The 57,671-nt window shown below is 63.5% G+C and carries 49 protein-coding genes and 2 pseudogenes (2 of these 51 running past the window's edge); 28 read left to right on the plus strand and 23 right to left on the minus strand.

The annotated features are described in order from the left end of the window. From ACODR6_RS03805 to ACODR6_RS03840, 8 genes and pseudogenes are all read left to right on the plus strand, one after another. A pseudogene (locus ACODR6_RS03805) lies at window positions 1-300 on the plus strand (winged helix DNA-binding protein); its annotated part reaches 207 nt to the left of the window's first position; the annotation flags it as partial. A gap of 214 nt (window positions 301-514) precedes the next feature. Then, a complete protein-coding gene (locus ACODR6_RS03810) occupies window positions 515-1,648 on the plus strand; it encodes a transporter substrate-binding protein (RefSeq protein WP_489020870.1) in 1,134 nt (377 codons plus the stop codon). Next, a complete protein-coding gene (locus tag ACODR6_RS03815) occupies window positions 1,645-2,226 on the plus strand; it encodes an ANTAR domain-containing response regulator (RefSeq protein ID WP_489020872.1) in 582 nt (193 codons plus the stop codon). Before ACODR6_RS03810 ends, ACODR6_RS03815 begins: the two co-directional genes overlap by 4 nt. Further along, window positions 2,226-3,074: an ABC transporter permease gene (locus tag ACODR6_RS03820; protein ID WP_112714419.1), complete on the plus strand. Its 849-nt coding sequence runs from the start codon at window positions 2,226-2,228 to the stop codon at window positions 3,072-3,074. The genes ACODR6_RS03815 and ACODR6_RS03820 overlap by 1 nt, the downstream gene beginning before the upstream one ends. Next, a complete protein-coding gene (locus tag ACODR6_RS03825; protein WP_112714421.1) occupies window positions 3,071-3,991 on the plus strand; it encodes an ABC transporter permease in 921 nt (306 codons plus the stop codon). The genes ACODR6_RS03820 and ACODR6_RS03825 overlap by 4 nt, the downstream gene beginning before the upstream one ends. A gap of 25 nt (window positions 3,992-4,016) precedes the next feature. After that, entirely contained in the window at window positions 4,017-5,636 is a 1,620-nt protein-coding gene (locus ACODR6_RS03830; RefSeq protein WP_489020875.1) for an ABC transporter substrate-binding protein, read from the plus strand. 68 nt (window positions 5,637-5,704) lie between these two features. Then, window positions 5,705-6,649 (plus strand): acetamidase/formamidase family protein, encoded by a 945-nt coding sequence (locus ACODR6_RS03835; RefSeq protein ID WP_112714425.1) that lies wholly within the window; start codon window positions 5,705-5,707, stop codon window positions 6,647-6,649. Next, on the plus strand, window positions 6,646-8,334 hold the full coding sequence (locus tag ACODR6_RS03840; protein WP_203430188.1) for an ABC transporter ATP-binding protein: 1,689 nt from the start codon (window positions 6,646-6,648) through the stop codon (window positions 8,332-8,334). Before ACODR6_RS03835 ends, ACODR6_RS03840 begins: the two co-directional genes overlap by 4 nt. Window positions 8,335-8,376: 42 nt before the next feature. Here the strand turns inward: ACODR6_RS03840 and ACODR6_RS03845 are convergent, their stop codons facing one another. The 9 genes from ACODR6_RS03845 to ACODR6_RS03885 form a co-directional block, all read right to left on the minus strand. Further along, the gene (locus tag ACODR6_RS03845) at window positions 8,377-9,174 is read right to left on the minus strand and encodes a transporter substrate-binding domain-containing protein (RefSeq protein ID WP_203430189.1); all 798 of its coding nucleotides are present in this window, start codon (window positions 9,172-9,174) and stop codon (window positions 8,377-8,379) included. A 61-nt stretch (window positions 9,175-9,235) separates the two neighbouring features. Beyond that, window positions 9,236-9,964: an amino acid ABC transporter ATP-binding protein gene (locus ACODR6_RS03850; protein WP_112714431.1), complete on the minus strand. Its 729-nt coding sequence runs from the start codon at window positions 9,962-9,964 to the stop codon at window positions 9,236-9,238. Continuing rightward, complete coding sequence (locus ACODR6_RS03855) at window positions 9,948-10,601, minus strand: amino acid ABC transporter permease (protein WP_489020879.1); 654 nt, start codon at window positions 10,599-10,601, stop codon at window positions 9,948-9,950. Before ACODR6_RS03855 ends, ACODR6_RS03850 begins: the two co-directional genes overlap by 17 nt. Before the next feature lie 7 nt (window positions 10,602-10,608). Continuing rightward, entirely contained in the window at window positions 10,609-11,292 is a 684-nt protein-coding gene (locus tag ACODR6_RS03860; RefSeq protein ID WP_112714435.1) for an amino acid ABC transporter permease, read from the minus strand. A gap of 40 nt (window positions 11,293-11,332) precedes the next feature. Beyond that, complete coding sequence (kduD, locus tag ACODR6_RS03865; RefSeq protein ID WP_130280235.1) at window positions 11,333-12,088, minus strand: 2-dehydro-3-deoxy-D-gluconate 5-dehydrogenase KduD; 756 nt, start codon at window positions 12,086-12,088, stop codon at window positions 11,333-11,335. Between the two features lie 4 nt (window positions 12,089-12,092). After that, on the minus strand, window positions 12,093-12,929 hold the full coding sequence (kduI, locus tag ACODR6_RS03870; protein ID WP_489020882.1) for a 5-dehydro-4-deoxy-D-glucuronate isomerase: 837 nt from the start codon (window positions 12,927-12,929) through the stop codon (window positions 12,093-12,095). Continuing rightward, a complete protein-coding gene (locus tag ACODR6_RS03875; protein WP_112714441.1) occupies window positions 12,926-13,696 on the minus strand; it encodes a GntR family transcriptional regulator in 771 nt (256 codons plus the stop codon). Before ACODR6_RS03875 ends, kduI begins: the two co-directional genes overlap by 4 nt. A gap of 196 nt (window positions 13,697-13,892) precedes the next feature. Next, window positions 13,893-15,806 carry a DUF5054 domain-containing protein gene (locus ACODR6_RS03880; RefSeq protein ID WP_489020884.1) on the minus strand — a complete coding sequence of 638 codons (1,914 nt, stop codon included), beginning with the start codon at window positions 15,804-15,806 and terminating at the stop codon, window positions 13,893-13,895. A 237-nt stretch (window positions 15,807-16,043) separates the two neighbouring features. After that, window positions 16,044-17,057, minus strand: coding sequence for a LacI family DNA-binding transcriptional regulator (locus ACODR6_RS03885; RefSeq protein ID WP_489020886.1), 1,014 nt, complete (start codon window positions 17,055-17,057; stop codon window positions 16,044-16,046). Between the two features lie 181 nt (window positions 17,058-17,238). Between ACODR6_RS03885 and ACODR6_RS03890 the strand changes: the two genes are divergently transcribed. From ACODR6_RS03890 to ACODR6_RS03940, 11 genes are all read left to right on the plus strand, one after another. Continuing rightward, window positions 17,239-18,267: an ABC transporter substrate-binding protein gene (locus tag ACODR6_RS03890; protein ID WP_199625551.1), complete on the plus strand. Its 1,029-nt coding sequence runs from the start codon at window positions 17,239-17,241 to the stop codon at window positions 18,265-18,267. A gap of 77 nt (window positions 18,268-18,344) precedes the next feature. Next, on the plus strand, window positions 18,345-20,585 hold the full coding sequence (locus tag ACODR6_RS03895; RefSeq protein ID WP_489020889.1) for an ABC transporter permease: 2,241 nt from the start codon (window positions 18,345-18,347) through the stop codon (window positions 20,583-20,585). Then, window positions 20,582-21,643 carry an ABC transporter ATP-binding protein gene (locus ACODR6_RS03900; RefSeq protein WP_489020891.1) on the plus strand — a complete coding sequence of 354 codons (1,062 nt, stop codon included), beginning with the start codon at window positions 20,582-20,584 and terminating at the stop codon, window positions 21,641-21,643. The genes ACODR6_RS03895 and ACODR6_RS03900 overlap by 4 nt, the downstream gene beginning before the upstream one ends. Window positions 21,644-21,671: 28 nt before the next feature. After that, the gene (locus ACODR6_RS03905; protein ID WP_203430196.1) at window positions 21,672-22,472 is read left to right on the plus strand and encodes an inositol monophosphatase family protein; all 801 of its coding nucleotides are present in this window, start codon (window positions 21,672-21,674) and stop codon (window positions 22,470-22,472) included. 177 nt (window positions 22,473-22,649) lie between these two features. Next, entirely contained in the window at window positions 22,650-23,375 is a 726-nt protein-coding gene (locus tag ACODR6_RS03910) for a FadR/GntR family transcriptional regulator (protein ID WP_148194650.1), read from the plus strand. 44 nt (window positions 23,376-23,419) lie between these two features. Beyond that, window positions 23,420-24,928 (plus strand): ABC transporter substrate-binding protein, encoded by a 1,509-nt coding sequence (locus ACODR6_RS03915; RefSeq protein WP_112714457.1) that lies wholly within the window; start codon window positions 23,420-23,422, stop codon window positions 24,926-24,928. Between the two features lie 64 nt (window positions 24,929-24,992). Next, complete coding sequence (locus tag ACODR6_RS03920) at window positions 24,993-25,940, plus strand: ABC transporter permease (RefSeq protein ID WP_489020894.1); 948 nt, start codon at window positions 24,993-24,995, stop codon at window positions 25,938-25,940. Continuing rightward, window positions 25,937-26,809 (plus strand): ABC transporter permease, encoded by an 873-nt coding sequence (locus ACODR6_RS03925; protein WP_489020896.1) that lies wholly within the window; start codon window positions 25,937-25,939, stop codon window positions 26,807-26,809. Before ACODR6_RS03920 ends, ACODR6_RS03925 begins: the two co-directional genes overlap by 4 nt. A 21-nt stretch (window positions 26,810-26,830) precedes the next feature. Then, the gene (locus tag ACODR6_RS03930; RefSeq protein WP_489020898.1) at window positions 26,831-28,615 is read left to right on the plus strand and encodes a gamma-glutamyltransferase family protein; all 1,785 of its coding nucleotides are present in this window, start codon (window positions 26,831-26,833) and stop codon (window positions 28,613-28,615) included. A 2-nt stretch (window positions 28,616-28,617) separates the two neighbouring features. Then, a complete protein-coding gene (locus tag ACODR6_RS03935; protein ID WP_489020900.1) occupies window positions 28,618-29,373 on the plus strand; it encodes a DUF1028 domain-containing protein in 756 nt (251 codons plus the stop codon). A 27-nt stretch (window positions 29,374-29,400) separates the two neighbouring features. After that, window positions 29,401-31,221 carry an ABC transporter ATP-binding protein gene (locus tag ACODR6_RS03940; protein ID WP_489020902.1) on the plus strand — a complete coding sequence of 607 codons (1,821 nt, stop codon included), beginning with the start codon at window positions 29,401-29,403 and terminating at the stop codon, window positions 31,219-31,221. 158 nt (window positions 31,222-31,379) lie between these two features. Here the strand turns inward: ACODR6_RS03940 and ACODR6_RS03945 are convergent, their stop codons facing one another. Beyond that, window positions 31,380-31,511: a hypothetical protein gene (locus ACODR6_RS03945; protein ID WP_281438214.1), complete on the minus strand. Its 132-nt coding sequence runs from the start codon at window positions 31,509-31,511 to the stop codon at window positions 31,380-31,382. Here ACODR6_RS03945 and ACODR6_RS03950 point away from each other — a divergent pair. The 6 genes from ACODR6_RS03950 to ACODR6_RS03975 all read left to right on the plus strand — a co-directional run bounded on the left by ACODR6_RS03950 (window position 31,510) and on the right by ACODR6_RS03975 (window position 36,966). Next, on the plus strand, window positions 31,510-33,003 hold the full coding sequence (locus ACODR6_RS03950) for a DegQ family serine endoprotease (RefSeq protein ID WP_489020905.1): 1,494 nt from the start codon (window positions 31,510-31,512) through the stop codon (window positions 33,001-33,003). The two genes, ACODR6_RS03945 and ACODR6_RS03950, sit on opposite strands and share 2 nt — an antisense overlap. A gap of 143 nt (window positions 33,004-33,146) precedes the next feature. Then, window positions 33,147-33,818 (plus strand): amino acid ABC transporter permease, encoded by a 672-nt coding sequence (locus ACODR6_RS03955; protein ID WP_489020907.1) that lies wholly within the window; start codon window positions 33,147-33,149, stop codon window positions 33,816-33,818. Further along, window positions 33,818-34,489 (plus strand): amino acid ABC transporter permease, encoded by a 672-nt coding sequence (locus ACODR6_RS03960; RefSeq protein ID WP_489020909.1) that lies wholly within the window; start codon window positions 33,818-33,820, stop codon window positions 34,487-34,489. The genes ACODR6_RS03955 and ACODR6_RS03960 overlap by 1 nt, the downstream gene beginning before the upstream one ends. 1 nt (window position 34,490) lies before the next feature. Continuing rightward, window positions 34,491-35,225 carry an amino acid ABC transporter ATP-binding protein gene (locus ACODR6_RS03965; RefSeq protein ID WP_489020911.1) on the plus strand — a complete coding sequence of 245 codons (735 nt, stop codon included), beginning with the start codon at window positions 34,491-34,493 and terminating at the stop codon, window positions 35,223-35,225. A 9-nt stretch (window positions 35,226-35,234) separates the two neighbouring features. Continuing rightward, window positions 35,235-36,152: a glycosylasparaginase gene (locus tag ACODR6_RS03970; RefSeq protein WP_489020913.1), complete on the plus strand. Its 918-nt coding sequence runs from the start codon at window positions 35,235-35,237 to the stop codon at window positions 36,150-36,152. A 22-nt stretch (window positions 36,153-36,174) separates the two neighbouring features. Then, window positions 36,175-36,966 carry a transporter substrate-binding domain-containing protein gene (locus tag ACODR6_RS03975; protein WP_489020915.1) on the plus strand — a complete coding sequence of 264 codons (792 nt, stop codon included), beginning with the start codon at window positions 36,175-36,177 and terminating at the stop codon, window positions 36,964-36,966. A 36-nt stretch (window positions 36,967-37,002) separates the two neighbouring features. Here the strand turns inward: ACODR6_RS03975 and ACODR6_RS03980 are convergent, their stop codons facing one another. The 6 genes and pseudogenes from ACODR6_RS03980 to ACODR6_RS04005 form a co-directional block, all read right to left on the minus strand. After that, window positions 37,003-38,004 (minus strand): LacI family DNA-binding transcriptional regulator, encoded by a 1,002-nt coding sequence (locus ACODR6_RS03980; RefSeq protein WP_489020917.1) that lies wholly within the window; start codon window positions 38,002-38,004, stop codon window positions 37,003-37,005. 127 nt (window positions 38,005-38,131) lie between these two features. Next, window positions 38,132-38,320, minus strand: a pseudogene (locus ACODR6_RS03985) (RES family NAD+ phosphorylase); the annotation flags it as partial. Between the two features lie 575 nt (window positions 38,321-38,895). Continuing rightward, window positions 38,896-39,678, minus strand: coding sequence for a crotonase/enoyl-CoA hydratase family protein (locus ACODR6_RS03990; RefSeq protein WP_489020919.1), 783 nt, complete (start codon window positions 39,676-39,678; stop codon window positions 38,896-38,898). Beyond that, window positions 39,675-40,535 (minus strand): hydroxymethylglutaryl-CoA lyase, encoded by an 861-nt coding sequence (locus ACODR6_RS03995; protein ID WP_489020921.1) that lies wholly within the window; start codon window positions 40,533-40,535, stop codon window positions 39,675-39,677. The genes ACODR6_RS03990 and ACODR6_RS03995 overlap by 4 nt, the downstream gene beginning before the upstream one ends. After that, the gene (locus ACODR6_RS04000; RefSeq protein ID WP_489020923.1) at window positions 40,532-42,511 is read right to left on the minus strand and encodes an acetyl/propionyl/methylcrotonyl-CoA carboxylase subunit alpha; all 1,980 of its coding nucleotides are present in this window, start codon (window positions 42,509-42,511) and stop codon (window positions 40,532-40,534) included. Before ACODR6_RS04000 ends, ACODR6_RS03995 begins: the two co-directional genes overlap by 4 nt. Window positions 42,512-42,518: 7 nt before the next feature. Further along, window positions 42,519-44,126: a carboxyl transferase domain-containing protein gene (locus ACODR6_RS04005; RefSeq protein WP_489020925.1), complete on the minus strand. Its 1,608-nt coding sequence runs from the start codon at window positions 44,124-44,126 to the stop codon at window positions 42,519-42,521. A gap of 78 nt (window positions 44,127-44,204) precedes the next feature. Between ACODR6_RS04005 and ACODR6_RS04010 the strand changes: the two genes are divergently transcribed. Both ACODR6_RS04010 and ACODR6_RS04015 read left to right on the plus strand, forming a co-directional pair. Beyond that, complete coding sequence (locus tag ACODR6_RS04010; RefSeq protein WP_489020927.1) at window positions 44,205-44,459, plus strand: type II toxin-antitoxin system HicA family toxin; 255 nt, start codon at window positions 44,205-44,207, stop codon at window positions 44,457-44,459. Then, window positions 44,456-44,815 carry a type II toxin-antitoxin system HicB family antitoxin gene (locus tag ACODR6_RS04015; protein WP_112714497.1) on the plus strand — a complete coding sequence of 120 codons (360 nt, stop codon included), beginning with the start codon at window positions 44,456-44,458 and terminating at the stop codon, window positions 44,813-44,815. The genes ACODR6_RS04010 and ACODR6_RS04015 overlap by 4 nt, the downstream gene beginning before the upstream one ends. Before the next feature lie 11 nt (window positions 44,816-44,826). On the opposite strand, the gene ACODR6_RS04020 is transcribed toward ACODR6_RS04015, so the two are convergent. Together ACODR6_RS04020 and ACODR6_RS04025 are read right to left on the minus strand one after the other, a co-directional pair. After that, window positions 44,827-45,990, minus strand: a complete 1,164-nt coding sequence (locus tag ACODR6_RS04020; RefSeq protein WP_489020930.1) for an isovaleryl-CoA dehydrogenase — start codon at window positions 45,988-45,990, stop codon at window positions 44,827-44,829. 77 nt (window positions 45,991-46,067) lie between these two features. Continuing rightward, entirely contained in the window at window positions 46,068-49,538 is a 3,471-nt protein-coding gene (locus ACODR6_RS04025) for an indolepyruvate ferredoxin oxidoreductase family protein (RefSeq protein ID WP_489020932.1), read from the minus strand. 260 nt (window positions 49,539-49,798) lie between these two features. On the opposite strand from ACODR6_RS04025, the gene ACODR6_RS04030 reads away from it, so the two are divergent. Continuing rightward, window positions 49,799-51,163 (plus strand): Xaa-Pro aminopeptidase, encoded by a 1,365-nt coding sequence (locus ACODR6_RS04030; protein WP_489020934.1) that lies wholly within the window; start codon window positions 49,799-49,801, stop codon window positions 51,161-51,163. A gap of 4 nt (window positions 51,164-51,167) precedes the next feature. On the opposite strand, the gene ACODR6_RS04035 is transcribed toward ACODR6_RS04030, so the two are convergent. The 5 genes from ACODR6_RS04035 to ACODR6_RS04055 form a co-directional block, all read right to left on the minus strand. Further along, window positions 51,168-54,140, minus strand: a complete 2,973-nt coding sequence (locus ACODR6_RS04035) for an autotransporter outer membrane beta-barrel domain-containing protein (protein ID WP_489020936.1) — start codon at window positions 54,138-54,140, stop codon at window positions 51,168-51,170. A gap of 123 nt (window positions 54,141-54,263) precedes the next feature. Next, window positions 54,264-55,169, minus strand: coding sequence for a DMT family transporter (locus ACODR6_RS04040; protein ID WP_489020938.1), 906 nt, complete (start codon window positions 55,167-55,169; stop codon window positions 54,264-54,266). Between the two features lie 95 nt (window positions 55,170-55,264). Further along, on the minus strand, window positions 55,265-56,296 hold the full coding sequence (locus tag ACODR6_RS04045) for a hydroxyacid dehydrogenase (RefSeq protein ID WP_489020940.1): 1,032 nt from the start codon (window positions 56,294-56,296) through the stop codon (window positions 55,265-55,267). A gap of 22 nt (window positions 56,297-56,318) precedes the next feature. Next, complete coding sequence (locus ACODR6_RS04050) at window positions 56,319-56,747, minus strand: aconitase X swivel domain-containing protein (protein ID WP_489020942.1); 429 nt, start codon at window positions 56,745-56,747, stop codon at window positions 56,319-56,321. Further along, on the minus strand, window positions 56,744-57,671 hold the 3' portion of the coding sequence (locus ACODR6_RS04055) for an aconitase X (protein ID WP_489020944.1). Its footprint extends 317 nt past the window's final position; the window shows 928 of its 1,245 coding nt (coding positions 318-1,245); its start codon lies off the right edge, out of view; it ends in the stop codon at window positions 56,744-56,746. The genes ACODR6_RS04050 and ACODR6_RS04055 overlap by 4 nt, the downstream gene beginning before the upstream one ends.

The raw sequence follows: 57,671 nt of genomic DNA on the forward strand, positions 1-57,671 counted from the left end.
CTCGCCGATATCTGCCTTGTTCTCGATATCGAGGACACGCATATCGTCACCTATGCGATCCGCAAGCTGCAGGCGGCGGGGCTGCTGACGACCGGCCGTACCGGAAAAGAAAAAACCGTGAAGATCACCGAGCAGGGCGCGCAGGCTTGCAAGACCTACGCGGAAGTGCGCAAACATCTACTCGTCGATTCGACCGCCAATGCCCGCCCCGCGGAGCAGACGCTGTCGGAAACGGCCGCCATCCTGCGCTTCATCTCGGGCGCATTCAACCAGGCGGCGCGGGCAGCCGCGACGCTTTAGGCAGCGGTGCGAACCGGCCCGAAAATTGTTGATTGCCACACGCCGTTTGTGGCCTTGACAAGATCGGTTGCCTGTATTTTATTCAAGCCTGCGGATTAGGCAGAGGAGCCATTCCGCAGTTACATGACTCCGATAGTCGCTGGGCAGTTTCGCCCCATGACGCCCCATCGATGATGGGCCCGCGTCGTGGGGTTTTTGGTTTTTTGGGTTCCGCATGACCGAAGCATTGAAAATCGGCATTCTCTACTCCACCACCGGTCCCTACGGCTCGATGGGCCGTGACGCGCGCGATGGCGCGGAATTCGCCCTGGCCGAATTTGCCGCCGCGCGCCGCATCAGGATCGAGCCTGTCTTCTTCGACCCGCATGCCGATCTCGCCGCCTATCTGGAAGGCGCCCGCCAGCTGCTGCGCGCTGGCTGCCGCCATATCGTCGGCACGATCACGTCCGCCGCCCGCAAGGAAGTCATCCCGCTGGTCGAAAAGCACGATGGGCTTCTCTGGTACATGTGCCCCTACGAGGGCTTCGAAGCCAACGAGAATGTCATCTATGTCGGTGGCTGCCCGAACCAGCACCTGATCCCGCTTTTCGAGCACCTCATCCCGCGCTTCGGCGCCCGGCCCTATCTCGTCGGCGCCAACTATGTATGGGGCTGGGAGATGAACCGGCTGGCGCGCGAACTGATCACCAATGCCGGCGGCGAAGTGCTGGGCGAGCGTTATCTGCCGCTCGAGGAGACCGCCGTAGAGCGTATCGTTGCTGATATCGAGCAGCGCCGCCCGAGCTTCATCCTGAACAACCTGATCGGCCCGTCGAGCTACGCTTTCCTGGCGGCGATCGGCAAACTTGCCGAGCGCGACCCGGCTTTCCGCCCGGAAAACTGCCCGGTCGTCAGCTGCGACCTGATGGAATGCGAGCTTGCCGATATCGAGCCTGGCCGGGCGATTGGCCAGCTCTGCGCCGCCTCCTATTTCGATAATCTCTCGACGCCCGAAAATCTCTCCTTCAAGATCCGCGTCGCCGCGCGCTATGGCGCCAAGCGCCGCGTTTCCAGCGTCTTCGCCAGCGCCTACACGGCCGTCAAGCTCTGCGCCGATGCGATCGTCGAAGCCGGGACCGACGAACCGGCCGCCGTGCGCCGCGAGCTCTATGAGACGCAGCGCCCGAGCCTGTTCGGCTCGATCGCCATCGACCGCGAGACCAACCACGCGCCGCTGCCCTTCCATCTCGGCCAGATCAATATGGAAAACGGCTTCGATGTCGTGACCTCGCGCCCGCCGCTCGCGGCCGACCCTTATCTCACCGGCCGCAACAAGCCGGCATCGCCGAAGCTCAGGGTGGTCTCATGAGGGAAACCCCGAATTTCACCGGCTGGCACGCCGCCGTCATCCATCGCGAAGACAGCAATACCGAGAGGCTGATCCGTCAGCTCCGGCTGCTCGGCATCCGCACCACCCTGCAATGGGCGCCGCTCGCCGTAACCGATCTGCCCGATCTCGTCATCGTCGATGCAGACCAGGGCTGGGACGACCTTCTGCCCTGGAAGGATACGGCCGTCGCCTGCCCCGTCGTCGCTCTTCTCGGCTCGGAAGCACCCGGCCGCATCGCCTGGGCCCTGGAACAGGGCGCCGGCGCCATCATCGCCAAACCGATCGCCACGTCAGCCGTCTATCCGGCGCTGGTCATGGCCGTCTCGATCCATCAGGAACGCAAGAACAATGCCGAACGGCTGCAATATCTCGAAGAGCGCGTCCGCCTTCGCCCCCTCGTCCATGCCGCGGTGGAAAAGCTGATGGCCGCGCACCGTGTCGATGAGGAACGCGCCTACGCGATCCTGCGTGATTGCGCCATGCGCCGCAGATTACCGATGGAACAGATCGCCGCCTTCATCATCGGTGGCGCAGAGCCCCTGCCGGAGGCCGGTTGATGCGCGTGTTGAAGGAAATGCTGCGCCAGCCCGCGGCCCTGTTCGGCCTCGTGGTCGTCCTGCTCGTCGTCGTCATGGCGATTGCCGCTCCGTGGATCGCGCCCTTCGATCCTGACAACCAGATGTTCGACGGGCTTTCGCTCGAAGGTGCACCGCTGCCGCCCGGCGGCCAGTTCCTGCTCGGCACCGATACGCTCGGCCGCGATCTCTTCTCGCGCCTGCTCTACGGCGCCCGTACCTCGCTGGTCATCGGCCTCGTCGCCAACGGCATCGCGGTTGCGATCGGCCTCCTCGTCGGCATCGTCGCCGGTTATGTGAAGGGTCTTGCCAGCAACGTGCTGATGCGCTTCACCGACCTGATGATGGCCTTCCCGGCGCTGCTGCTCGCCATCGTTCTCGCCGCCCTGCTGCGTCCGAGCCTCTGGATCGTCGCGATGGTCATCGCTCTGGTCAACTGGGTGCAGGTCGCGCGCATCGTCTATACCGAGACCCGCGGCCTCTCCGAGCGCGATTTCATCATGGCCGAACGCTCGCTCGGCGCCGGGCATCTGCGCGTGCTCTTCATGCATATCCTGCCGCATCTGATCCCGACGGCAATCGTCTGGGGCACGCTCGGCATCGCCACGACCGTGCTGCTCGAAGCGACGCTCTCCTTCCTCGGCATTGGCGTGCAGCCGCCGCAGCCTTCCTGGGGCAACATCATCTTCGAGAGCCAGAGCTATTTCCAGGCAGCCCCTTGGCTGGTCTTCTTCCCGGGCATCGTCATCCTGCTGACCGCTCTCTCCTTCAATCTGGTCGGTGACGCGCTGCGCGACATTCTCGACCCGACGCAGCGGGGGAGAAACTGATGTTCCTCGTTCTGCGCCGCCTCGCCCAGGCATTCCTCATCCTTCTCGGCGTTGCCGCCATCACCTTCGTGCTGCTCTATGCGCTGCCCGCCGATCCGGCGCGCATGATCGCCGGACGCAGCGCCACGGCCCAAACGGTCGCCAATATCCGCCACGAGCTCGGCCTCGATCAGCCGCTCCTCGTGCAGTTCTGGCACTATCTGACCAATCTTCTTTCCGGCAATCTCGGCCGCTCCTATGCGCAGAAGACCGATGTCTGGACGCTGATCGTCGCCCGCCTGCCGGCAACGCTGACGCTGATGCTCGCCGGCATCGCCGTCGAAGTCATCCTCGGCCTGACGCTCGGCACGATCGCCGCAATCCGCCGCGGCGGCTTCGTCGACCGTCTGGTGATGATGGCGTCTTTCGTCGGCGTTTCGGCCCCGCAATTCGTCGTCGCACTGCTGCTTCTCTACGTCTTCGCCGTGACGCTCGGATGGTTTCCGATGAGCGGCTACGGCACGCTTGCCCATGTCGTGCTGCCGGCCACCACCCTTGGCGTTCTCGGCGCCGGCTGGTACGCACGCATGGTGCGCTCGGCGATGATCGACGTGCTCAATCAGGACTATGTGCGCACGGCCCGCGCCAAGGGCCTCTCGTCGCGCCGCATCATCTTCCGCCATGCCCTGCCCAACGCCATCCTGCCGATCATCGCGATGATCGGCATCGATATCGGCCAGTTCATGGGCGGCGTGGTCGTCGTCGAGGCCGTCTATGGCTGGCCTGGTATCGGCCAGCTTGCCTGGCAGGCAATCCAGCAGGTCGATATCCCGATCATCATGGGCGTGACGCTGACATCGGCGCTCGCCATCGTCATCGGCAACCTGCTTGCAGACCTCATCGCGCCGGTCATCGACCCGCGTATCCGTACACGTTGACAGCAACCAAAGAAGGGGAACCAATATGTTCAAAAGCTGGCTTCGAATGACGACCATGGCAACGGTGGTGGCGCTGGCGCCGCTGTCGGTCATGGCACAGGATGCTCCCAAGCAGGGCGGCGACATTATCGTCACCTACAAGGACGATATCGCCACCCTGGACCCGGCAATCGGTTACGACTGGGTCAACTGGTCGATGATCAAGAGCCTCTATTCCCGCCTGATGGACTACGAGCCCGGCACGCCGAACCTCGTTCCGTCGCTAGCGGAAAGCTTCACCGTTTCGGATGACGGCCTCACCTACACGTTCAAGCTCCGCAAGGGCGTGAAGTTCTCGAACGGCCGCGAAGTCGTCGCTTCCGACGTCAAGTATTCGATCGAACGCGCCGTCAATCCGAAGACGCAGGGCCCGGGCGCCGGCTTCTTCGGCGCCATCAAGGGCTTCGAAGACGTCACCGGCGGCAAGTCCGAGACGCTCGCGGGCATCGAGACGCCTGATGCGGGCACCGTCGTCTTCACGCTGTCGCGTCCGGACGCAACCTTCCTGCACGTCCTCGCCATCAACTTCGCCTCCGTCGTTCCGAAGGAAGCCGTCGAGGCAGCTGGCGGCGATTTCGGCAAGAAGCCCGTCGGCTCCGGCACCTTCATCCTGAAGGACTGGACCATCGGCCAGAAGCTCGTCTTCGAACGCAACAAGGACTACTTCGTCAAGGACGTCCCGCATGTCGACAGCTTCACGGTCGAAGTCGGCCAGGAGCCGCTCGTCGCCCTGCTGCGCCTGCAGAAGGGTGAAGTCGATATCGCCGGCGACGGCATTCCGCCGGCCAAGTTCCTCGAGATCAAGAATTCGGCCGATGGCCCGAAGATGATCGTCGATGGCGAACAGCTGCATACCGGCTACATCACGCTCAACACCAAGGTGAAGCCCTTCGATAACGTCAAGGTTCGCCAGGCCGTCAACATGGCCATCAACAAGGACCGCGTCACCCGCATCCTGAACGGCCGCGCAACGCCTGCCAACCAGCCGCTGCCGCCGCTAATGCCGGGCTATGACAAGTCCTTCACCGGCTATACCTACGATGTTGCCAAGGCCAAGGCGCTGCTTGCCGAAGCCGGCTTCCCGGATGGCTTCGAAACCACGCTCTACTCGACCAACACCGATCCGCAGCCGCGTATCGCCCAGGCGATCCAGCAGGATCTGGCCGCCGTCGGCATCAAGGCTGAAGTCCGCGCACTCGCACAGGCAAACGTCATCTCTGCCGGTGGCACGGAAGGCGAAGCACCGATGATCTGGTCGGGCGGCATGGCCTGGATCGCCGACTTCCCGGATCCGTCCAACTTCTACGGTCCGATCCTCGGTTGCTCGGGCGCGGTCGCTGGCGGCTGGAACTGGTCGTGGTACTGCAACAAGGATCTCGACGCCCGCGCGGTCGCCGCAGACTCCATGTCCGACCCGGCAAAGGGCGCAGAGCGCACCGCTGCCTGGGGCAAGATCTTCACCGACATCATGGCCGATGCGCCGTGGGTTCCCGTGATCAACGAGCGCCGCGTCGTTGCCAAGTCGCTGCGCATGGGCGGTGCTGACAACGTCTATATCGATCCGACCCGCGTCATCAATTACGACGCCATCTACGTCAATCAATAAGCCCTGACGGGTGAACGCCCTCCCGGTTCTCCGGGAGGGCGGCCATAAGAACGAGGGAGACACACAAGATGTGCATTGCCTGCACCCACACCATTCACCGCGCCCAGCACAATTTCGGCTGGAACAAGGATTTTGCCCCGGCGGTCGTCGCCAAGCCGGGCGAGACGATCCATTTCGAATGCATGGATTCCTCGGGCGGCCAGCTCGGCCGCGATGCGACGCTCGATACGCTACGCGATCTCGATTTCGGCAAGATCAATCCGGTCTCCGGCCCTGTCTACGTCGAAGGCGCGAAGCCGGGCGACGCATTGAAGGTGACGCTGCGCAAATTCATTCCGTCGGGCATCGGCTGGACGGCCAATATTCCGGGCTTCGGCCTGCTCGCCGACCAGTTCAAGGATCCGGCCCTTCATGTCTGGTCCTATGATGCAAACTCGATGGTTCCGGCACTCTTCGGCCCCGGCGGCCGCGTGCCGTTGAAGCCCTTTGCCGGCACGATCGGCGTTGCTCCGGCCGAACCCGGCACCCATTCCGTCGTTCCACCGCGCCGCGTCGGCGGCAATATGGACATCCGCGACCTGACAGCCGGTGTCACGCTCTATCTGCCCGTCGAGGTCGAAGGCGCGCTGTTCTCGATCGGCGATACGCACGCCGCACAGGGTGACGGCGAAGTCTGCGGCACGGCGATCGAAAGCCAGATGAATGTCGAAGCGACGATCGAGCTCGTCAAGGACGCGAAACTGCAGACGCCGCGCTTCACGACCACCGAGCCGGTCACCCGCCATCTCGACGGCATGGGCTATGAAGTCACCACCGGCATCGGCCCCGACCTGATGACCGGCGCGCGCGAAAGCGTCATGCGGATGATCGATTTGCTGACCGCCGAACACGGCCTCAACCCGGTCGATGCCTACATGCTCTGCTCCGTCTGCGGCGATCTGCGCATCAGCGAAATCGTCGACATGCCGAACTGGGTCGTTTCCTTCTACTTCCCAAGGATCGTATTTTCGTGACATCGCCTACGAACACCGCGCCGGTCCTTTCCGTCCGCAATTTGAGCGTCGATGCCCGCACGCCCGAGGGTCTGAAGCCGGTCCTGAGGGATGTCGGCTTCAGCCTCGCCAGCGGCGAAACGCTTTGCATTGCGGGCGAATCCGGCTCGGGAAAATCGGTCACCTCGCTCGCCATCATGGGTCTGCTGCCGAAGGCGTCGCTGCGCGTCACCTCGGGCAATATCCTGCTTGGCGAGCGTGACCTGCTGACGCTGTCGAACCGCGCCATGCGCGACGTTCGCGGCGGCGAGGTCGCCATGGTCTTCCAGGAGCCGATGACCTCGCTGAACCCTGTCATGTCGATCGGCGCGCAGCTGACCGAGGCGATCCGCGAACACCAGGGCAGCGAGAATGCCGAGGCGACGGCGCTGCAGATGCTCGACGCCGTGCAGATCACCGATCCGGCCCGCCGTCTCAAGCAATATCCGCATGAGCTCTCCGGCGGCATGCGCCAGCGCGTGATGATCGCCATGGCGCTTTCCTGCCGCCCGAAGGTGCTGATCGCCGACGAGCCGACAACGGCACTCGACGTCACCGTTCAGGCGCAGATCCTCAAGCTGATGCGCGAGCTGAAGACCGAGTTCGGCACCTCGATCATCCTGATTACCCATGACATGGGCGTCGTCGCCGAAATGGCCGATCGCGTGCTGATCATGCAGAATGGCCGCATCGTCGAGCAGGGTCCGTCGCTTGAAATCTTCAACCGGCCGCAGGAAGACTATACCAAGCAGCTGCTCGCCGCTGTGCCGCGTCTCGGCGCGCTGGCCGGCACCGACGGCCCGCCGCGGATCACCCCGCGCAAGATCGAGCCGGAGCGCACGGGTCAGGCCCCGGTGATGAGCGTGCGCGATCTCAACGTCCACTATGGCAGCCCGGCAGGCCGCTTCTTCAAGGGCAAGCCGCAGGTTCAGGCCGTCAGCGGCGTTTTCTTCGATATCCAGCCCGGCCAGACGCTCGGCCTCGTTGGCGAAAGCGGCTCTGGCAAATCGACGACCGGCAAGGCGGCGCTTGGCCTGATCCCGTTCACCGGTGATGTGCTGATCGACGACCGGAACATCGCCGGCCTCAGCCAGCGCGAGATGCGCCCGGTGCGCCGCTCGGCGCAGATGATCTTCCAGGACCCCTATGCCTCGCTCGACAGCCGCATGGCGGTCGGCGCCGCCATCGCCGAACCGATGGTCATCCATGGCATCGGCAACAAGGGCGAGCGGCAGGATCGCGTCGCCGAACTGCTGCGCCGCGTCGGCCTGACGCCGGATGCGGCGACCCGCTATCCGCACGAATTCTCCGGTGGTCAGCGCCAGCGCATCTGCATCGCGCGTGCGCTCGCCGTCGGGCCGAAGCTGATCGTCGCGGACGAGAGCGTTGCGGCACTCGACGTATCGGTGCGCGCCAAGGTGCTCGACCTGATGCTGGAACTGCAGGAGCAGATGGGGCTTGCCTATCTCTTCATCTCACACGACATGGCCGTCATCGAGCGCATGTCGCACCACGTCGCCGTCATGCGCGGCGGCAAGATCGTCGAGCACGGAACGCGCCGCGAAATCTTCGAGAACCCGAAGGACGAGTACACGCGGGCGCTGATCGCCGCCGTGCCGATCCCCGATCCCGAAGTCTATCAGAAGCGGGCACAGGCCCACGCCTGAAAATTCGCCGGGGTCTTTCGACCCCGGCGTTTTTCTTTCCGGTTACTGGCGCGAGGTCAGATCGTCGGGCAGTTCGGCATTGTGGTACTTGCGGTAGATGTCGCGCAGCACCTTGTTGTCGAAATTGGTCTTGACCCATCCGTCGAGCCAGCCCTTAAGAGCGGTCTCACCCTTCGGGATGCCGATGCCGAGATTGGTCTCCTTCTGGGTGAACTTCACCTGCAGCGGATTGGCGGTCATCTTCTTGTTGATGCCGTTGATGACGGCCGACTGGCTGGACAGGATATCGACCTGGCCGGAGACGACAGAGGTGATCAGCGTCGCATCATCCTCGAAGCGGACGATATCAGCACCCTTGGCCTTGGCAGTGATGTCCTGGTCGTTGGTGGTGGCGCGCGTCACGCCGATGCGCTTGCCGTCGAGATCGGCATAGTCCTTGATCGCGGCGTCAGCCGGACCGGCAACGACGAGAGCGAGCGTCGCGTAGGGAACCGAGTAGTCGATCGCCTTCTTGCGCTCTTCGGTGATGCCGAGCGACGAGACCACCATGTCGGCCTTGCCTGTCTGCACCGAAGGAACGCGAGCGGCGTTGGTGATTTCCACCAGCTCCAGCTCGACGCCGAGATCCTTGGCGATCAGCTTGGCGGTTTCGACGTCCGAGCCGGTCGGCTTCAGGTTTTCATCGACGAAGGAATATTCCGGAATGCCCATCGCCACGGCGATGCGGACTTTCCCGGCCTTCTTGATGTTTTCAAGCACGTCGGCATTGGCAACCGATGCAAAGGCCAGAAGGCCTGCTCCGGCGATGAGCGCCAGTTTCGAAATCATTCTCGTCGGCATATGAGTCTCCTCTCTCGTTTACCCGACCCCGCGCTTTCGCGCAGGTACTCCTCCTTTGAGATCACAGCTCTTCGGCCATGAACTCCTTCAATTCCGGCGTCTGCGGATTGGAAAGGATGTCTGCCCCTCCGGTCTCCCAGACCTTGCCGGTATGCATGTAGATGACGCGATTGGCGGCCCGCTTGGCGAAGCCCATCTCATGAGTGACGACGATCATCGTCATGCCGCCGCGGGCGAGATCTTCCATGACGCGCAGCACTTCGCCGGTCAGTTTCGGATCGAGCGCCGAGGTCACTTCGTCGAACAGCATCACCTTCGGCTGCATGGCGAGCGAACGGGCGATCGCCACGCGCTGCTGCTGGCCGCCGGACAGCTGTTCCGGATAGTTGTCGATCTTCTCCGACAGGCCGACCTTGGCGAGGACCTGTTTGGCAATCTCGTGAGCCTGGTCCTTGCGCATGCTTTTGACGCGGCGCAGCGCCAGCATGATGTTTTCGGCGACGGTCATGTGCGGGAAGAGATTGTAGCTCTGGAACACCATGCCGATATCGCGGCGCAGCGCGCGCAGATCGAGCTTCGGATCCTCGACGCGGTGGCCGCAGACTTCGATCGTGCCGTCCTGGATCGTCTCCAGCCGGTTGATGCAGCGCAGCGCCGTGCTCTTGCCGGAACCCGACTGGCCGATCAGCGCCACCACCTCGCCGGTATTGATCTCGAAGGACACGCCCTTCAGCACCTCGAGGGCACCGAAACGCTTGACGACATTGGTGAGTTTAACGGCGGCCGGCATTGAGTTTCCTCTCAAGCGAACGGCTCCAGACCGACAGCGGATAGCAGACGCAGAAGTAGAAGAGCGCTGCGACGCCGAAGACCAGGAACGGCTGGAACAGGGAGTTGTTGATGACCTGCGCGGCGCGCGTCAGCTCCAGGAAGCCGACCACGGATGCAAGCGAGGTATTCTTGACGAGCTGGACGAGAAAGCCGACCGTCGGCGGCGTGGCGATCTTCAGCGCCTGCGGCAGGATGACGTCGCGCAATACCTGCCAGCGGGTCAGGCCCAGGCATTCGGCCGCCTCGAACTGCGTCTTGGCGATCGATTCCACCGCGCCGCGCCAGATCTCGCCGAGATAGGAGCTCGAATAGACCATCATGCCGAGACCGGCAGCGACGAGCGGCGGCACCGAGATGCCGAAGACGCCGAGGCCGAAATAGAGCAGGAACATCTGGATCAGCAGCGGCGTGCCCTGGACGATCTGGATGTAGACAAGCGCCGTGCGCCGCAGCCAGCGGAAGCGCGAGATGCGCGCCAGCATGACGAAGAAGCCGGCAATGCCGCCGAGAACGAAGGCCAGCGCCGAGAGCACCACGGTCCAGAGCAGGCCGTCCAGCAGGTAGAAGAGATGATTGGTCGAGAATGCGCCGAGCATCATCACCTCACACGCCGAGCCCGAGCCGGCGGCGGCGCGGGAATGCGATGAGGCCGAGCCCGAAGAAGGCGGCGCGCATCAGATAGGTGATCGCGATATAGAGAAGCGCGACGACAAAATAGGTTTCGAGCGAGCGGAAGGTGTTCGACTGGATGTTGTTGGCAACCCCCGTCAGCTCTTCGGCCGAAATCTGCGAGCAGATCGACGTCGACAGCATCATCAGGATGAACTGGCTGGAGAGCGACGGGTAGACGCGCTCGATCGCCGGCAGGAGGATGATGTCGCGGTAAATCTGGAATTTCGAGAGTCCGAGCGCCTCGGCCGCCTCGATCTGGCTCGGGTGGATCGAATCCATCCCGGCGCGGACGATCTCGGCCGTATAGGCGCCGACATTGATGACCATCGCGAAGACCGATGCCGCGATGATCGGCAGGCGGAAGCCGATCGACGAGAGGCCGAAGAAGATGAAGAAGATCTGCACGATGAACGGCGTGTTGCGCACCGTTTCGATATAGACGCTGACGATGCCGCGCAGGATGGCGGAGTTCGAGCGGCGGGCGATCGCGCAGGCGACGCCGATGCCCATGCCGATGATCACCGAGAAAAGCGTGATCTCGATCGTCGTCAGTGCGCCGGACAGGAAATCCTGCCAGTAGGGCAAGAGCGCCCCGAAATCGAACTGATACTGCATAACTCCTCCGTGCGCGGCGGATCAGGCCGGCGCCAATGCCTTATCGTGCGAGCCAGCCGCCATCGACGGGGATGACGGTGCCGTGGACGTAGTCGGATGCTGCCGATGCCAGGAATACGGCGGCACCGCCGAGTTCCGATGGCGTGCCCCAGCGTCCGGCCGGAATGCGCGCCAGGATCGCGGCATTGCGATCCGGGTCTTCGCGCAGCGCCGTCGTGTTGTTGGTCGAGAAATAGCCGGGCGCGATCGCGTTGACGTTGACGCCCTTGCCGGCCCATTCGCAGGCAAGCAGCCGGGTGATCCCGGCAAGGCCGCTCTTCGATGCGGTATAGGACGGGATGCGGATGCCGCCCTGGAAGGACAGGAGCGAGGCGATGTTGACAATCTTGCCGCTGCCCTTTTCCAGCATGTGGCGGCCGGCCGCCTGCGACAAGAAGAAGGCAGTCTTCAGATTGGTATCGATGACCGCGTCCCAATCTTCCTCGGTAAAGTCGATCGCATCGGCGCGGCGGATGATGCCGGCATTGTTGACGAGGATATCGAGAGAGCCGAAGACCGAGATGGTCTCCGCAACGATATCCTTGACCGGAGCGATCGTGCCGAGATCGGCCTTGATCGCGTGAAAACGGACACCGGCCTTGGTGACCAGCGCTTCGGTTTCCTCCATCGACGAGCGGCCGACGGCAGCGATCGAGGCGCCTGCCTCGGCGAGCGCGACGGCGATGCCCTGGCCGATGCCGGTATTGGCGCCGGTAACGATGGCGGTGCGGCCCGAGAGATCGAAGGGATTGGCCATCGTTCTACCTCAGGTCTGCGATGGCGATATGGTCCATGTCGGTGAAGCTCTTGTTGTCACCGGCCATCGCCCAGATGAAGCTGTAGTTCTTGGTGCCGGCACCCGAATGGATCGACCAGGGCGGCGAGATGACCGCCTGCTCGCTGGCAACCAGCATGTGGCGGGTCTGCTGCGGCTCGCCCATGAAATGGAAGACGCGCTGATCGGCCTCCAGATCGAAATAGAGATAGGCTTCCATGCGCCGGTCATGCGTATGGGCCGGCATGGTGTTCCAGACACTGCCGGCATCGATCATCGTGAAGCCCATGGTCAGCTGGCAAGACTGGCAGACCTCCGGATGGATGAACTGGTAGATCGAGCGCTTGTTGGCGGTCGCCGCTTCGCCGGGCGTCAGGTGGCGCGCCTTGTCGCGCGTCAGAAGCACGGTCGGATGAACCTCGTGCGCCGGCGTCGAGACCAGATAGAACTTGGCGGGCTTAGCGGCATCAGCGCTTTCGAAGCGGACATCCCCGGCGCCCTTGCCGACATAGAGGCAATCGTATTTCTGGAGCTCATAGCTCTTGCCGTCGACGACGACACGGCCGGCGCCGCCGACATTCAGCGCGCCGAGTTCGCGTTCGGCGAGGAAGGTCTCCTGTCCGATTTCCTTCGGCGCGCCGAGTGAGAGGCCTGCGCCGAGCGGCGTCGCGCCGCCGATGACCATACGGTCATAGTGGGAATAGGTGAGCCGGATTTCGCCGCCTGCAAACACCGTCTCGACCAGAAAATGGCGGCGCAGCGTTTCGGTGTCGTAGCCGCGAACGGCTTCCGGATGGGAAGCGTGACGGACATCGATCTTCATTGATTTTTTCCCTTCTCTTCCATGGATGCCAAGGGAGATTTTGCATCCTCGATGAAATAGTTCGGATCCCAGATCTCGGCCTTCTCGACTTCGCCGAGCAGCTTGCCGAGATGGAAGCCCATGGCGGCGGCGGCACCCGCCTTATCGCCCGACTTCATGCAGTCGATGACCGCCGAATGCTCCTCGATGACGCGGGCAAGACGCCCTTCCTGCGGCAGGGTTAGCAGGCGGTAGCGATCGGAATGGACCTTCACCTGCTGGATGATCGCCCAGATGCCGGGGAAGCCGGAGATATCGCTGATCAGCTTATGAAAATCGTTGTCGACCACATGGAAGGCAGCGACATCGTCGTCGCGCACGCAGGCGCTGAGATCGGCCAGATTGCGCTCCAGCGAACGGATGCCAGCAGGCGTGATCTTCTCGACGGCGATCGAGACGGTCGTATCCTCCAGCGCCTTGCGCACCAGGATCGCCTCGTAGAGCGCCCGGCGCGGAATGCGCGACACGAAGGTGCCGGACTGCGGAAAGACATCGACGAGGCCATCGTCGGAGAGACGCAGGATCGCCTCGCGGATCGGCGTGCGGCTGACGCCGAACTGCGCCTCCAGTTCCTTTTCGTTGAGAAGATCCATCGGCTTGCGGCGCAGTGAAATGATGTCGTCGCGCAGCGCGTTATAAACAAGCGTTGCGGCACGTGGGGCGGCCGCGCGCTGATGCGAGAGATGGGTGACGCCGGCGAGCGAGCGCTTCTTGCGGGCTTCGCTCATCGCGCCGCGCTCCGCATGCCAACAATCCTATGCCCGAGATTTTTCTCCACCCGTCGCCACCTCCCGTTGGCTTGGCAAGAAGTAGTATATTAGTATCCAACTTAGCGCAAGCGGGCGAAGGCAAAGACTTTTCCACAACGAAAAAGCCGCGGAGATCGCTCTCCGCGGCTTGGCTTTGCTATTATTTTTCAGGTACTTAAAATTCGGAAAGCCGGAAGCGGGCGATGATGTCGCCCTCGCACCACATCGGGAAATTCGTGCCCCACTTGTTGTTGTGGAGATTGAACCGGATGCCTTCCGCAAAGTCCGGGCGGGTCTTGCAGAAGGTCATGAAATCCCAGCTTGCGGGTGCGGCGAGCGGCGTATCGAGAGGCTCGATCTGCAGCGCGCCGGAGCGTGCCGCGACGACGGCCTGCAGCTGTGCCCCGCCGCTTTCCGCGATCGCATCCGAGTGATGCCAGAGCCCCATCTTGCGGAAGCTCCACTCCGCCTCGCCCGCGGGCGTGACGAAGACGAAGCTTGCCTCCGGCATGCGGTTGGCGGGCTTGGCATGCAATGTCAGCTGAATGGAAAGCGCATCGCCCTCATCCGAGAACCGCAGCGAAACATGCCTTGGCGACCCGTATGAAGCCGATGCGCGCTCGGGCAGCGAAAGCAACATCATGTTGCCCGTGGCCGCCTCGAGAATCGGCGAGAAGGATTGCGACAGCCCAGCACCCGACTGGCCGAGCCCCGGCTTGTCATGATCGAGCACCGCCCATTCCTGCCGGTGCGTCAGATAGGTGTCCATATGCCTGCCGACATCGGCGGCATCGTAGCTTTCGTAGCGATAGCCGAGCAGAGCACCGCCGCGGCCCGAAATCGTCTTGCCTGAAGGAGTCTCGATCGAGGCGATATCACCGCTTTCGTCATCGAGACGGATCGTCCAATCGCCGACTTTCAGCTCGTTGTCTTTTCCTGAGATCGCCGGCAATGCAGGCGCAGCAAGTTCGCCGAGCGCCTGTGCGGCCGCCGCGGTGTCTTCAGGTTCCAGCATCGAGACAGCCTTGCCGAGATAATCGCGCTGCTCATGCCAGGATTGTTCGGCATAGGCAAAGCGGTAATCGCTCTTGCGTGCCGCCTCGAAATCCGGCCGCGACCAGGCTTTGTCGTCACGCAGATAGGATTTGATATCGACGCCGCAGGTGTGCTCGGCGACCATCGCCAACTCACGGCCGAAGGCGAGCCGGGTTTTCGTCAGGCCGTCAGCGGCGAAGCGGTCGTAAAGCCGCTGCAAGGAGAGGAACTGCGCCGTCTTTTGCGGATCGGTGGCGCTGCCGTGGATCCAGCTGTCGCCGAGCTCGATATCGACGACCGGAAAGCGCTGCCGCGCCTCCCAGAGGAGTGCGCCGTAATCTTCGAGCGTTGCCGCGCGGATCACAGCATCCGGCTCACGATGGCGGATTTCGCGCAGCGCCTCGGCCGTCTGCGGCACGCTCTGCGGGCCGATGTTGTCGTTGGTATGGGCAAAGCTCAGCCCGTCCGCAAAGCCTTCCGGGAAATAGGTTTCGCCATAGGAGCGCTGATACATGACGACGACTTCCTCGCCGCCCGGCGCGCGCCAGCGGAAGACGTCAGGCACTTCCGGCGGCGGCGAAGCAGTGTTGACGCCGAGATGCAGGAAGCGGATCCCGGCTTCGGCAAGCAGCGGCACCATGCCGAGCGTGTGGCCGGGCACATCGGTCATTTTAGCCGCGATCGTCTTCTTGCCGAAGCGCCGGTCGAGCTCCTGCGAATAGGAGAGCCCGGCGCGGAAAAGGTCGGGCGACATCAGCTCGGTATGTGTCGTGAACGGCAGGCCGTGCCAGCGGATCAGCCCGCGCTCGATCGCCTCCTCGAGCTTCGCCACTTCGGCCGGAGAGCGCGAATTCAGATGATCCCAGATCAGCCAGGCGCCCGTCGTCCAGATGAACTTCGGCTCCTCGGGGTTCTCCGCATGGAAATGCGCGCCCGTCTCGATCGCCTGCGGGATGAACCGCTCGTGATACTGGCGGCGAACCTTCTCCGCGTGGTCCGTGAAGCCGATATCCAGGTGGGTCTTGAAGACCAGATGCACGCGCTTTTCTGACATGTCCATTCCGCTCGCTGGCCTCGGCAACCGCACCGGCCGCCTCGACATCTACGAGACAATGTAAACGTGTTCAAGCTGACTTTTGACGCAGGCTGCAATGGCGACCGGTTACGGGACGGCTTCATTCATCGAGGCAAAAGAAATATTATTGAATTACAACGAATATGGCGCTCCAGCGCGCATATATCCGCCTTTCGAAAATCTGTGTAATCGTATGCACAAATCTTCGAGACGCTGTCAGCCGCCGCGGATCGAGCCGCGCCAGACGAGCTCCGCGTGAAGCTTCAGAGTCTGCACTTGCGCCTCCTCGTCGGCCACCCCCGGCGCCGCAAGGAAGGCAACCGCCTCCCGGGCAATGGCTTCGACCGGCTGGGCAAACGTCGTCAGATCGTAGGAAGACCATGAGGCCTGCTCGATGTCGTCGAACCCGGCTACGCAGAGCTGGTCGGGAACCGACATCATGAACTGGTGGCGCGCCGCGTCCATCACGCCGCAGGCGAGCAGATCGTTGGCGCAGAAGATCGCGTCCGGGCGCTCCTTGCGGGTCAGCAGGCGCTGGGCGACGACCTTGCCCGCCTCATAGCCGGTCGAACCGAAACGCTCGACGGCGACCTCCATGCCGAGTGCCGCCGCAGCCGCGACGAAGCCGTGTTCGCGGGCCATCAAGCTCGGCGTTCCCACTTCCGAATTGGCGAAGGCGAGCCGCCGGCAGCCGGCGCGGACAAAGGCCGTCAGGATGCGGCCGGCCGCTTCCTGGTCGTCAAGATTGATCCTGAGCGGCCCCGGCTGGTCGTCGTCGCGGTTGATCAGCACCAGCCGCTGGCCGTTCTTCAGGCAGAGCTGGGTGATCGACTTGTCGGGCAGGCCGGAGAGAATGATCGAGGCATCGGCGCGGTAGCGGATCGCCTGACGCAGTGCCCGATCGACGCTGCCGTCGGAACGGTCGGTATTGATCAGCATGGCGATCTTGCCGGAATTCTGCAGGTGCTGCGTCACGGCGCGGATCAGCGACGAACGATAGGGGGTGCCCATTTCCGAGACGATGAGGCAGACGATACCGCTCTCGTTGCGCATCAGCCCGCGGGCGAGATGGTTGACGTGATAGCCGAGCGCTTCTGCCGCCTCCATCACCCGCTTGCGGGTTTCAGGCGCGACGCTTGCTCCAGGCGTAAAGGTACGCGACACCGCCGAGCGGGAAACGCCCGCCTTTTCCGCAACTTCCTGCGCGCTGACAAAGACTTTCGTGACCACCTGAATCTCCCCTTGCACGCGACTGTGCACGATATTGCAATTGCGTGCAACATCCACCTTCGGGACTTTTATGACAGTTTTGTGACAAAAGTGGTTGACAGGGTTTACTAGGTCATGCAGCATTTGCACACGCTTGCAAAGGCGATCGGCGTGGAGGCGCCGCCACATCCAGGAGGAAATAATGCGTTCAGCTAAAATTGCGGCAGCGATGCTCGCCGCGACTGTGTCTTTTGCTGCCTTTTCGGCCCATGCCGCCGGCAATCTCAATGTCATCTGCTCGGCCGACCAGGAAGTCTGCGACCTCATGAAGGGGTTGTTCGAGAAGCAGTCGGACATCAAGGTGAACATGGTGCGCCTGTCCGCCGGCGAGACCTATGCCAAGATCCGCGCCGAGGCCCGCAATCCGAAGACCGATATCTGGTGGGCCGGCACCGGCGACCCCCATCTGCAGGCAGCAGCGGAAAATCTGACGCTCGAATACAAGTCGCCGCTCTTCGACCAGTTGCAGGACTGGGCCAAGAAGCAGGCCGAAAGCGCCAAGTACCGCACGGTCGGCGTTTATGCCGGTGCACTCGGCTGGGGCTACAACACCGACATCCTGAAGCAGAAGAACCTCAAGGAACCGAAGTGCTGGGCCGATCTGCTTGACCCGTCCTATAAAGGCGAAATCCAGATCGCCAACCCGAACTCCTCGGGCACGTCCTACAACACGCTGGCGACGCTGGTGCAGATCATGGGCGAGGACCAGGCATTCGACTACCTGACGAAGCTGAACGCCAATGTCTCGCAATACACCAAGTCGGGCTCGGCGCCTGTAAAGGCGGCTGCCCGCGGCGAGTCGACGATCGGCATCGTCTTCATGCATGACGCCGTGGCGCAGACCGTCGAAGGCTTCCCGATCAAGGCGGTTGCGCCTTGCGAGGGCACCGGCTACGAGATCGGTTCGATGTCGATCGTCAAGGGCGCCAAGAACCTCGAAAATGCCAAGAAATGGTACGACTGGGCGCTCAGCGCCGAGGCGCAGTCGCATATGAAGGACGCCAAGTCCTTCCAGCTACCGTCCAATAAGTCGGCCGAAGTGCCGAAGGAAGCGCCGAAGTTCGAAGACATCAAGCTGATCGACTACGACTTCGCGAAATACGGCAACCCTGATGTCCGCAAGGCGCTTCTCGCCCGCTGGGACAAGGAAATCGGCGCCAAGGCGAACTGATCCTCCTGAAACCGATGGCCGGGAGCCCAGTGCTGCCGGCCGCCATGCCTATACCGTGCTCAAGCGGGAGCGACCCCATGAAGAACCACAATCGTAGACTGGATATCGCTCTCGTCTTCGCCATTGCCGCCCTGATACTGCTCCCGTGGTATCGGATCGAAGGCGGCTTCTTCGGCCTTGGCTGGCTGTCTGATTTCCTGGGCGATCCCTCCACGGCGCCCGGCATCCTGCAGATCACCACCTATGGCCGATGGTGGCTCGCGATCGCCGTCTTCTTCGTTCTGCTTGGCGGCATCGCGCGCTTCCTTCCCGATCCGAAGTCGCGCGCCACGCTGCTTGCGTGGGCAGGCGGCCTGGGGGTTCTTTTCCTGACGCTCGAAGGACTGGCGATCAACCTCTCCGGCTGGAGCTGGACATTCGCCGAAAACCTGTTCGGCGCGCTCCCTGACGGCCAGCCGTCGATGGGTGCGGGCGCCATCGTCACCGGCCTCGTCTTCGTGTTCTTCTTTGCCTTCGGCCTTGCCGAACGCGGCGTGATGAAGGGCGACGCCTTCGTGGTCGGCGCCATCGCCATGCTGGTGTTCCTCGTCGCCATCTTCGTCTTCTATCCGGTCGGCAGCATGTTCGTCGGCGCGTTTCAGGATTTCGACGGCTCCTTCAATCCCAACGGCTTCCTCACCAATATCCAGGATTCCTCCGTCTGGAGCCTCGGCTGCGTTGTCGGCGGCGAACGCTGCGGGGTTGCCTGGCGCACGCTCTGGCTGGCGATCATGACGGCCGCCGGTTCGACGACGCTCGGCCTCTGCTTCGCGCTCGTCGCCACCCGCACCCGCTTTCCCTACAAGAAGGGCCTCAGGCTACTGACGATCCTGCCGATCATCACGCCGCCCTTCGTCGTCGGCCTGGCGCTGACCCTGCTCTTCGGCCGCTCGGGTGTCGCGACACAGCTCATCTCCTCGCTGCTCGGCATCGAGCCCGGCCGCTGGCTCTATGGCCTCACCGGCATCTGGATCGCCCAGGTCCTCTCCTTCACGCCGATTTCCTTCCTCGTGCTGATCGGCGTCGTCGAAGGCGTCAGCCCGTCGATGGAGGAAGCATCGCAGACGCTGCGCGCCGACCGCTGGCGCACCTTCTGGCGTGTCTCGCTGCCGCTGATGAAGCCCGGCCTGGCCAACGCCTTCCTGATCGGCTTCATCGAAAGCATGGCCGATTTCGGTAACCCGATGGTGCTCGGCGGCAGCCACGGTGTGCTGTCGACGGAGATCTTCTTCGCCGTCGTCGGCTCGCAGAACGATCCGGCCCGTGCTGCGGTGCTCGCCATGATCCTGCTTGTCTTCACCATGTCGGCCTTCATCGCCCAGCGCTTCTGGCTGCAGGGCAAGAGCTACGCGACGGTGACAGGCAAGGGCGATTCCGGCCAGCATATCGCGCTGCCGCGCGGCGTCTCGATTGCCGTCCATTCGCTCGTCATCCCCTGGGCGATCTTCACCATCGTCGTCTATGCGATGATCCTGTTCGGCGGTTTCGTACGCACCTGGGGTCTCGATAATACGCTAACATTCGAACACTACATTCGCGCCTTCTCCATCGGGTTCCGTGATGACGGCGGCCTGGCGTGGACGGGGGTCGCCTGGAATTCGTTCTGGACGACAATGGAGATCGCCCTGATCTCCGCCCCGCTCACGGCCGCTGTCGGCCTGCTGACGGCCTACATCATCGTCCGCCAGAAGTTCGTCGGCCGGAACGTCTTCGAGTTCGCGCTGATGCTGAGCTTCGCGATCCCCGGCACCGTCATCGGCATCAGCTACATCATGGCCTTCAACCTGCCGCCGCTCGAAATGACCGGCACGGCACTGATCCTGGTTGCCTGCTTCGTGTTCCGCAACATGCCGGTCGGCGTGCGCGGCGGCGTAGCGGCGATGAGCCAGCTCGACAAGAGCCTCGACGAGGCCTCGCTGACGCTGCGCGCCAACAGCTTCCGGACGATCCGCAAGGTCATCCTGCCGCTGCTGCGCCCGGCAATCACGGCAGCACTCGTCTATTCCTTCGTGCGCGCCATCACCTCGATCAGCGCTGTCATCTTCCTGGTCAGCGCCGAATACAACATGTCCACGGCCTATATCGTCGGCCTCGTCGAGAACGGCGAATACGGCGTCGCCATCGCCTATTCCTCGGCGCTGATCGTCGTCATGGTCACCGTCATCGCCGGCTTCCAGTTCCTCGTCGGCGAACGCCGCCTGCGCCGCGAAAACCGCGTCGCGATGGCAGCGCCGGCCGCCACCGCATCCGCACCTCTCGGTCAGGAGAAAACCGCATGAGCAGCAACAAACCCGGTTCCGTCGTCTTCGAGAACGTGCGCAAGACCTTCGGCGCCTTCACCGCCATCCCCAACCTGTCGCTGACGATCGAGCCCGGCACGCTGGTGACCCTGCTCGGCCCCTCCGGCTGCGGCAAGACGACGACGCTGCGCATGCTTGCCGGTCTCGAGCACCCCTCGTCCGGCCGCATCCTGATCGGCGGCAAGGATGTGACGATGCTGCCGGCCAACGAGCGGGACGTGTCGATGGTGTTCCAGTCCTACGCGCTCTTTCCGCACATGACCTCGCTCGACAATGTCGCCTACGGCCTGGAATCGTCGGGCATGAAGCGCAAGGAGGCGCGCGAGCGCGCCGAGGAGGGCCTGAAGCTCGTCGGCCTCGCCGGCATGGGCCAGCGCCTGCCCGCCGAACTCTCCGGCGGTCAGCAGCAGCGTGTCGCCGTTGCCCGCGCTCTCGTGCTCGAGCCCCAGGTGCTGCTGCTCGACGAGCCGCTGTCGAACCTCGACGCCCGCCTGCGCCGCAGGGTGCGCACCGAGATCCGCGAGCTGCAGCAGCGGCTCGGCTTCACCGCCGTCTATGTCACCCACGATCAGGACGAGGCGCTCGCCGTCTCCGACCAGATCATCGTCATGAAGGACGGCGAAATCGCCCAGAAGGGCGCGCCGCGCGATCTCTATGACCAGCCGGTCTCCTCCTTCATCGCCGACTTCATGGGCGAGGCGAATGTCGTGCCCTGCGATGTCATCGGCATCGATGGCGATCACGCGACGATCAATGTCGAGGGACTGACGCACCGGATATCCGGCCGCAACATGCGCCCCGGTCCGGCACAGCTGGCAGTGCGGCCGAACGCCATCACGCTGGCGCCGAAGAATGGCGGCGCCTACAGCGGCAAGATCACCCACGCCGCCTATCTCGGCGACCACGTGGAATATGAAGTCAAAACCAGTAACGGCACGCTCTTCGTCGTCGACCCCGCAGTGGAAAGGGCCTTTGCGCCTTTGACAGAGGTGGAGATCGGCTTCAAGGATCGCGGCATTGCCATCATCGGCGGCTGAGCCCGCATTTCATCAAGGGAAGATTTTCATGACGTCGCATGTCGTACCCGGGCTTGAAGCGCGCCTCGCGCTGGCCGAAGCCGTGGCCCGTGAAGCGGGAGCCGTCGCGCTCGATTATTTCAAGCGCCGCGAAACGCTGGTCATCGAAACCAAGCGCGATCCGCAGGACGTGGTCTCGATTGCCGACCGCGAAGTGGAAAACCTGATCCGCAAGCGCTTCAACGAGGCCTACCCCGCCGATGGCGTCCTCGGCGAGGAATATGGCCTCGAATCCGGCACATCGGGCTTCACCTGGGTCGTCGATCCGATCGACGGTACCAGCCCCTTCGTCAACGGCATGCCGAACTGGTGCGTGTCGATCGGCCTGCTGCATGACGGCGTGCCCGTCGTCGGCGTCATCTCGGCGCCCTGCCACGACGAACTCTATGCGGCAGCACTCGGCATGGGCGCGACGCTGAACGGCAAGACACTCTCGCTCGATCCGTCCCGCACCATCCGCAACGCCGTGACCGGCATCGGCGCCAACAACCACGTTACGCCTGCCTTCGTCGGCAAGATGGTGGAAAGCCTGCTGGAAGCCGGCGGCAATTTCATCCGCAACGGCTCCGGCGCCCTCATGCTCGCCTATGTGGCCGCCGGCCGTCTCGTCGGCTATTACGAGCCTTACATGCACGCCTGGGACTGCATGGCCGGCTACTGCCTCGTCAAGGAAGCCGGCGGCTGGTACCACCCCTTCCCGACCGAAGGCGAACGCCTGACCAAGGGTGCGCCGGTTCTGGCAACGGCACCCGGCTCAACCGACGATCTGCGCAAAATCGCCGGTATTTAAGCGTTTTTGCATCTTTATCTGCCCAATCCGGCGTCATCGGCGCCGGATTTTTTGTGCGTAGCGAAATCCACAGCCTATCTTTTGTGCAATGCAAAAATTGCACAAAAAACCGCTTGACGATGCGAACCAATATGGTTTTGGATTGGACCAATAAGAAATTGGTTCGGACCATTCGACATGGATGAGACCACGGGGAACTCCAATTACGCTCTCGACAAGCTGCGTGCGCTGCTGCGCTCGGACAGCCTCGATGCCGACGGCAAGCTGCCGACTGAACGGGCTCTCTCGGAGATGCTCGACGTCAGCCGCCGCGCCATCCGCCGTGCCTTGGAAGTTCTGGAAGCCGAGGGACTGATCTGGCGCCGCCAGGGATCCGGCACGTTTGCCGGAAGGCGCCCCGACGGCTGGAGCGAGCATGTGGATTCGATCGTCGCCGGCACCGACCTGATGGAAATCATGGAAGTGCGCCTGCGCATCGAGCCGCAGCTCGCTCAGCTTGCCGCCATCCGCGCCAAGAAGGCCGATGTCGAGCGCATGTATGAGCTCGTCAAGAAGATCTACGAAAGCACCGATGCCGATGGCCGCGAGCTCTGGGACGGCGCGCTGCACCGCCATATCGCCCAATCGGCCGGCAACCAGTTCTTCCTGACGATCTTCGACGTCATCAACCGCGTGCGCCAGGACGAAGCCTGGCAGACGATCCGCGAGCGGGCACGCGCCGCCAGCAAGACGCGCACGGTGACCTATGGACAGCACACCGCGATCGTCGACGCGATTGCCGCCCGCGACCCCGCGAGAGCCGGCGAAGCCATGCGCCAGCACCTGCTGACGCTGCAGGAGAGCCTGGTCCGCATGACCTCGCTCGACCACCAGATACCGGAGACCAAAGAAGAGCTCACCTGAAGAGCCGCCGGCAATGAAGCAAAAAAGAACCAGAGGAGAGTGAAATGAAGACCGCCAGTTTTGTGACGACCCTTCTAGCCGGGGCGCTCGTTGCCCTCCCATCCTTTGCCGCCGAGCTGAAGATCGGCCTGCAGGACGATGCCGACGTGCTCGATCCCGCGCAGTCGCGCACCTTCGTCGGCCGCATCGTCTATACCGCGATGTGCGACAAGCTTGTCGACGTCACCCCAGACCTGAAGATTGTGCCGCAGCTCGCCACCGAATGGCACTGGTCGGATGACGGCAAGGCGCTGACGATGAAGCTGCGCGAAGGCGTCAAGTTCCACGACGAAACGCCGATGAATGCCGCTGCCGTCGTCGCCACCATCGAGCGCAACATGACGCTGCCGGAATCGCGCCGCAAGAGCGAGCTGACCTCGGTCGAGAAGGTCGAAGCGACCGGCGAATACGAAGTGAAATTCACGCTGAAGAGCCCTGACGTCACGCTGCTCGCCCAGCTTTCCGACCGCGCCGGCATGATTGTTTCGCCGAAGGCCGCCAAGGAGCTCGGCGCCAATTTCGGCAATCACCCGGTCTGCGCCGGCCCCTTCAAGTTCGTCGAGCGCGTCCAGCAGGACCGTATCGTGCTTGAGAAGTTCCAGGACTACTGGAACAAGGACAATATCTTCATCGACAAGGTCACCTACCTGCCGATCCCGGATACGACCGTGCGCCTCGCCAACCTGCGCTCCGGCGATCTCGACATGATCGAGCGTCTGGCGCCGACCGACGCCGCATCCGTGAAGGAAGATTCGACCCTCACCTATGCCGACGCGATCGGCACCGGCTACATGGCGCTCTACGCCAATATCGGCAACGGCGCGCGCGCCGACAATCCGTTCGGCAAGGACAAGCGCCTGCGCCAGGCGTTCTCGCTGGCGATCGACCGCGAAGCGCTGAACCAGATCGTCTACGAAGGCACGTCCGTTCCCGGCAACCAATCCTTCCCGCCGAACAGCCCGTGGTTCGACAAGGACGTTCCGGTTCCGGCCCGCGATCTCGACAAGGCCAAGGCGCTGGTCAAGGAAGCCGGTTTCGACCGCGTGCCGATCGAGCTGCAGGTACAGAACAACCCCGTGGCTTCGCAGATGATGCAGATCATCCAGTCGATGGTGGCCGAGGCCGGTTTCGACGTGACGATCCGCTCGACGGAATTCGCGACGCTGCTTTCGGAACAGACGGCCGGCAACTACCAGCTCAGCCGTTCCGACTGGTCGGGCCGCATTGACCCCGACGGCAACATCCATCAGTTCATCACCTGCAAGGGCGGCATCAACGATACCAAGTATTGCAATGCCGAGGTCGACAAACTGCTGAACGAGGCCCGCGCCTCCACCGACGATGCGGTGCGCAAGCAGAAATACGACGCTGCCGCCGTGATCCTCAACGACGACCTGCCGATCATCTATCTCGGCCATAACTCGTGGATCTGGGCGCTGCACAAGAACGTCACCGGCTTCGTCGCCTCGCCGGATGGCATGATCCGCCTGACCGGCGTCAAGAAGGAAGGCTGAGCCTAGCAACCGCGGCGGCGGGTTCATCCCGCCGCCTCTCCAGGCCCGTTCAGGATCGCCCACCATGTACACCTACATCGCCAAGCGGCTTCTCGTCGCCATTCCGACGCTGCTGATCATATCGGTCTTCGTCTTTTCGCTGCAGAAGCTCCTGCCCGGCGACCCCATCCTCGCCATGGCCGGCGAAGAGCGGGATCCGCAGGTCATCGAGTATCTGCGTGAGAAATACCGGCTGAACGATCCGGTGCCCTACCAGTATGTGTCCTGGCTGGGCTCGGTGCTGCAGGGCGATCTCGGGATCTCGCTCCGGACCAATCAGCCGGTTCTCGAGCTCGTCGCCGAGAAGCTTCCCGTGACGATCCAGCTTGCCATCATGTCGATGGTCTTCGCCTTCGTGATCGGCGTTCCCATGGGCATTCTGGCGGCGGTGAAGAAGAATACGCTCTTCGACTATCTCGCAAACCTGATCGCACTCTCCGGCCTCTCGATCCCGAATTTCTGGCTCGGCATCATGCTGATCCTGCTTGTCTCGGTGAAGCTCGGCTGGCTGCCAGCATCAGGGTACGAGCCCTTCTTCAACGACCCGCTCCGCTCGATCCAGACGATGCTGATGCCGTCCTTCGTGCTCGGCAATGCGCTGGCGGCGACCCTCATGCGCCACACGCGCTCGGCGATGCTCAGCGTCCTCAGCGCCGATTACATCCGCACCGCCCGCGCCAAGGGGCTTTCGGAGCGCTCCGTCGTTCTCGAACACAGCTTCCGCAATGCCGTGCTGCCGATCGTGACGCTGAGTGCGCTTCTCTTCGGCGAACTTCTCGCGGGCGCCGTCCTGACCGAGCAGATCTTCACCATTCCGGGCTTCGGCAAGCTGATCGTCGATGCCGTCTTCAACCGTGACTACGCCGTCGTCCAGGGCGTCGTGCTCTGCACCGCGATCGGCTTCATCATGATGAACCTCATCGCCGATATCCTCTTCGTCCTTCTCAATCCGCGCATGAGGGCCTCGCTATGACCGCCATCGATCAGGTTGCCGTCGCCACCGGGCAGCGCGTGCCAAGCCGCGCCTGGCGCAAGCTGAAGGCCAACAAGGGCGCGCTTGTCGGCCTCGGCATCATCGCCTTCTTCGCGATCCTGGCGGCGGCCGCGCCAATCCTGCCGATCCCGGACCCCAATGCCACCAGCTGGTCGGCGATCCGCAAGGCGCCATCGGCCGCCCACTGGCTTGGCACCGACGACATCGGCCGCGATATCCTCTCCCGCATGATCTGGGGGGCGCAGGCCTCGCTGATGGCCGGCGTCTTCTCGGTAGCGATCTCCGTTTTCATCGGCGTACCCTTCGGGCTGCTTGCCGGCTATTTCGGCGGCTGGGTCGACCAGATCATCTCGCGCATCACCGAGGCCTTCCTCGCCATGCCGTTCCTGATCACCGCAATCGCGCTCGCCGCCTTCCTGGGGCCGAGCCTGACCAATGCGATGATCGCCATCGGCCTGTCGGCCATGCCGATCTTCATCCGGTTGACACGCGGCCAGGTGCTGGCGGTCAAGACCGAGGATTATGTCGAGGGCGCGCGCTCGATCGGCCTTCGCCATTTCAGCATCATCACCCGCTACATCCTGCCGAACGTCGCGGCACCGATCCTCGTCCAGGCAACGCTGACGGTCGCGACCGCGATCATCGCCGAGGCCAGCCTCTCCTTCCTCGGTCTCGGCCAGCAGCCGCCCGCCGCCAGCTGGGGCTCGATGCTGAACGTTGCCAAGAACTTCCTCTCCCAAGCCCCATGGATGGCGATGTGGCCGGGGGCGGCGATCTTCCTCGTCGTCATCGGCTTCAATCTCCTCGGCGACGGCCTGCGCGATGCGCTCGATCCGCGCGAAGCATGATCTCCTGAAAGGACATATGAAATGACCGCATTCACGACCCGTCCCGAAATCCTCGGCACATTCGGCGTCGTCACCTCGACCCACTGGATCGCCTCCGCCGTCGGCATGAGCATTCTCGAAAAGGGCGGCAACGCCTTCGACGCGGCTGTCGCCACCGGCTTCGTGCTGCAAATCGTCGAGCCGCATCTCTGCGGCCCGGGCGGCGACATGCCGGCGATCCTCTATTCGAAGAAGAAGGACAAGGTCGAGGTCATCTGCGCTCAGGGACCGGCACCGGCAGGCGCCACGATCGAGCATTACACATCCGAAGGCCTGAAGCTGATCCCCGGCGACGGGTTGCTCGCGACCGTCATCCCCGGCAGCTTCGACGGCTGGATGCTGATGCTGCGCGACTATGGCCGCCTGACCGTCCGCGAAATTCTCGAACCGGCAATCTATTACGCCGAAAACGGCCATCCGATGCTGCCCCGCGTCTCGGCAACGATTGCCGGTCTCGCCTCCTTCTTCGAGAAGGAATGGCCGACCTCGCACCAGACATGGCTGCCCGGCGGCTCCGTTCCCGAGCCGCTCTCCAATTTCAAGAACCCGGTTCTCGCCGAGACCTGGAAGCGGATCGTCGCCGAGGCGGAAGCCAAGCGCGATCGCGAGGAGCAGATCCAGGCGGCCCGCGACGCCTTCTATCGCGGCTTCGTCGCCGAGGCGATCGAGCGCTACGCGAGTTCGACCGCGGTGATGGATGCCAGCGGCACCAAGCACAAGGGCGTCATCACCGCCGACGATATGGCGAACTGGTCGGCGACCATCGAAGCGCCGCAGACCTACGACTATCACGGCTGGACGGTCGCCAAGATCGGCCCCTGGGGCCAGGGTCCGGTCTTCCTGCAGACGCTGGCGCTTTTGAAGGGCGTCGATATCGCCTCGATGGATCCGGCCGGTGCCGATTTCGTTCATACGGTCACCGAAGCGATGAAGCTCGCCTTCGCCGATCGCGAGATCTATTACGGCGACCCGAATTTCTCGAAGATCCCGGTCGAGCATCTGCTGTCCGACGCCTATAATGACGAGCGCCGCAAGCTCATCAAGCCAGAGGCATCGCTGGAGCTGCAACCCGGCATCGTGCCCGGCTTCGAAGAGCAATATGCACTGACGATGGACATGCTCGGCGTCACCTCGAAGACCGGTGCGGTCTATGAGCCGACCATGGCGCATCTGTCTGAAAAGCGTGGCGATACCGTCCATATCGACGTCATCGACCGCGAGGGCAACATGGTGTCGATCACGCCATCAGGCGGCTGGCTGCAGTCGTCGCCGGTCGTGCCCGGCCTCGGCTTCTGCCTGAATTCGCGCGCCCAGATGTTCTGGCTCAAACCCGGCCTGCCGACCTCGCTCGCCCCCGGCAAGCGCCCACGCACGACACTGACGCCGTCGCTGGCGCTCTACGAGGGACGACCGACGCTGGCCTTCGGCACGCCCGGCGGCGACCAGCAGGAACAGTGGCAGCTCTCCTTCTTCCTGCGCTATGTCCATCACAAGATGAACCTGCAGGCGGCGATCGATCAGCCGCTGTTCCACACCTCGCATTTCCCCGGTTCCTTCTACCCGCGCACCCGCGAACCGGGCGGCCTGATGGCCGAAGCGAATTTCGGCGGGGACGTGCTGGAGACGCTGCGCCGGAAGGGCCACAAGCTGACGGTCGCCGATCCCTGGACGGTCGGCCGCCTGACCGCTGCACGCCGGGATGCGGATGGCCTGTTGCGGGCAGCGGCTACGCCGCGGCTGATGCAGGCCTATGCGGTGGGGAGATAACCGTGACCTACTCGATCGTCGCCCGTGACCCCGATAACGGCCATCTCGGCATCGCCGTCGCCAGCCGCTTCTTCGCCGTCGGCGGCATCGTCCCGCATATCCGCGGCGGCATCGGCGCGGTGGCGACGCAGGCCTTCGTCAATCCGCTGAACGGAGTCGATGGCCTGGCGATGCTTGCCGCAGGGCAAGCGCCGGAGGCAATTATTGCCGAGCTGGCCGCGCGTGACGAAGGCCGCGATCAGCGGCAGTTCCATATGATCGATGCGTCGGGCCGCAATGCCGCGTTTACCGGCGAGAAATGCATCGACTGGGCCGGGCATCTGGTCGCCGAAAATGTCTCGGTGGCCGGCAACATGCTGGCCGGTCCGCAGGTGATCGCGGCCACGCTCGAGACCTTCCAGAAGACGGCGGGAAAGCCGCTCGCCGAAAGGCTGCTGGAAGCCATGCAGGCCGGCGAGAATGCCGGTGGCGACAAGCGCGGCAAGCAATCCGCCGCGCTCGTGATCTATCGCGCCCAGGATTATGCCTGGCTCAACATCCGCGCCGACGACCATGCCGATCCGCTGGAAGAGCTGCGGCGGCTCTATGCCGTCGCCGGCGAGCGCTATCTGCATGTCGCCGAAACGATGGCAACGCGCGAGAGACCGAGCGGCATGATCGACCGTCGCGAGATCGACGCGAAGATCGCCGCACTCGAAGCCGCCCGCCTCGCCGAGGGCCGACCCTCGGCCTCCTTCGCCACACCGCTCAAGAGCTAAGACCGAACCATGAAGCAGGAACAGGATATGGGTGAAGCTGCAAAACCGGTGCTTTCGGTCAACAACCTGACCACGTCGTTTCTCGTCGATGGCGCCTGGAGGCCGGTCGTGCGCGACGTCTCCTTCGACGTCATGCCCGGCGAGACCGTGGCGATCGTCGGCGAAAGCGGCTCGGGCAAGAGCGTCACCTCGCTGTCGATCATGCGCCTGCTTGCCAAGAAGCAAAGCCGCATCGAGGGCAGCATCCTCCTGAACGGCAAAGATATCCTGTCGCTATCCGACAGGGAGATGCGCCGGGTGCGCGGCAACGATGCGGCGATGATCTTCCAGGAGCCGATGACATCGCTGAACCCGATCTTCACGATCGGACGCCAGATCTCGGAAGCGCTGACCTGCCACGGCGAGATGACCAAGAGCGAGGCGCGGGCCGAAACGATCCGCCTGCTCGAAAAGGTCCGCATTCCTAACGCTTCGTCGCGCTTCGACGAATATCCGCATCAATTCTCCGGTGGCATGCGCCAGCGCGTGATGATTGCCATGGCGCTCGCCTCGCGCCCGAAACTCCTGATCGCCGACGAGCCGACGACGGCACTCGACGTGACGATCCAGGGCCAAATCCTCGACCTGATCAAGCTGCTGCAGGAAGAGGAAGGCATGTCCGTTCTCTTCATCACCCACGACATGGGCGTCGTCGCCGAGATTTCCGACCGCACCATCGTCATGTATCGTGGCGAGGCCGTCGAAACAGGTGCGACCGACGACATCTTCCATCGCGGCAAGCACCCTTATACGCGCGCTCTGCTCTCGGCGGTGCCGCGGCTCGGCTCGATGACCGGCCAGAAATGGCCGCTGCGTTTCCCCGTTGTCGATACCGCGACGGGCGAGCGCAGCGAACCGGTCGCCGTTGCTGATACCGTCGATCGCGGCAAGACACCGATCCTAGAGGTCAAGAACCTGACGACGCGCTTTGCCATCCGCGGCGGCATTTTCGGCAGCCGTACGGGCGCGATCCATGCCGTCGAGGACGTGTCCTTCGACCTCTTCCAGGGCGAGACATTGTCGCTGGTCGGCGAATCCGGCTGCGGCAAGTCGACGACAGGACGCTCGATCACCCGGCTGATCGAGCCCAATGCCGGCAAGGTCAATCTCGACGGCTACGACGTCACCGATCTCGATTCCTCGAGCCTCCGTCGCATGCGCCGCAGCATCCAGATGATCTTCCAGGATCCCTTCGCCAGCCTCAATCCGCGCATGACCGTCGGCGCCACCGTCAGCGAGCCGATCGTGGCGCATGGTCTGGGTACACGGGCGCAGGCCCGCGAGAAGGCGGCCGACCTGCTCGAACGCGTCGGCCTGAAGGCCGACATGATGGAGCGCTATCCACACGAGTTTTCCGGCGGTCAGCGCCAGCGCATCTGCATCGCCCGGGCGCTTGCGCTCGATCCGAAAGTCATCGTCGCCGACGAGAGCGTTTCGGCACTCGACGTCTCGATCAAGGCGCAGGTCTGCAATCTCCTGATGGACCTGCAGCAGAGCCTCAACCTCGCTTTCCTGTTCATCTCGCATGACATGGCGGTCGTCGAGCGTGTCAGCCACCGCGTCGCCGTCATGTATCTCGGCGAGATCGTCGAGATCGGCCCCCGCGAGGCGGTGTTCGGCAATCCGCAGCACCCCTACACGAAGAAGCTGATTTCGGCGGTCCCGGTTCCCGATCCGGCGCGCCGCGGCATCAGGCGCGGCCTCTCGACGGACGAGTTGCAGAGCCCGATCCGGCCGCTTGGCTATGTGCCGCCGAAGCGGTGCTACAAGAGCGTCAGCGAAGGCCATCTGGTTCAGGTCGAGGCATGAACCAGCGGGTTCCGGCCCCGCCCGGATTTGTTCCGGCCTCCAAATATTAAATCCCTGTAATGCTTACGGTTTTGCAATGAAACCGTAATGAACATTTAATTTGTAAAGTGACGTCAGGCGGCGCATATCAGTTCTCAAGCGCTAATTCTTCACGAAGCCTAGTAAACACCGCCAATACTGGCGATTTTATCTTCGATCGCGAAGAATTCGTGTATTTCGCCCGACGCCCGCGTTCCCGGCATGGAACCAAGACGCCGCTTAGCAACGATTTGCAAGGGACCATTCGCCATGTCCAAGATTCTCCTCAAGCACCGCACAGCAGCGCTTCTGGGTGCAGCCCTGATTGCAGGCTCCGCAGCGCTTCCCTTCACCATCAATGCCGCGACCGCTGTCGCAGCACCGGCCGAAATCGGCGGCACGCTTGCCTCCGGCGGTTCGTTCGCGCCGATCGTCGATGCCGACAAGCCTGCCGTCGTCACCGTCACCACGACCATGAAGGCCACTGACGCCAGCGACCAGCAGTCGCCGATGGACGAGCAGTTCCGCCAGTTCTTCGAGCAGCAGGGCATCCCCTTCCCGCACCAGGCACCGAAGAATGAAGGCGGCCAGCATGCGATGGCTCTCGGCTCCGGCTTCATCATCAGCCCTGACGGCGTGATCGTCACCAACAACCACGTCATCGACAATGCCATGGACATCAAGGTGACGCTGGATGACGGTACCGAACTGCCGGCCAAGCTGGTCGGCACCGATCCGAAGTCCGATATCGCCGTCCTGAAGATCCAGGCGCCGAAGCCGCTCGCCACCGTCGCCTGGGGTGATTCCGACAAGCTGAAGCTCGGCGACCAGATCCTCGCGATCGGCAACCCCTTCGGCATCGGCACGACCGTGACTGCCGGTATCGTTTCGGCCCGTGGCCGCGACCTGCATAGCGGCCCCTATGACGACTTCATCCAGATCGACGCACCGATCAACCACGGCAACTCCGGCGGCCCGCTCGTCGACCGCGACGGCCATGTCGTCGGCATCAACACCGCCATCTACTCGCCGAATGGCGGCAGCGTCGGCGTCGGCTTCGCCATTCCTTCCGATGAAGCCAAGATGATCGTCGCCAAGCTGCAGAAGGATGGCTCGATCGAGCACGGCTATCTCGGCGTGCAGATCCAGGCCGTCACCAAGGATGTTGCCGATGCTGTCGGCCTCAGCGACGCCCAGGGCGCGCTCGTCGCCGCCGTCTCCGGCGATACGCCTGCCGCCCGCGCCGGCATCAAGACCGGCGACATCGTGACCGCCGTCGGCGGAGAAGCCGTCAAGACGCCGAAGGACCTGTCGCGCCTCGTCGCCGACATGAGCCCCGGCGCCAAGCAGACGATGACCGTCTGGCGCGATGGCAAGAGCACCGACCTGAACGTGACGATCGGCGGTAACGACGACGGCCAGAAGCAGGCCGCAGCCGACGAAAGCGACGGCAAGACCCAGAGCGGCCCGAGCATCGGCGTCGGCCTTGCCGACCTGACGCCCGATGCCCGCCAGGAGCTGAACCTGCCGCGCAGCGTCAACGGCGCCGTCGTTGCCAGCGTCAACCCCGACAAGCCAGCAGCCGCTGCCGGCATCCAGACGGGCGACGTGATCGTCTCGGTCAACGACAAGCCGGTGCACGACGCCAGCGATGCCAAGGCCGCCGTTGCGAGCGCCGCGAAGTCGGGCCGCAAGTCGGTGCTGCTGCTGATCGAACGCGGTGGCAACAAGACGTTCGTGGCCGTGCCGTTCTCCGCCGCCTGAGAGGCGCCAAGCCGCGACGAGACGCTCCGCACCCTCATGCGGGGCGTCTCACTATTCCACAGCTTCCCCACCTCGGCGCTTGACAGCGCCGTTTTGTGACCGCAATATGAAACCGGTTTCAATCGTGCTTGGGGGGAGCGATCGTGCGGTTCGACCTTTCGATCCTTTTGCCGCATCTCGGCTTTCTCGGCAAAGGCGCGCTGCTGACGGCGGAAGCCTGCGCGCTGGCGCTGCTCGGCAGCGTCATCATGGGCGCCTTCGTGGCCATCGCCCGCACCTCGTCGTCGCCGACGCTGCGCCGCGTTGCCTTCGTCTATGTCGACATCTTCCGCAACGTGCCCTTCATCGTGCAGCTGTTCTTCTTCTATTACGGCCTGCCGGAACTCGGGATATATATCGATGCCTTTACGACAGGCGTCGTGGCCCTGTCGATTGCCGGCGGCGCCTATGCCTCCGATGTCATCCGCGCCGGCATCCTGGCGATCGATCCCGGCATCATCGAGGCGGCCGAAGTCAGCGGGCTCTCGCGCCGCGTCACCTTCACCAAGATCGTCTTGCCGATCGCGCTCAGGACCTCGATCCGCCCGCTCGGCTCGGTGCTGATCAACCTGATCCTGACCTCCTCGATCCTCTCGACCATCACGCTGAACGAGCTGACCGGCTCGGCGCAGATCGTCGTGTCGCAAACATACCGGCCGTTCGAGGTCTATGTCGTGCTGCTCGTCGCCTATGCGGCACTCACCTATCTCGTCTCGCTCGGCGTCACGCTGCTTCACCGCCGCCTCAACCGTGACATGCTGGAGGCCGCAAGCTGATGCGCTATACGGATTTCACCCCCTTCGATCTCGTGCTTTTGGCCCAGGGACTCGGCGTCAGCGTCGCGCTTTTCCTCAGCACGTCGCTCATCGGTCTGGTCATCGGCATTCTCTGGGCCGTCGTGCGCTTCTACCGGGTACCGGTGCTGCTGCAGATCGTCACCTTCCTCTCCGAGCTCCTGAAGAACTCGCCGGTCCTCGTGCAGCTCTTCCTGGTCTTCTTCGGCCTTCCCGCACTCTTCCATATCCGAATCACGCCGGTGACCGCCGCGACGATCACGCTGTCGGCCAATACTGCCGCCTTCGTCTATGTCATCGCCGTGTCGGCAATCGAATCCATCGGCCGCGACCAGATCGAGGCCGCCCGCGTCTTCGGCCTGACGCGCTGGCAGGTGCTGCGCCATGTCGTGGCACCGCAGGCGATGGCCTTTGCGATCGGCCCGCTGATCGCGCTGCTCGTCAACCAGTTGCAGGTGACATCGCTGATCTCCGTCATCGGCGTTGTCGATCTCACCAAGATCGGCAATATCCTGAACCTGCGCACGCTGAAGCCGTTCATCGTCTGGACTGCCGTCGGCCTGCTCTATTACGCGACGGCCAAGCTGGTCGCGCTTCTCGGCACCCGTTTCGAAAACCGCCTCAGGGCCCATAGCGCCTGGAGAGGGCTCTGACATGCTGAAAGTAGAAAACGTCAAGAAAGCGTTCGGCTCGACCGCCGTCCTCGACGGTGTCGACCTGACGATCAATCCGGGCGAAGTCGTCTCGATCCTGGGATCTTCAGGGTCCGGCAAGTCGACGCTGATCCGCTGCATTAACGGACTGGAAAAGCTCAACGGCGGCCGCATCCTCGTCGACGACTTCGATGTCGGCAAGCCGAAGGAACTGACTGAGGCCCGCAAGCGCTCGGCCACGGTCTTCCAGCTCTTCAATCTCTATCCGCATATGACCGTGCTCGGAAACGTCACACTGGCGCCGATCGAGGTTCTGAAGAAGCCGCGCGCCGAAGCCGAGGCGACCGCCCGTGCACTCCTGCAATCCGTCGGCCTCGGCGAGCGCGCCGATGCCTATCCGGCCCAGCTTTCCGGCGGCCAGCGCCAGCGCGTCGGCATTTGCCGGGCGCTTGCCATGCAGCCGCGCTACCTGCTGCTCGACGAAGTGACGAGCGCGCTCGACCCGGAGATGACGGCCGAAGTTCTGGCGATCCTCGCCAAGCTCGCCGAAGAGGGCACGACAATGCTCTTTGTCACCCACGAGATCGAATTCGCCCGGCAGATTTCCGACCGGATCGTCTTCCTCGACAAGGGCAAGCTGCTTGTCGACCTGCCGACCGAACAGTTTTTCGCCGCCGATGGCGGCATGGCGCAGCCCCGCGTTGCCCAGTTCCTTTCCAAGATGCGTAAAGATTAGAGGTTTTTCATGCTGCTCATCGCCAACAAAGAAGCCTGGCCGGGTTTTGCCCATACGGTCGACATGCTGCGCAGCGGCGCCAACAGCCTCGACGCCATGGTCGCCGGCATCGGCAAGGTCGAGAGCGAAGTGAAGGTCCGCAGCGTCGGCTACGGCGGCTGGCCGAACATGATCGGTGACATGGAGCTCGATGCCGCCGTGATGGACGGCACGACGCGCGACGTCGGCTCGGTCGGCGCGGTGCCGAACACGCTGCCGGTCGCGAAGCTTGCCCATGAAGTCATGAAGCGCCTCCCGCATGTCATGCTGACCGGCAACGGCGCCCGCCGCTTTGCAAGTGAAATCGGTTTCCCGGAAGACGACGTGCTGTTCGAAGACAGCAAGCGCGTCTGGTGGGAACGGCTGGAGAAGGAAGTCGCGCCCGAAGACCTCGCGAAATTCCCCAACATTCCCCTGGCGCCGCTCAGCAAGGCGATCACCGATCCCGAGCGCGTCCGCGACACCACCGTCTTCCTCTCCGCCGATGCCGCCCGCGGCATTCACGCGGCAACCTCCACCTCCGGCTGGGCCTGGAAATATCCGGGCCGCCTCGGCGACTCGCCGATCCCGGGCGCCGGCTTCTATGCCGACAGCCGCTATGGCGCCGCCGCCTGCACCCATACCGGCGAGATGACGATGCGCTGCTCGACCTCGCGCACCATCGTTCTCGCCATGAAGCTCGGCTATTCGCTGTCCGACGCGATCAAGCTCGCCGTCGAGGAGCTTAACGAACTGGATACCGGTTTCCTTGCAGGTGTCGTCATTCACGCGGTTGACGCAAAAGGAAATCATGAGGTGGTGAATTTCAGATGCGAGGGCGAAATCAGCTACTGGCTCTGGGAGGATTCAATGTCCGAACCGGAATTGCGGGCAGCGAAACAGGCATAATCAACGAAGAGGGAATGGAACAATGAAACGCTTACTCACCGCGATCGCTGCGATCGCCGTCGTCGCAGGCTCAGCTCTGCCGTCCTTCGCCGGCATGCTCGATGATATCCGCTCGCGCGGCACGATCCGTATCGGCGTCTCGCTCGGCGGCGAGCCGATCGGCTTCCGCGACGACCAGAACAATCCCGTCGGCTACGACGTCGATGTCGCCAAGCGCCTGGCCGAGAAGATCGGCGTTCCCGTCGAGTTCACCGACGTATCCGGCGATGCACGCATCTCGATGCTCGTCTCCGGCCAGATCGACGTGGCGATCGCCAACACGTCGGCAACGCTCGAGCGCGCCAAGGTCGTCGACTTCTCGATCCCCTATAACCGTGCCGGCCTTCGCATCATCGTGCAGAAGGATGCGGGCATCAAGGATCTGAAGGATCTCGCCGGCAAGAAGATCGTCGTCGGCCGTGGCACGACGGGCGAAACCTTCCTGAAGACCGCCGTTCCGGACGCGGAACTCGTCTATGTCGACCAGTTCGCGCCCGACGGCGTGCTGCAGCTGCAGCAGAAGCGCGTCGACGCTGCTATCGAGGACTCCTCGCTGCTCGACTACCTCGCCACCAAGAACCCGGCGCTGGTCACCCTCGCAGGTCTCTACTCGAACGACCCGATCGGCATGGCCGTCGCCAAGGGCGACCCGGAATTCGTCCGCTGGCTCGACATGTTCGTCTCCGATTACATCCAGTCGGGCGCTTACGAAGCGAACTACAAGAAGTGGTGGGGCCCCGAAGCCAACCCGCCGGCTCTGAACCCGCAGTGGTAAAGAAAAGAAGGCCGCCCCTCGCGGCGGCCTTTCTCGTTACGACGTCGCCCGCAGCACGAAGCGGGTGGGAACCGAGATCGGCGGCTGGCCGGAGCGGAAGCCTTCGGGGTCGGCGATGAAATCGACGACGTGGCGGACATAGTCCGATTTGTCGTAGCCGATCGACGAGATCGGATAGGCGTCGAAATCCGTCAGCGACAGGTTGTCGAAGCCGTATAGGCGGAAGCGTGGCGGCTTGTTGCCCGGAAAATCGGACCGGCAGACATCGAGGATGCCCATCGCCATGGCATCCGATGTACAGAAGATCGCATCCGGACAGTCGTTGCCGGTCAAGACGGCCGCAGCGGCGTGGCCGCTCGCATAGGAATAATCTCCCTGGACGGTGCGGACGAGCTCGATCTTGTGCTGCTCGAAGGCCTTTTGATAGATGCCAATGCGGCTGTGTTCGACCGGCGAGGAGGCGCGGCCGGTGACGAGGCCCGCGGTCCTGACCCGCTTGCTGGCGGCATCAGCCACTGCCTGGAAGATGCCGGTCGCCTCATCAGGCATGACGACGGGCGAGAGATGATCGTGCAACCCGTTCAGCATCACCACGAGATCGGAACGGAACATCCGCCGCACGGTCGCCGCATCGGCGAAATCGGAAAATACCAGCGCCGCATCGACATGATAGGCGACGCCGTTGCGCAGGAACTCCTCGACGCGCGCCACCGAGCCGATGCGGATCAGGATCACCTGCTTGCCGATCGACTGGATCTGGTCGATCAGCCGGTCGAAGAGATCGAGGTCGGAAAGATCGTGGATGTGGTTGACGACGACGGCGACGAGATTGACGGTCTTGGTCGTCAGGCTCTGGGCCAGCAGATTGGGCTTGTAACCGAGGGTGTTCGCCGCCTCGATCACCCGCTCGCGCTTGTCTGCCGAAACCGGCCTTGGCTCCGTCGACAGCGCCCGGCTTGCAACGGCTCGGGAGACCCCCGCCAGCCGCGCCACATCGGCAATCGTCGGAGCAGCGTCACGGCCGGTCGGTGCTTTCATCGTCAATCGCTTCCCCGCATTTTCGTATCGGCGCCACTGAAGATGGCGACCATTTCCGGCAAACTGCCAGATTGCGCCGTGCTTCGCAATCATGCGCAAATGGGTCAGGCCGGCGGGCTGCGAAAGCCTACAGCCAGGAGGCTGCCGTTTTCGGCAGACGCCCTTCGGGATCGATGGCGCGAAGCTCGGGCGAACCGGGCGTATTCCAGCGCCAGAGGGCGACGCAGGTTCCGCCCGGCGACATGAAGGAGGGGTAGATGACACCATCGAAGCCGTCGGCGATCAGCCGTTCTAGCAGGCGCTGCGTCGCGGGCAACCAGGGGGAACGATAGGTTTCGAAACAAAATACTTACAAAGTGAAAACGCTTCGAACGTAGGATGCGACATCTCAAGCCGAGACCCACCATGAGATTTCCCCTTACCGTTGCAATCCTCGCCGTACTTGCATTCATGTTGCCCTTGGGCCTTAGCTATATTTCACCCGGCTTCGTGAATCTGATGTGCCAGCCGCATGGCGACTGTGCTGGCAGCTGATCTGCCGTGCCATCGGCCTCATCAGTTTCAGTGCTTTTCCGGTTCTGTATCTCGTCGCTGCCTGGCGCAATACTCGCCATGCGAGAATCGCCAAGAACATCCCAATCGACACGTGGGGATCCCGGTGGACGAGCATCCAGACTGGGGATCCTCGTTGCCCGCCAGAGCTCGCACGTGCCTATTGGAACAATTTTTGGATGGGCCTTCTTGGCGTGCCCGGTTGCATCATCATTGGCTGCATAGCCGGCTACCCACTGAAAAAATCAGTTGAGCACTCGGTAAAACATGAGCCGCACAGCGCTCAAGCCGAAGTCCACGTCACCGTCCCCTCGGACGTGCACAGTCTGCAAAATGATGTTAATTCCGCCAGGATGGCGCACGCTTCTCGAAAAAGGCAGTGACGCCTTCCTGGGCTTCCGCCGTCTCCCAGGTATCGGCGAGCCGCTCGATGACCCGGTCGATGGCCTCTTCGGTGATCGGGTTCCCCAGCGATTTCAGAAGAGCCTTGGCGCGGGACGCGGCCTCGGGCGAGGCCTGCAGCAGATGGGCGATCTCCGCATCGACGGCCTCGTCCAGCGCATCGGCCGGGACGGCGCGGTTGACGAGCCCGATTGCCGCTGCCTCCTGGGCATCGATGAGCTTGCCCGACATGAACAACCCGCGGGCCGCCGAGACGCCGATCCGGGCGATGACGAAGGGGCTGATGGTTGCCGGGATGATGCCGAGACGCACCTCCGTCAGACCGAATTTCGCGCTATCAGCGGAGATCACCAGATCGCAGACGCTGAGGAGCCCGACGCCTCCGCCGAAGGCGTTGCCGTTGACCTTGGCAATGACGGGTTTCCGGAGATCGTCCAGCGCCCGGTAGGTCATGGCCAGCCGCCGCGCCTCGGCAATGCGCCCGGCGCGCGTTGCCGTGAACTGATCACGCATCCAGCCAAGGTCGCCGCCCGCGCAGAAGCTCTTGCCTTCTCCCGACAGCACGACGGCGCGCACTGCGGGATCGGCGGACAGTTTTGCGGCGACGGCGATCAGCTCGTCCATCATCAGCGATGACAGCGCATTGTGCTTCTCCGGGCGTGCCAGCCTCACATGAGCGACGCCGCCCTCGACCGTGACACGAAGCGTTTCGAAACTCATCCATCACTCCTCAGGCCACGCGCAAAGCGGGCCACATTCTCAAGCGCATCGAGCCGCAAGCCGGTGTCGATCCCTTTTGCCTGCAGATGCCGGGCAACGGCGAGCGTATCGACATTGCCTTTTGCTCCCGGCGCATAGGGGCAGCCGCCGAGGCCGCCGATCGAGGCGTCGAAAACGGCGAGGCCGCGCTCAAGCGACACATCAATGTTTTCAAGAGCCCGGCCTGACGTATCGTGGAAATGCCCGGCCAGCATCGACGCCGGGGCTTCCCCGAGCACGCTCGCCAGCATCCGGTCCACCGCCTCCGGCCGCCCGCGGCCGATCGTGTCTCCGAGGCTGATCTCGAAACAGCCGAGGCGGCGGAGTTCCGCCGCAACCCGGGCTGCGGCTTCCGGCGCGACAGCGCCCTCATAAGGGCATTCGACGACGCAACTGACATAGCCGCGCATCGGAATGCCAGCCTCGCGGCTCGCGTCGGCGACCGGCCTGAAGCGCTCGATGCTTTCGGCGATCGAGCAATTGATATTGCGCTGTGAGAAGGTCTCGGAGGCCGACGCGAAGATGGCGATCTCGCCGGCATCGGCGGCGAGCGCTGCCTCGAAGCCCTTCATGTTCGGCACCAACACCGCATAGCGCGTCCCCGCCCGCCGCTTGATCCCGGCCATGACGGCAGCGGCATCGGCGAGCTGCGGCACCCATTTGCGGCTGACGAAGCTCGTCACTTCGATGCGCTCGAAACCGCAGTCGGAGAGCAAGTCGACCAGCCTGATCTTGTCGGCGGTCTCGACGAAACGCGCCTCGTTCTGCAGGCCGTCGCGCGACGACATCTCGACGATGGTCACGCGGGCCGGGGTCATTCCTCAGCGGCCTTCAGGCTGACGAGCAATGCGCCTTCCGACACCTGCTGTCCTTCGCTGACGGCGACATTCTCCAACACCCCATCGCGCGGCGCGGCGAGCGTCAGCTCCATCTTCATCGCTTCCATGACAACGAGCGGATCGCCCTTCGAAACCGTGCCGCCCGCGACCGCCCGGACAATCTTCACGAAACCCGGCATCGGCGCGATCAGCCGGTCGCTGCCTGCCCCTTCCGAAGCAGCGGCCGAAAGCGGATCATCGAGATCGAAGACATGGACCGCGCCATCGAAGCGCAGGCTGAGATGACCGCCATGACGGCTGACCTCGACGAAGACTTGCCGCCCGTCCGCCTCGACCTGTACACCCTCGCCGTCACGCCTGACGATGCGAACAGGGATGACCCGCCGGCCATTGTGGACGGCGAACATGTCGAAGCCGCGCGCCACGACGCGCAGGCTGGAGACGTCGCCCGCATGATGCAGTGTTACGACGCGCTGCATCTCGCTCCAGAGCTGCCAATGCCCCAGCGTTTCCCAGGGGTCGCTGCCCGCCTGCCTGGCCTCCAGCGACAGAACGGCGGCAAGAGCGATTGCCGTTCCACTGGGCTCGGCGGCGGCCGTCAGCATTTCGAGGTTGCGATCGATCAACCCGGTATCGGGATGACCGCCGGCGAAATCGTCCTGACGCGTCAGATTGGCGAGGAAGGCGAGGTTGCTCACCGTTCCCTCGATCCGCGTCGCCTCCAGCGCGTGGCGCAGGCCGGTGAGCGCCGCCTGGCGGTTCGGACCGTGGACGATCAGCTTGGCGATCAGCGGATCGTAATGGGTGGAAATACGGTCACCGGCACGAATCCCGGCATCGACGCGGACGCCGGTCTGGGGAAAGGTGAGCCGCTCGATCTTGCCCGTCGCAGGCAGGAAGCCTTTCGCAGCATCCTCGGCATAGACGCGCGCCTCGAAGGCCCAGCCATTGATCGCAAGCTCGGCCTGCTTCTTCGGCAACGGCTCCCCGGCCGCGACCCGTAGCTGCCATTCGACGAGATCGACGCCCGAGATCGCTTCGGTCACGGGATGCTCGACCTGTAGGCGGGTGTTCATCTCCATGAAGAAGAAGCGGTCCGGCCAGAGGCCGTCCGAAACATCGGCGATGAACTCGACCGTACCCGCACCGCGATAATCGATCGCCCGCGCGGCACGCACGGCCGCCTCGCCCATCACGCGGCGCATCTCCGCCGTCATGCCGGGTGCCGGTGCTTCCTCGATCACCTTCTGATGGCGGCGTTGCAGCGAGCAGTCACGTTCGAAGAGGTGGACGGCATTGCCGTGGCGGTCACCGAAGACCTGCACTTCGATATGACGCGGCCGCAGCAGATATTTCTCGATCAGCACCGCATCGTCGCCGAAGGCGGCAAGCGCTTCGCGCCGGGCGGCATCGAGGGAGGCGGCAAAATCCTGCGCATCATCGACGCGGCGCATGCCCTTTCCGCCACCGCCGGCCCGCGCCTTGATGAGAACGGGATAGCCGATCTCTGACGCCCGTGCGGCGAGGAAATCCGGATCCTGATTGTCGCCGTGATAGCCGGGAACAACGGGAACGCCCGACTGCTCCATCAGCGCCTTCGCGGCATCCTTCAAACCCATCGCCCGGATGGCCGAAGGCTGCGGGCCGATGAAAGTCAGGCCGGCCGCTTCGACAGCTTCGGCAAACGCGGCATTTTCAGAAAGGAATCCGTAGCCCGGATGGACAGCCTGGGCGCCGGAGCGCTCGGCAGCGGCGATGATACGCTCGATCGAGAGATAGCTTTCCTGCGCCGGTGCGGCGCCGATGCGATAGGCTTCGTCGGCAAGCTCGACGTGCAGCGCGCCGCTATCGGCATCGGAGTAGACGGCGACCGTCTTTATTCCCATGCGCCGTGCGGTGCGGATGACGCGGCAGGCGATTTCACCCCGGTTTGCGATGAGTATCTTGTCGAACATCGCCGCCTCACATCCTGAACAGGCCAAACCGGGTCTCGCCGATCGGCGCATTCAGCGCCGCCGACAGCGAAAGCCCGAGCACATCGCGGCTCTTCGTGGGATCGACCACTCCATCATCCCAGAGACGCGCCGAGGCATAGAGCGGATGGCTCTGGCTCTCGAAGCGGTCCAGCACCGGCTGCTTGAAGGCCGCCTCCTCTTCCGCCGTCCACGGCTTGCCCGAGCGCGCCAGCGCCTCGCCGCGCACCGTGGCGAGAACACCGGCCGCCTGTTCGCCACCCATCACGGAGATGCGGCTGTTCGGCCAGGTCCAGAGGAAGCGCGGCGAGAAGGCACGGCCAGCCATGCCGTAATTGCCAGCACCGAAGGAGCCGCCGATCAGCATGGTGATCTTCGGCACCTTCGTCGTCGCCACCGCCGTCACCAGCTTGGCGCCGTTCTTGGCGATGCCTTCCGTCTCGTATTTACGGCCAACCATGAAGCCGGTGATATTCTGCAGGAAGACCAGCGGGATCCTGCGCTGCGAGCAGAGCTCGACGAAATGCGCGCCCTTGAGCGCCGATTCCGAGAAAAGCACGCCATTGTTGGCAATGATACCAACAGGCATCCCGTGGATATGGGCAAAGCCGCAAACGAGCGTGGCGCCATAACGCGCCTTGAACTCGTCGAACCGCGAGCCGTCGACGACACGGGCGATGATTTCCCTGACGTCATAGGGCGTGCGCAGATCGGCAGGCACGATCCCGGCAATTTCGGCCGGATCGTAGAGCGGCGGCTCCGGTGCCTGCAGTTCGATATCCGTCCGTTTCGGGCGATTGAGCGCGGCGACACTGCGGCGTGCCAAAGCCAACGCATGGGCATCGTCACGCGCCAGATGATCGGCAACGCCCGACAGCCGGGTATGAACATCGCCGCCACCAAGATCCTCGGCGCTGACGATTTCGCCCGTCGCCGCCTTCACCAGCGGCGGGCCGGCGAGAAAGATCGTGCCCTGCCCCTCGACGATGATCGTCTCGTCTGACATGGCAGGCACATAGGCGCCGCCTGCCGTGCAGGAGCCCATGACGACGGCGATCTGCGGAATGCCGGCGGCCGACATGTTCGCCTGATTGAAGAAGATGCGGCCGAAATGATCGCGGTCGGGGAAGACTTCATCCTGGTTCGGCAGGTTGGCACCGCCGGAATCGACGAGATAGATGCAGGGCAGGTTGTTCTCCGCGGCAATCTCCTGCGCCCTGAGATGCTTCTTCACCGTCATCGGGTAATAGGTGCCGCCTTTGACGGTCGCATCGTTGCAGACGATCATGCATTCGCGGCCCATCACCCGGCCAATCCCGGTGATCAGCCCCGCCGACGGCGCATCGCCGTCATACATGCCATGGGCAGCAGTCGCCGCAACCTCAAGAAACGGCGTCGCCGGATCGATCAGCCCCATGACCCGATCGCGCGGCAACATCTTGCCACGCCCGATATGCCGCTCCCGCGCCGCCTGCCCGCCGCCATTGGCCGCCAGCCGGACAGCGTCGTCCACAACCTTGCTCGCTTCGCCCATCGCCACGCGATTGGCCTTGAAGGCTTCGGAATTGGTGGAGATTTCGGATCTCAATACGGTCATTGACCGCCCTCCGGTGATACCATATTATGATACCACGCATGCGAAACTTTTGTCGGATCGGGGCTGGGGGGACCTGACTTGCACAAGGCCCATCGCAATACGCTCAAGGCGATTTTCTCGGAACCTGTCAGCGGATCGATCAAATGGCGTGACATCGAAGCTCTGCTCGTTGCGCTGGGCGCGGATGTTTCGGAAGGAAGCGGCTCACGGGTGCTGTTTACGCTCAGCGGTTCGTCGCTGTTGATCCACCGTCCGCATCCTTCGCCGGACACGAAGAAATACGTGGTACGCACGGTCAGGGAGTTCCTGACGAATTCGGGAATAAAGCCATGAAAGCCTACAAGGGATATACCGGGTCGGTCGAATTCGACGAGGACGACATGGTCTTTCACGGGCGCGTCGTCGGCATCAAGGACATCGTCACCTTTGAAGCCGAAACGGCGCAGGACCTTGTCAAGGCCTTTCACGACAGCGTCGAGGACTACCTGGCCTTTTGCGCCGAAACCAAGCAGGAGCCGGAAAAACCCTTCTCCGGAAACCTGTCGCTGCGTATGTCGCCGAGCCTTCACAAGCAGGTGGTGCGCGCTGCCGGAAACAAGGCTCAATCGGTCAATCAATGGATCACCGACACGCTGAGCGAAGCCGCAACCCGCGACGCCCAATCCGCTTCCAGCACAGTGAGAAGCTGAACCGCCGTGCCTCATGCCGTCTCCGCAAAGAGTTCGCGCCCGATGAGCATGCGGCGGATTTCCGAGGTGCCGGCGCCGATCTCGTAGAGCTTGGCATCGCGCAGCAGCCGTCCTGCCGCGTAGTCGTTGGTATAGCCGTTGCCGCCGAGCGCCTGGATAGCCTCGAGCGCCATCGCCGTTGCCTTTTCGGCAGCGTAGAGGATGCAGCCGGCGGCGTCCTTGCGGGTGGTCTCGCCGCGATCGCAGGCGGCGGCGACGGCATAGACATAGGCGCGCGCGGTGTTCATCGTCACATACATGTCGGCGAGCTTGCCCTGCATCAGCTGGAACTCGCCGATCGCCTGGCCGAACTGCTTGCGCTCGTGCAGATAGGGCACGACGATATCCATGCAGGCGGCCATGATGCCGAGCGGGCCGGCTGAGAGGACGACGCGCTCGTAATCGAGGCCGGACATCAGCACTTTCACGCCACCGCCGACGGTGCCGAGGACGTTCTCCTCCGGCACTTCGCAATCGTCAAAGATCAGCTCGGACGTATTGGAGCCACGCATTCCGAGCTTGTCGAGCTTCTGGCCGGTCGAGAAGCCCTTGAAGCCCTTCTCGATCAGGAAAGCGGTGATGCCACGCGGGCCGGCTGCCGGGTCGGTCTTGGCATAGACGACGAGGACGTCGGCATCCGGGCCGTTGGTGATCCACATCTTGTTGCCGTTGAGCACATAGCGGTCGCCACGTTTCTCGGCCCTCAGCTTCATCGAGACGACATCGGAGCCCGCGCCGGGTTCGGACATGGCAAGCGCGCCGACATGCTCGCCCGTTACAAGCTTCGGCAGATATCGCTGCTTCTGCCCGGCGCTGCCATTGCGATTGATCTGGTTGACGCAGAGATTGGAATGGGCGCCGTAGCTGAGTGCCACCGAGGCCGACGCGCGGCTGATCTCCTCCATCGCGACGCAATGGGCGAGATAGCCGAGAGCGGCCCCGCCATATTCCTCGGCCGCTGTGATACCGAGCAGGCCCATCTCCCCGAGCTCGCGCCAGAGCGGCATCGGAAAGGCGTTGTTGCGGTCGGTCTCATCGGCGAGCGGCGCGATGCGTTCGCTCGCAAAGCGCCTCACGGCATCGCGCAGCGCTTCGATTTCATCGCCAAGCGCAAAGCTCAGGCCACCTGAATACATCCGGCTCTCTCCCTCAAACCCATTCCGCTGCTCTTCGAACGCGGAGCGGGTCTATCTCCCAATTGTCAGACCGTCGCTTATGCGGCGTCCGGCATGCGTGCCGGCTCACCCGATGTTTCGTACGCCTTCAGACGCGTCTCGACCTGATCCATGATCGTCCGGGCGGCCGCCTCCTTGACCGGCCCGTAGCCGCGAATCTCATCGAACAGCTTCAGAATGGCAAGAGCTTCCGCTTCGTTGCCGCCGTCGAGCCTGGCAAGCACGCGGGCCGCCACTTTCTCGTAGTCCGCGATCAGCCGGCGCTCGAGCTTGCGCTCATGCAGGTAGCCGAAGGGATCGAGTGCGGTGCCGCGCAGGCTCTTGAAGCGTGCAAGACCGCGCAGCAGCGGCAGGATCCAGGCGCCGAACTCGCGCTTCTTCGGCCGGCCGTTCGGGTCCTTGCCCGAAAGAACCGGTGGCGCGAGATTGAAGACCAGACGGAAATCGCCCTGCATCTCCTCGCGCATCTTCGCCTCGAAGGCCGGATCGGTGAGCAGCCGGGCCACCTCATATTCGTCCTTGTAGGCAAGCACGCGGGCATAGGTGACGGCAGCGGCGAAGGGAACCTTGTCCGAGAGACCGGCCTTTGCCGCGGCAGCCTTCGCGGCGTCAACGAGCGCGCCGAAACGGGCGGCAAGCCGCTCGTCCTGGTAAGCGGTAAGATGCGCCTTGCGATGGGCGACGACGTCGGCAAACGACATGTCGGCGAGCGTCCTGCGCTCTTCCTTCTCGCCCATTGCGGCGCGGACGGCCTCCGGATCGTGGGCGAGAAGACGCCCCCAGTTGAACGAGGCACGGCTTGCCTTGACGGCCACGCCGTTGAGCTCGATCGCCTTTTCGATCGCTTCCAGCGACAGCGGCACCAGACCCGACTGCCAGGCAAAGCCGGTCAGCAGGATATTGGTATTGATGCCGTCGCCCGTCAGGGCGGTCGCTGCATGGCCGAAGTCGAGGAAGACCGAGCGGTCGCTGACCGTCTTGGCGATCGTGTGCATGACGGAGCCGGTCTTGAAATCGAAGTCGCGATTGCGGACGAAATCGGCAACCGGCATCAGACCTGTATTGACAATCGCGGTGGTGCGCTCGGTCTTGCAGAGCGTGATCGCATCCTTCGAGGCGCCGACGACGTCGTCAGCGGCCAGCAGCAGATCCGCGCCGCCATTGACGATGCGCGGCGAGGTCACGTCCTTCTGCTCGCGGCCGATGCGCAGATAGCTCATCACCGCGCCGCCCTTCTGGGCGAGGCCGGCCATATCGAGGATCATCGGCACCTTGCCATCAAGATGGGCGGCCATGCCGAGCACGGCGCCGATCGTCAGGATCCCGGTGCCGCCGACGCCGGCGATCGCGATGTTCCAGGGTCGGTCGCCGATCTCCGGAATGACTGGCATCGGAATGTCGGCATCGACGGGCTCGACCGCCTTCCGTTTCTTGCGCTCGCCGCCCTTCACGGTGACGAAGGACGGGCAGAAGCCCTTCACGCAGGAGAAGTCCTTGTTGCAGGTCGACTGGTTGATCTGCCGCTTGCGGCCGAATTCGGTTTCCAGCGGCTCGACCGAGATGCAGTTCGACTGCACCGAGCAATCGCCGCAGCCTTCGCAGACGGCTTCATTGATGAAGACGCGCTTGGCCGGATCCTCCATCAGCCCGCGGCTGCGGCGACGGCGTTTCTCGGCCGCGCAGGTCTGCACGTAGACGATCGCCGAGCATCCCGGCGTTTCCCGCAGCTTCAGCATGACGGGATCGAGGTGATCACGGTGCAGGACGATGACGCCAGGGGCGAGTTCGGGCGCCACATAGGCATCCGGATTGTCCGAGAGCAGATAGATCGGCGAGACACCCTCGTTATGAAGCTGCTTGGTCATCAGCTGCGGCGTCATGTAGCCGTCGATCTGCTGGCCGCCGGTCATGGCGACGGCATCGTTATAGAGCAGCTTGTAGGTGACGTTGACCTTGGCGGCGACCGACTGACGGATCGCCAGGATGCCGGAGTGGAAATAGGTGCCGTCGCCGAGGTTGACGAACATGTGCTTCTCGTCGGTGAAGCGGGCGATCGCCGTCCAGGGCACGCCCTCGCCGCCCATCTGCGTGAAGGTCTCGGTGTTCCGGTCCATCCAGGTGACCATGTAGTGGCAGCCGATACCCGCCGTCGCGCGGCTGCCTTCGGGCACGCGCGTCGAGGTATTGTGCGGACAGCCGGAACAGAAGAACGGCGTGCGCTGCAGCGGCGGCACATGGCTGCGGCTGATCTGGCCGCGCTCGGAGAGATAGGCGAGCTTGTCGGAAATCCGCCGGTGCAGCGAAGGATCGATGTCGAGTTTCAGGATGCGCCCGGCAATGGCGCGGGCGACCGCCCCGACCGTCAGCGCGGCGGAAAGGCTGAGATAGGGTTTGTCGTGCTCGTCGAACTTACCGACGATGCGCGGGCGGACGTCCGAGCGCCAGTTGAAGAGCTGCTGCTTGATCTGGTTTTCGATGATCTCTCGGCGCTCTTCGATAACCAGCACCTCATCGAGGCCTTCCGAGAAGTGGCGCACGGCCTCGGGTGCCAGAGGCCAGGGCATGCGCACCTTCAGGATGCGGATGCCGATTGCTTCCATTTCCTCGCGCCCGAGCTCGAGCTCGCGCAGCGCCTGCAGCACATCCTCATAGGCCTTGCCGGAGGAGATGATGCCGAAGCGGGCATGCGGCGCGTCATGGGTGATCTCGTCCACGCGGTTGGCGCGGGCAAAGGCAATCGCCGCATAGGCCTTGTAGGTCTGCAGGCGATCGTCCTGGATCAGCGGCGGATCCGGCCAGCGGATGTTGAGGCCGCCGGGCGGTAGCTCGAAATCAGTGGGTATAATGAACTGGCGCTTCTCCCCGGAGAGATCGACGGCCGCCGTGGTCTCGACGGTGTCGGCGATGAATTTCATGCCGACCCAGCAGCCGGAATAGCGCGACATGGCGATGCCGAGCAGGCCGTATTCGATGAATTCGTGGATGGAGGACGGATAGAGAACCGGAATGACCGCCGACATGAAATCATGGTCGGTCTGGTGCGGCACGGTGGACGACTTGGCCGAGTGATCGTCACCGGCAAAACAGAGCACGCCGCCATGCTTCGAGGTGCCGGCGGCATTGGCATGCTTCAGCACGTCGCCGGAGCGATCGACCCCCGGACCCTTGCCATACCAGATACCGAGAACGCCATCCTTGTTGGCGCCCGGTGAAAGCCCCGCCTGCTGGCTGCCCCAGACGGCGGTGGCCGCGAGATCCTCGTTGATCCCCGGCTGGAAGGTGATCTGGTGCTGATCGAGATAGCGCTGCGCCTTCATCAGCTGCTGGTCGTAGCCGCCGAGCGGCGAGCCGCGATAGCCCGAGATGAAGGCGGCCGTATTCAGCCCGGCCGCATGGTCGCGGCGCATCTGAACCATCGGCAGGCGAACCAGCGCCTGCAATCCTGACATGAAGACCCGGCCTTCGTCGGCCGTATATTTATCGTCGAGCGATACACTCGTCGCCAGCATCTGCTCTCCTCCCGAGATCGCAGTGGTGAACCATGACGCCTGGGGAGGGCTCCTCTTCCGCTCCCTCGGCATGTAACGCTGATAGTATCATTCCAGTTGCGGAATTTCCGGGCCAAGAATGGCGCGACCGCGCATCTTTCGAAAATTAGAATGTGCCATCACGACATTTTTGCAATGGCTGGCCTTCGGCAATTGACCTTGCGCCTGCCATCTCGCCATATCAATCGAGCCCGATTTGGAGCGGGCGCATCGGAGGAAACATGGCCATTACGCTTGCACCCGTCGCCCTGCCCGACTTTGGTCGTCTCGGCGAACAGCCGCAGATCCCGGCAACCACCTATGCCGCCCGCGCCGATGCGGCGCTGAAAGCGGCAGGCACGGATTGGCTCGTCGTCTATGCCGATCGTGAGCATTTCGGAAACATCATGCACCTCTCTGGCTTCGAGCCCCGCTTCGAAGAAGCGCTGCTGCTGCTCGGCAAGGGCGGCAAGCGCGTCATCATCACCGGCAACGAATCCGAGAGCTATACGGTGCTTGCCGGACTGCCCGATATCGAGGTGCTGCGCGCCCAGAGCTTCAGCCTGATGGGCCAGGACCGCTCGCAGAACCCGCGCCTCGCCGACCGGCTGAGAGATGCGGGGATCAAGGCGGGTGACAGCATCGGCCTCGTCGGCTGGAAATATCTATCTGCCGAGGAAGATGACGATTATGCCCAGAGCTTCTTCGTCCCCGATTTCATCGTCAAGGTGCTGAGCCGCATCATTGGCGGCGAAGGCCGGCTCATCGATCGAACCGAGGTGCTCATGCATCCCGAGACCGGCCTGCGTGCCGTCGTCGATGCCGACCAGCTCGCCGCCTTCGAATGGGCGGCCGCGCGTTGCTCGACAGCGCTCTGGCGCGTCGTCTCGGGCGTTCGCGAAGGCGATACGGAGTTCGAAGCGCTCGGCCGGCTCGGCTATGAAGGCGATCCGCTGAACGTCCACACGATGTTTGCCTCCGTCAGCAAGGGCGAACATATCGTCGGTCTGCGCAGCCCGACTGCGCGAAGGCTGAAACGCGGCGACGGTGTCACCACGGCGCTCGGCTATTGGGGGGCCCTCTCGTCTCGCGCCGGATTGCTTGCCGATCACGACGACGATTTCCTCAAGCCCTCAAAGGCTTATTTCGAGGCGCTGATCACATGGTACGAGACGGCGGGCATCGGTGTCTCGGGCGGCGAGCTCTTCGAAGCGGTCACCGGCAAGCTGAAATCGGCGGGACTGAACTCCGCCCTCAATCCCGGCCATCTCGGCAGCCACGAGGAGTGGCTGCATTCGCCGGTGCGCCCGGGCTCGACCGATCGTCTGCGGTCGGGCATGCCGTTCCAGGTCGATGTCATTCCCGTGCCGATGCCAGCCGGCTGGGCGCTGAACTGCGAAGATGCGATCGCCTTTGCCGACGATGCCCTGCGGGCGGAAATCCAGAACCGCTACCCCGCGCTGCATGCCCGCATCGCCGCCCGCCGCGCTTTCATGGCCGACAAGCTGGGCGTGGCGCTGAAGGACGACATCCTGCCGCTCTCTTCGACGCCTCTTTATCTGTCGCCCTTCTGGCTGAAGTCGGGGAACGTGCTGGTACGTAGCTAGGCCGCTAGAAGCTCGCCGAAAGGTTGGCCTGCGCAGCACTTGACTGCAGGCCTTTGCCGAACTCGCCTGAATAGCTGAGCGTCAGGCGGGCGGTCTTCGTGACCTTGGCGGAAACGCCAAGCCTGACGACTGCCGCATCCTCCGGCATCGTGACGCCATCGATGATGAAGGGCGAGCCACCGGCAAAGGCGAAGCTCGAAGACGGCGTGACGTCACCGGCAATATGCCGCCAGCCGAGCATGCCGGTGAAGGAGAGCGGAAGATCGTTTGCCTGCCAGTCCATCGACCAGCGGATGCCGATCGTCGAAGCGAAGATCGCTTCGCTGTCACTTGCTCCCGATAGCGCCGCCGCCCCGCCACTTTCCTGGAAGGCGTCTGTATCGAGATTGACATAAGCGAGGTTGGCGAAGGGCTGAAGCTTGATGCCGTCGAGTTCGCCCGTCCAGGAAAGGTCGGCAAAGACCTGCGACGTGGCACTTGCATAATCGGCGGAGAGCTGGTCGGTGAAGCTTCCGAAGGCGATGTCTCGGCGGGTCGATATATCGTTGTGCGAATAGATCGCGCCGCCGACGAGGTTCACGGCGCCGAACTGACCCGATGCATAGAGACCGGCGTGATAGGAATCCGTTTCCGCCTGCTGCGGCGCGCCGTGGCTGTAGCCGAGCATGGCGCCGAGGCGCCATTGATCCGAGATCGGGCCGTCGGCACCGAACATGACGCCCGCGACATTGCCGTCGAAGCCCGCCGCATTGCCATCTCCCGACCAGAGGTTCGATGCGTAGAAGCTGGAGCTCCAGTACCGCACGCCATCCTTCTGTCTTGCGGGATCGAGGGCGATCTCGTCGAGGACGGCTTCGCGCGCGAAGCGGCTTTCCCAGAGAAGCGCACTTTCGAGCGAGGCATGGCTCTCGCCGCTCAGCTGTGTAAATGCGTCATTGGCCGTCTGAGCATCGAGCGGCAGGATGGCGGAATAGAGCGCGTTTGCGCCGCCGAGCGCCTCGACTGCCGCTGCGGTCGCACGTCCGTTTGCCGTCTCCGCGATATCGGCGAACTGCACCGCATTGCGGTCCAGCGCCAGGTCGATCGCGGTCGCGCCATAGGTCAGCGTCGGCGACAGGAAGACGAAGTTGCTGGTGATGTCGTCGAAGGTGCCGGTGATGCCCGAGCCGCTCAGGATCGTATAGTTGTTGGTCAGCCCGTAGCTGCCGCCGGTGCTGCGGATATCCAATGTGCCGCCGTCGATGACGACGGCCCCCGAGGCGTTCACCGTATCGGAGAGGCCACCGCCGCTGACATCCACCTGATAGGTCGAACCGGTGCGGAATGTGACGCCGCCGTTGACCGTCAGAGCCGCAATGCCCGGACCGGGCGAGAGCACCCCGCCTGTATTGACCGAAAGCGCACCGATCGCGCCGCTGCCGGAGAGGAGCCCGTCGTCGTCGACATCGACGGTTCCCGAGACCGTCCCGTCATTGATCAGCGAACCGCCCGCTACCCGTGCCGATCCGGTGATCGTGCCGGTGTTGGAAAAGGTGCCGTCATTGTTGACGAGCTCGGCCACCGTTCCGTCGTTCGATGCCGTGCCCGAATTGGTGACCCTGCCGGCGACGGCGCCGCTATTGTTGATGAAGCTGCCGGCCGCGCCGATATCGATATCAGCCAGGGTCGCGTTGTTGACCGCGGTACCGCCGGTCACCGTCGTCATGCCGGTGACGGTGCCGCCGGCATTGTTGGTGAATGTGCCGCCCTCATTGCGGAGCGAAGCGATCGTCCCGGCATTCGTGACGGTCCCAGAGTTCCTGATATTGCCTGCCGTGGCACCGCTATTGTTGACGAAAGCGGCGACCGCCGCGACATCGGCATCGGTAATGACGAAATTGTTGGTGACCGTGCCGCCGGTGACGACGGTGTTACCGGTAACCCTTCCACCGGCATTGTTGGTGAAGCTTCCCACTGTGTTGGTGACCGAGGCAACCGTTCCGGCATTCGAGCTCGTTCCGGCGTTGGTAACCGCCCCCGCGGTCGCGCCGCTCGCATTGCTGAACGTGCCATTGGTGCCGACATCGACGGTATTCAACGCCGCATTGTTGGTAACCGTGCCGCCCGTGACAACAGTGCCACCGGTGACGACGCCGCCGAAATTGTTGGTGAAGGTCCCGCCTTCGTTTCGAAGCGAGGCGATGGTCCCGGCATTCGACGTCGTGCCGGCATTCCTGACATTGCCCGCCGTCGCGCCATTGTTGTTGACGAAGGCCGCCACGGCCGCGACATCGGCATCGGTGATGACGAAGTTGTTCGTCACGGTGCCGCCGGAGACCGTCGTCTTGCCCGTCACCCTGCCGCCGGTATTGTTGGTGAAATTTCCGCCCGTGTTCGTGAGATTGCCGATCGTCCCGGCATTGGATGCCGTGCCCGCATTGGTCACCGACGTAGCGGTGCCGCCCGTGTTGTTGACGAAGGTGCCGCCGGACGAGACATCGACGCCATCGATAACGCCGTTGTTCGACAGCTGGGTACCGGAGCCGACCACGCCGCTGTCGAGCGTGCCGTTGACGGTGACATTGCCGTTGTTCAGCATCAGCCGGCCATTGAGATCGCCATCGACCGACAGGCTGCCGCCATTGAGATCGACATCGGAATTCAGGACGCCACCGGCATTGATGCTGACGCTGCCCGAATTGATCGTGCTGCCGCCGGTCGCCGTCAATGTGCCGGTATTGGTGATCGTGACGTTGCCGCCATCGACATCGAGCTTGTCGACCGTCACGCCATTGGTGACCTGCGGCGATCCGGTATCAACGGTTGCAGTGTCCGTGGGACCGGGAGCAGACGGGGTCCAGTTTGCCGAGTTGCTGAATTCGTTATCCGCGCTTCCCGACCACGCCGACTGCGCATAGCCATGGCCAGGCACGGCAGCGGAGACCAGTGCCGTGAAGAGGCCGAGACGGCGCGAAAATGCCGGAAGCAGAGGTTTCATCTTTGGATCGGCCGGTGCTAGCGCGCACCGCCGTGGAGCGGCGGTACGGTTAACAACTCCTATCCAAGCGTGGTTAACGAAGTCTTACGTTTTTCGCCTTCCGGCTGAAATCCAAGCGCAATCTCAAGCCGTCAGGCGGCGGCGCGACATGATCACCAGACGGCGTTCCCACCAGATCAGGATCAGGCTGGAGCCGACGATGAGGACCGCTCCGGCGACGACGTTCAGCGTCGGAATTTCGGCCCAGATCAGGTAGCCGTAGAGGAATGCCCAGATCAGACCGCTATATTCGATCGGCGCGAGCGTCGAGGCCGGCGCATAGCGGAAACCTTCATAGAGGATGTACTGACCGGCGGCGCTGATGCAGCCGAGCCCGATCATCAGCGTCCAGCCGAAGAGGTCGGGCGTCTTCCAGACGAAGGGCAGCGCCGCGCCGCAGACGACGGTGAACAGCACGCCGGTGGCCAGCATCTGGTTGACCGTGCTTTCCGTGCGGCTGACGAGGCGCACGAGGATGGTGCTCCAGGCCCAGCAGAAGCCGGCGAAGAACACCATGCCGGCCGGAATGAGGCTCGGGGCCTCGGCAGGATCGGCGGCCAGAACGACGCCGACGAAACCGCCGATGCAGGCCAGCCAGCGGATCGGCCCGACATTTTCCCTGAGAATGAAGATCGACAGCACGACGGTGATCACGGGCGCGCTGAAATACATCGTGGTGATCTCGGCAAGCCCGAGATGGCGGGCCGCAGAATAGTAGGAAAGCCAGGCGCCGAGCATCAAGACCGCGCGCAGCAGAACGGAACTTCTGTGCGGGCTTTTCAGGATCGACGGATGCCGGTTCCGATGGATGAAGAAGGCCGAGAAACCGACGATCATCACGCTGCGGATGAACAGGATCTGCGGCACGGCATAATCGGCCACCAGCCATTTGACGACGGCGTCCTGGATGGCGAACAGCGAATAGCCGATGCAGGCAAGGGCTATTCCCACCAGCGGGGACGGCGCCTCATCGGTCGATCTGGAAAACATGGAAGGCCTGCGAAGAAATGCATGAGCGGACGGCCCGGACTAGCAAGAGCCGCCTGCGTTGACAATGCAAGGAATAGCCCTCCGCGAAGATTTGATCAGTTGATCTTCACGCCCTTCGATCGCATGCGTGAAACCGTTTCCCGTTCGGCCCGCTTGCAGCGCATCGGCGGCAGGCCGCGATCCATCAAATCCATGTCTTCGAGCACCATGTCGCCCATCTTCGTGAAGGCGCTATCGAGCGCTCCGGCGCGGTGGGCCGAGCGGATGAAGCCCTTGAGCTTGCGGACGGGATGATCCAGCGGCAACGGCTCTTCCGGATAGACATCGCTTGCCGCCACGATATGGCCCGAGGCAACGGCCGCCATCAGCGCATCGAAATCGACGACATCGGCGCGGCTGAGCAGGATGAAAGCCGCACCCTTGCGCATGCTGGCAAAGGCCTCGGCGCCGAGGAAACCCTTGTTTTCGCTGGTGACGGCAGCGACGACGAAGACGAAATCGCTCTTCGTCAGCACATCCTCCAGGCTCGCCGCCTCGACATTGTTTTCTTCCAGGATCGATTTCGGCTGCCAGGGATCGAAGACCCGAACCTTGGCGCGGAAGCCCGAGAGTACACGCCGCAGCGCCTTGCCGAGATCGCCGAAGCCGACGATGCCGATCTCCGATCCGGCGATCAGCCGGGCGCTGGCATTGCCCTCGCCGCCCCAGAGCTCGCTACCCTCGCGGAAGGCGACATCGGCATCGACGATGCCGCGCGCCAGCGAAAGCGCGAAGCCGAGGCCGATCTCGGCCACCGGCTCGGCGAAGACCTGGCCGGTCGTCACCACATGGATGCCGCGCTGGAAGAGAATGTCATAGGGCATGTTGTTGATCAGATTGCTTTCGACATTCAGCACGCAACGCAGCGAGGTCATCCGCGCTAGCGTCTCCTCCGAAAGCGGCGGCTGACCGATGATGTAGCGGGTCTTGCCGAGCACGGCATCGCCGAGACCGGCAATATTCTCCGGGTCCGCCTCGACGATCTCATAGGTGTCATGAAGCACGCGCCGCGCGGTGTCGCTGAAGATCAGGTCGAGCGTGCGCGGCTCCGGTGCGCTGATCGCCAGCGGCTTTTCGGTCTTGGTCATTTCATCCTCCTCCAGCAGCCGCTCACGGCTGCACAATCTCTATTCGCGCCTCGCGCTCCCCGGCTACAACAGACAGGCGCTCGGCCTGCACGATCTGCGTCCAATCCTCCGCCCGCGCCAGCACAACCGGACAGCCGATGCCATAGAGCGCCTCGGCGACCATTGCGCCGGTGACGACGATCGCGTCGCGTTTCAACAGGATAATGCCTGAAGGCGCCGTTTTCAGCCGGATCGCTTCGGCGAGCACCGAGCTTCCCGAACTCGATCCCCGTCCGGCTTCCATGACCAGGATCGACCCGCTGATCGACTGGCCGCTCTGCGGATGCCACTGGTCGATAATCCGGCCGGTCGCGGAGTCGACGCCACCCCAGAAGCTCAAGGGTTCGGCCAGCACGAAGGCCGGCGCTTGGGCGCTGCCTTCCATGAGCGTCGTTGCGGAGAAACTGGTCACAGCCGCACCACCTTGCCCGCCCGGGCCGAGGCCATGCATTCAGCCAGCGAGCCGAAGGCGACGTCGACGCCGATATTGCCGGGCGCGTAGTAAGCCCATTTACCGGAATTGGTCATGACGGCGCCGGACATGTCGCGGATGATCGCCGTCACATAGGTGCAGGTATCGATGACGAGCGTGATACCCGCAGCCTCCAGCCTCGTCCGCCAGCTACGGTTTTCGAGCTCCGCCAGAACCTCGCGGTTCGTGTTGATATAGATGTCGGTCGCCGCCTTCTCGTCCGTCAGCAGCGGCATCAGCCGCTCGAACTCGCCGATCGAGAAATGCGGCGTGCCCATGCTGACCGCGGCAAGCGGCGTACCCTCCGCCACTGTCGAGAGATTGCGGATCGTCTCGCGGATGTCATCGCGGCTGAGACAGATGACTTCCACCGGCTCTTTTCCGCCGCAGGCTGCTTCCAGCGTCGGCGCTTCCGGCGTCAGCCCGACGGCATGGAAAAGTGCCACAGCACCCGCCGACGCGGCAACGGCGCCCAGCGCTTTCAGATCGTCCTCGGAGCTTTCCACCGGCAATCCGCGGATAACCGGGATCCTGTCGCCGCAGCGGCGGCCGATGGTGTGACCGGCCGCAACGCAGATCGATCCCGCATCGCCGTCAGGGAAAGCTTCGACATCGATCAGCACCGTGGCGCGGCGGTTCTCCGTGACATGCAACCCGTAATAAGGTGCCCGGCCGGCCAGTGCGCAACAGAGATCGATGAAATCGCCGTAGCGATTGGTGCGGGCGCCGAGCACGGAATTGGCAAAGACGATCGCATTCGATTCCGCCCAGGCGATCTGCGCGCCGAAGCGTGGCCGGAAGATCGTTTGGTAGGGGGCGCAGGTGAAGGTGGGCACGCAGCCGAGCTCTTCATGCGCCCGCATC

The organism is Rhizobium sp. FG96 (assembly GCF_057808655.1).

What these genes read in the sequence shown, in the direction of transcription:
- ACODR6_RS03820 (WP_112714419.1), top strand. Translation starts at nt 2,226, where the DNA reads ATGCGCGTGTTGAAGGAAATGCTGCGCCAGCCCGCGGCCCTGTTCGGC.
- ACODR6_RS03845 (WP_203430189.1), bottom strand. Translation starts at nt 9,174, where the DNA reads ATGCCGACGAGAATGATTTCGAAACTGGCGCTCATCGCCGGAGCAGGC.
- ACODR6_RS03910 (WP_148194650.1), top strand. Translation starts at nt 22,650, where the DNA reads ATGGATGAGACCACGGGGAACTCCAATTACGCTCTCGACAAGCTGCGT.
- ACODR6_RS03965 (WP_489020911.1), top strand. Translation starts at nt 34,491, where the DNA reads ATGCTGAAAGTAGAAAACGTCAAGAAAGCGTTCGGCTCGACCGCCGTC.
- ACODR6_RS03950 (WP_489020905.1), top strand. Translation starts at nt 31,510, where the DNA reads ATGTCCAAGATTCTCCTCAAGCACCGCACAGCAGCGCTTCTGGGTGCA.
- ACODR6_RS04025 (WP_489020932.1), bottom strand. Translation starts at nt 49,538, where the DNA reads ATGCTGGCGACGAGTGTATCGCTCGACGATAAATATACGGCCGACGAA.
- ACODR6_RS03810 (WP_489020870.1), top strand. Translation starts at nt 515, where the DNA reads ATGACCGAAGCATTGAAAATCGGCATTCTCTACTCCACCACCGGTCCC.
- ACODR6_RS03850 (WP_112714431.1), bottom strand. Translation starts at nt 9,964, where the DNA reads ATGCCGGCCGCCGTTAAACTCACCAATGTCGTCAAGCGTTTCGGTGCC.
- ACODR6_RS03835 (WP_112714425.1), top strand. Translation starts at nt 5,705, where the DNA reads ATGTGCATTGCCTGCACCCACACCATTCACCGCGCCCAGCACAATTTC.
- ACODR6_RS03925 (WP_489020896.1), top strand. Translation starts at nt 25,937, where the DNA reads ATGACCGCCATCGATCAGGTTGCCGTCGCCACCGGGCAGCGCGTGCCA.
- ACODR6_RS04020 (WP_489020930.1), bottom strand. Translation starts at nt 45,990, where the DNA reads ATGTATTCAGGTGGCCTGAGCTTTGCGCTTGGCGATGAAATCGAAGCG.
- ACODR6_RS03875 (WP_112714441.1), bottom strand. Translation starts at nt 13,696, where the DNA reads ATGAGCGAAGCCCGCAAGAAGCGCTCGCTCGCCGGCGTCACCCATCTC.
- ACODR6_RS03990 (WP_489020919.1), bottom strand. Translation starts at nt 39,678, where the DNA reads ATGAGTTTCGAAACGCTTCGTGTCACGGTCGAGGGCGGCGTCGCTCAT.
- ACODR6_RS03915 (WP_112714457.1), top strand. Translation starts at nt 23,420, where the DNA reads ATGAAGACCGCCAGTTTTGTGACGACCCTTCTAGCCGGGGCGCTCGTT.
- ACODR6_RS03995 (WP_489020921.1), bottom strand. Translation starts at nt 40,535, where the DNA reads ATGACCCCGGCCCGCGTGACCATCGTCGAGATGTCGTCGCGCGACGGC.
- ACODR6_RS04045 (WP_489020940.1), bottom strand. Translation starts at nt 56,296, where the DNA reads ATGACCAAGACCGAAAAGCCGCTGGCGATCAGCGCACCGGAGCCGCGC.
- ACODR6_RS03940 (WP_489020902.1), top strand. Translation starts at nt 29,401, where the DNA reads ATGGGTGAAGCTGCAAAACCGGTGCTTTCGGTCAACAACCTGACCACG.
- kduD (WP_130280235.1), bottom strand. Translation starts at nt 12,088, where the DNA reads ATGGCCAATCCCTTCGATCTCTCGGGCCGCACCGCCATCGTTACCGGC.
- ACODR6_RS03895 (WP_489020889.1), top strand. Translation starts at nt 18,345, where the DNA reads ATGAAGAACCACAATCGTAGACTGGATATCGCTCTCGTCTTCGCCATT.
- ACODR6_RS03830 (WP_489020875.1), top strand. Translation starts at nt 4,017, where the DNA reads ATGTTCAAAAGCTGGCTTCGAATGACGACCATGGCAACGGTGGTGGCG.
- ACODR6_RS03920 (WP_489020894.1), top strand. Translation starts at nt 24,993, where the DNA reads ATGTACACCTACATCGCCAAGCGGCTTCTCGTCGCCATTCCGACGCTG.
- ACODR6_RS03860 (WP_112714435.1), bottom strand. Translation starts at nt 11,292, where the DNA reads ATGCAGTATCAGTTCGATTTCGGGGCGCTCTTGCCCTACTGGCAGGAT.
- ACODR6_RS03890 (WP_199625551.1), top strand. Translation starts at nt 17,239, where the DNA reads ATGCGTTCAGCTAAAATTGCGGCAGCGATGCTCGCCGCGACTGTGTCT.
- ACODR6_RS03815 (WP_489020872.1), top strand. Translation starts at nt 1,645, where the DNA reads ATGAGGGAAACCCCGAATTTCACCGGCTGGCACGCCGCCGTCATCCAT.
- ACODR6_RS04000 (WP_489020923.1), bottom strand. Translation starts at nt 42,511, where the DNA reads ATGTTCGACAAGATACTCATCGCAAACCGGGGTGAAATCGCCTGCCGC.
- ACODR6_RS03980 (WP_489020917.1), bottom strand. Translation starts at nt 38,004, where the DNA reads ATGAAAGCACCGACCGGCCGTGACGCTGCTCCGACGATTGCCGATGTG.
- ACODR6_RS04015 (WP_112714497.1), top strand. Translation starts at nt 44,456, where the DNA reads ATGAAAGCCTACAAGGGATATACCGGGTCGGTCGAATTCGACGAGGAC.
- ACODR6_RS03905 (WP_203430196.1), top strand. Translation starts at nt 21,672, where the DNA reads ATGACGTCGCATGTCGTACCCGGGCTTGAAGCGCGCCTCGCGCTGGCC.
- ACODR6_RS04040 (WP_489020938.1), bottom strand. Translation starts at nt 55,169, where the DNA reads ATGTTTTCCAGATCGACCGATGAGGCGCCGTCCCCGCTGGTGGGAATA.
- ACODR6_RS03970 (WP_489020913.1), top strand. Translation starts at nt 35,235, where the DNA reads ATGCTGCTCATCGCCAACAAAGAAGCCTGGCCGGGTTTTGCCCATACG.
- kduI (WP_489020882.1), bottom strand. Translation starts at nt 12,929, where the DNA reads ATGAAGATCGATGTCCGTCACGCTTCCCATCCGGAAGCCGTTCGCGGC.
- ACODR6_RS03945 (WP_281438214.1), bottom strand. Translation starts at nt 31,511, where the DNA reads ATGGCGAATGGTCCCTTGCAAATCGTTGCTAAGCGGCGTCTTGGTTCC.
- ACODR6_RS04030 (WP_489020934.1), top strand. Translation starts at nt 49,799, where the DNA reads ATGGCCATTACGCTTGCACCCGTCGCCCTGCCCGACTTTGGTCGTCTC.
- ACODR6_RS03900 (WP_489020891.1), top strand. Translation starts at nt 20,582, where the DNA reads ATGAGCAGCAACAAACCCGGTTCCGTCGTCTTCGAGAACGTGCGCAAG.
- ACODR6_RS03880 (WP_489020884.1), bottom strand. Translation starts at nt 15,806, where the DNA reads ATGTCAGAAAAGCGCGTGCATCTGGTCTTCAAGACCCACCTGGATATC.
- ACODR6_RS03930 (WP_489020898.1), top strand. Translation starts at nt 26,831, where the DNA reads ATGACCGCATTCACGACCCGTCCCGAAATCCTCGGCACATTCGGCGTC.
- ACODR6_RS04005 (WP_489020925.1), bottom strand. Translation starts at nt 44,126, where the DNA reads ATGACCGTATTGAGATCCGAAATCTCCACCAATTCCGAAGCCTTCAAG.
- ACODR6_RS03855 (WP_489020879.1), bottom strand. Translation starts at nt 10,601, where the DNA reads ATGCTCGGCGCATTCTCGACCAATCATCTCTTCTACCTGCTGGACGGC.
- ACODR6_RS03975 (WP_489020915.1), top strand. Translation starts at nt 36,175, where the DNA reads ATGAAACGCTTACTCACCGCGATCGCTGCGATCGCCGTCGTCGCAGGC.
- ACODR6_RS03960 (WP_489020909.1), top strand. Translation starts at nt 33,818, where the DNA reads ATGCGCTATACGGATTTCACCCCCTTCGATCTCGTGCTTTTGGCCCAG.
- ACODR6_RS04035 (WP_489020936.1), bottom strand. Translation starts at nt 54,140, where the DNA reads ATGAAACCTCTGCTTCCGGCATTTTCGCGCCGTCTCGGCCTCTTCACG.